Annotated in this window: 51 protein-coding genes and 1 riboswitch (2 of these 52 running past the window's edge); of the genes, 25 read left to right on the top strand and 26 right to left on the bottom strand. The window is 46.4% G+C overall.

Annotation, left to right across the window (positions count from 1 at the left end; all coding sequences use genetic code 11):
• The 3 genes in view from ATY38_RS05345 to ATY38_RS05335 are tightly spaced (at most 8 nt apart) and all read left to right on the top strand, a layout consistent with a single transcriptional unit that may run on beyond the window.
• A protein-coding gene (locus ATY38_RS05345) for an endonuclease domain-containing protein (protein WP_062558397.1) crosses the window boundary here: on the top strand, positions 1 to 121 show its 3' portion. It extends 287 nt beyond the left edge of the window; the window shows 121 of its 408 coding nt (coding positions 288-408); its start codon lies off the left edge, out of view; its stop codon occupies positions 119 to 121.
• Positions 118 to 2,166, top strand: a complete 2,049-nt coding sequence (locus tag ATY38_RS05340; RefSeq protein WP_062558396.1) for a restriction endonuclease subunit S — start codon at positions 118 to 120, stop codon at positions 2,164 to 2,166. The genes ATY38_RS05345 and ATY38_RS05340 overlap by 4 nt, the downstream gene beginning before the upstream one ends.
• Positions 2,167 to 2,174: 8 nt before the next feature.
• The gene (locus ATY38_RS05335; RefSeq protein ID WP_062558395.1) at positions 2,175 to 3,035 is read left to right on the top strand and encodes a hypothetical protein; all 861 of its coding nucleotides are present in this window, start codon (positions 2,175 to 2,177) and stop codon (positions 3,033 to 3,035) included.
• A gap of 54 nt (positions 3,036 to 3,089) precedes the next feature.
• On the opposite strand, the gene ATY38_RS05330 is transcribed toward ATY38_RS05335, so the two are convergent.
• The 7 genes from ATY38_RS05330 to ATY38_RS05295 form a co-directional block, all read right to left on the bottom strand.
• Complete coding sequence (locus tag ATY38_RS05330) at positions 3,090 to 3,764, bottom strand: hypothetical protein (protein WP_062558394.1); 675 nt, start codon at positions 3,762 to 3,764, stop codon at positions 3,090 to 3,092.
• 111 nt (positions 3,765 to 3,875) lie between these two features.
• Positions 3,876 to 7,013, bottom strand: a complete 3,138-nt coding sequence (locus ATY38_RS05325; protein WP_062558393.1) for an efflux RND transporter permease subunit — start codon at positions 7,011 to 7,013, stop codon at positions 3,876 to 3,878.
• Positions 7,014 to 7,024: 11 nt separating this feature from the next.
• Entirely contained in the window at positions 7,025 to 8,599 is a 1,575-nt protein-coding gene (locus ATY38_RS05320) for an efflux RND transporter periplasmic adaptor subunit (RefSeq protein WP_062558392.1), read from the bottom strand.
• Positions 8,600 to 8,619: 20 nt separating this feature from the next.
• Complete coding sequence (locus ATY38_RS05315) at positions 8,620 to 9,966, bottom strand: TolC family protein (RefSeq protein ID WP_062560106.1); 1,347 nt, start codon at positions 9,964 to 9,966, stop codon at positions 8,620 to 8,622.
• A 208-nt stretch (positions 9,967 to 10,174) separates the two neighbouring features.
• Positions 10,175 to 10,555, bottom strand: a complete 381-nt coding sequence (locus ATY38_RS05310; RefSeq protein WP_235590396.1) for a hypothetical protein — start codon at positions 10,553 to 10,555, stop codon at positions 10,175 to 10,177.
• A 56-nt stretch (positions 10,556 to 10,611) separates the two neighbouring features.
• Entirely contained in the window at positions 10,612 to 12,213 is a 1,602-nt protein-coding gene (locus ATY38_RS05305) for a tetratricopeptide repeat protein (RefSeq protein WP_062558391.1), read from the bottom strand.
• A gap of 460 nt (positions 12,214 to 12,673) precedes the next feature.
• Entirely contained in the window at positions 12,674 to 13,453 is a 780-nt protein-coding gene (locus ATY38_RS05295; protein WP_062558389.1) for a hypothetical protein, read from the bottom strand.
• 475 nt (positions 13,454 to 13,928) lie between these two features.
• Here ATY38_RS05295 and ATY38_RS05290 point away from each other — a divergent pair, with 475 nt between their 5' ends.
• The 6 genes from ATY38_RS05290 to atzF all read left to right on the top strand — a co-directional run bounded on the left by ATY38_RS05290 (position 13,929) and on the right by atzF (position 23,170).
• Entirely contained in the window at positions 13,929 to 14,564 is a 636-nt protein-coding gene (locus tag ATY38_RS05290) for an exopolysaccharide biosynthesis protein (protein ID WP_062558388.1), read from the top strand.
• A 178-nt stretch (positions 14,565 to 14,742) separates the two neighbouring features.
• A riboswitch (guanidine-I (ykkC/yxkD leader) is annotated at positions 14,743 to 14,847 on the top strand.
• Positions 14,848 to 14,910: 63 nt separating this feature from the next.
• Positions 14,911 to 16,344, top strand: coding sequence for an APC family permease (locus ATY38_RS05285; protein WP_062558387.1), 1,434 nt, complete (start codon positions 14,911 to 14,913; stop codon positions 16,342 to 16,344).
• The gene (locus tag ATY38_RS05280; RefSeq protein ID WP_062558386.1) at positions 16,341 to 17,066 is read left to right on the top strand and encodes an urea amidolyase associated protein UAAP1; all 726 of its coding nucleotides are present in this window, start codon (positions 16,341 to 16,343) and stop codon (positions 17,064 to 17,066) included. The genes ATY38_RS05285 and ATY38_RS05280 overlap by 4 nt, the downstream gene beginning before the upstream one ends.
• Entirely contained in the window at positions 17,063 to 17,722 is a 660-nt protein-coding gene (locus ATY38_RS05275) for an urea amidolyase associated protein UAAP2 (RefSeq protein WP_062558385.1), read from the top strand. Before ATY38_RS05280 ends, ATY38_RS05275 begins: the two co-directional genes overlap by 4 nt.
• A 4-nt stretch (positions 17,723 to 17,726) precedes the next feature.
• On the top strand, positions 17,727 to 21,350 hold the full coding sequence (gene uca, locus ATY38_RS05270; RefSeq protein WP_062558384.1) for an urea carboxylase: 3,624 nt from the start codon (positions 17,727 to 17,729) through the stop codon (positions 21,348 to 21,350).
• The gene (atzF, locus tag ATY38_RS05265; protein ID WP_082633003.1) at positions 21,347 to 23,170 is read left to right on the top strand and encodes an allophanate hydrolase; all 1,824 of its coding nucleotides are present in this window, start codon (positions 21,347 to 21,349) and stop codon (positions 23,168 to 23,170) included. Before uca ends, atzF begins: the two co-directional genes overlap by 4 nt.
• A gap of 234 nt (positions 23,171 to 23,404) precedes the next feature.
• On the opposite strand, the gene ATY38_RS05260 is transcribed toward atzF, so the two are convergent.
• Positions 23,405 to 24,322, bottom strand: coding sequence for a hypothetical protein (locus tag ATY38_RS05260; protein WP_062560104.1), 918 nt, complete (start codon positions 24,320 to 24,322; stop codon positions 23,405 to 23,407).
• A gap of 131 nt (positions 24,323 to 24,453) precedes the next feature.
• Between ATY38_RS05260 and aat the strand changes: the two genes are divergently transcribed.
• From aat to ATY38_RS05230, 6 genes are read left to right on the top strand one after another with little or no spacing between them, the layout of a single operon-like run.
• Positions 24,454 to 25,155, top strand: a complete 702-nt coding sequence (aat, locus tag ATY38_RS05255; protein WP_062558382.1) for a leucyl/phenylalanyl-tRNA--protein transferase — start codon at positions 24,454 to 24,456, stop codon at positions 25,153 to 25,155.
• A gap of 9 nt (positions 25,156 to 25,164) precedes the next feature.
• A complete protein-coding gene (locus ATY38_RS05250; RefSeq protein ID WP_062558381.1) occupies positions 25,165 to 25,872 on the top strand; it encodes an arginyltransferase in 708 nt (235 codons plus the stop codon).
• Between the two features lie 41 nt (positions 25,873 to 25,913).
• Positions 25,914 to 26,951: a quinone-dependent dihydroorotate dehydrogenase gene (locus ATY38_RS05245; RefSeq protein WP_062558380.1), complete on the top strand. Its 1,038-nt coding sequence runs from the start codon at positions 25,914 to 25,916 to the stop codon at positions 26,949 to 26,951.
• Positions 26,948 to 27,628, top strand: coding sequence for an electron transport complex subunit RsxB (gene rsxB / locus ATY38_RS05240; RefSeq protein ID WP_062558379.1), 681 nt, complete (start codon positions 26,948 to 26,950; stop codon positions 27,626 to 27,628). Before ATY38_RS05245 ends, rsxB begins: the two co-directional genes overlap by 4 nt.
• A complete protein-coding gene (gene nth / locus ATY38_RS05235) occupies positions 27,629 to 28,261 on the top strand; it encodes an endonuclease III (protein ID WP_062558378.1) in 633 nt (210 codons plus the stop codon).
• A gap of 12 nt (positions 28,262 to 28,273) precedes the next feature.
• On the top strand, positions 28,274 to 28,702 hold the full coding sequence (locus tag ATY38_RS05230; RefSeq protein WP_062558377.1) for a DUF1841 family protein: 429 nt from the start codon (positions 28,274 to 28,276) through the stop codon (positions 28,700 to 28,702).
• Positions 28,703 to 28,789: 87 nt separating this feature from the next.
• On the opposite strand, the gene ATY38_RS05225 is transcribed toward ATY38_RS05230, so the two are convergent.
• The 6 genes from ATY38_RS05225 to ATY38_RS05200 all read right to left on the bottom strand — a co-directional run bounded on the left by ATY38_RS05225 (position 28,790) and on the right by ATY38_RS05200 (position 33,704).
• On the bottom strand, positions 28,790 to 29,119 hold the full coding sequence (locus tag ATY38_RS05225; protein WP_062558376.1) for a c-type cytochrome: 330 nt from the start codon (positions 29,117 to 29,119) through the stop codon (positions 28,790 to 28,792).
• A gap of 27 nt (positions 29,120 to 29,146) precedes the next feature.
• Positions 29,147 to 29,473, bottom strand: a complete 327-nt coding sequence (locus ATY38_RS05220) for a c-type cytochrome (RefSeq protein WP_013646230.1) — start codon at positions 29,471 to 29,473, stop codon at positions 29,147 to 29,149.
• 101 nt (positions 29,474 to 29,574) lie between these two features.
• A complete protein-coding gene (locus ATY38_RS05215) occupies positions 29,575 to 31,506 on the bottom strand; it encodes an ATP-binding cassette domain-containing protein (RefSeq protein ID WP_062558375.1) in 1,932 nt (643 codons plus the stop codon).
• Between the two features lie 154 nt (positions 31,507 to 31,660).
• Positions 31,661 to 32,086, bottom strand: a complete 426-nt coding sequence (locus ATY38_RS05210) for an Hsp20/alpha crystallin family protein (RefSeq protein ID WP_062558374.1) — start codon at positions 32,084 to 32,086, stop codon at positions 31,661 to 31,663.
• Between the two features lie 221 nt (positions 32,087 to 32,307).
• Entirely contained in the window at positions 32,308 to 32,952 is a 645-nt protein-coding gene (locus ATY38_RS05205; RefSeq protein WP_062558373.1) for a hypothetical protein, read from the bottom strand.
• A 281-nt stretch (positions 32,953 to 33,233) separates the two neighbouring features.
• Complete coding sequence (locus ATY38_RS05200) at positions 33,234 to 33,704, bottom strand: potassium channel family protein (RefSeq protein WP_062558372.1); 471 nt, start codon at positions 33,702 to 33,704, stop codon at positions 33,234 to 33,236.
• A 111-nt stretch (positions 33,705 to 33,815) separates the two neighbouring features.
• Here ATY38_RS05200 and ATY38_RS05195 point away from each other — a divergent pair, with 111 nt between their 5' ends.
• The gene (locus tag ATY38_RS05195) at positions 33,816 to 34,640 is read left to right on the top strand and encodes a YiiX/YebB-like N1pC/P60 family cysteine hydrolase (RefSeq protein ID WP_062558371.1); all 825 of its coding nucleotides are present in this window, start codon (positions 33,816 to 33,818) and stop codon (positions 34,638 to 34,640) included.
• A 79-nt stretch (positions 34,641 to 34,719) separates the two neighbouring features.
• On the opposite strand, the gene ATY38_RS05190 is transcribed toward ATY38_RS05195, so the two are convergent.
• The 4 genes from ATY38_RS05190 to gdhA form a co-directional block, all read right to left on the bottom strand.
• The gene (locus ATY38_RS05190) at positions 34,720 to 35,805 is read right to left on the bottom strand and encodes a hypothetical protein (protein WP_062558370.1); all 1,086 of its coding nucleotides are present in this window, start codon (positions 35,803 to 35,805) and stop codon (positions 34,720 to 34,722) included.
• A 114-nt stretch (positions 35,806 to 35,919) separates the two neighbouring features.
• Complete coding sequence (locus tag ATY38_RS05185) at positions 35,920 to 37,161, bottom strand: multifunctional CCA addition/repair protein (RefSeq protein WP_062558369.1); 1,242 nt, start codon at positions 37,159 to 37,161, stop codon at positions 35,920 to 35,922.
• A 3-nt stretch (positions 37,162 to 37,164) separates the two neighbouring features.
• Entirely contained in the window at positions 37,165 to 39,078 is a 1,914-nt protein-coding gene (locus ATY38_RS05180) for a lytic transglycosylase domain-containing protein (protein WP_062558368.1), read from the bottom strand.
• A 164-nt stretch (positions 39,079 to 39,242) separates the two neighbouring features.
• Entirely contained in the window at positions 39,243 to 40,586 is a 1,344-nt protein-coding gene (gdhA, locus tag ATY38_RS05175) for an NADP-specific glutamate dehydrogenase (RefSeq protein WP_062558367.1), read from the bottom strand.
• Between the two features lie 305 nt (positions 40,587 to 40,891).
• Between gdhA and tkt the strand changes: the two genes are divergently transcribed.
• From tkt to phoU, 7 genes are all read left to right on the top strand, one after another.
• Entirely contained in the window at positions 40,892 to 42,907 is a 2,016-nt protein-coding gene (gene tkt / locus ATY38_RS05170) for a transketolase (protein ID WP_062558366.1), read from the top strand.
• Between the two features lie 77 nt (positions 42,908 to 42,984).
• Positions 42,985 to 43,983 carry a type I glyceraldehyde-3-phosphate dehydrogenase gene (gene gap / locus ATY38_RS05165; RefSeq protein WP_062558365.1) on the top strand — a complete coding sequence of 333 codons (999 nt, stop codon included), beginning with the start codon at positions 42,985 to 42,987 and terminating at the stop codon, positions 43,981 to 43,983.
• A 133-nt stretch (positions 43,984 to 44,116) separates the two neighbouring features.
• Entirely contained in the window at positions 44,117 to 45,295 is a 1,179-nt protein-coding gene (locus ATY38_RS05160) for a phosphoglycerate kinase (protein WP_062558364.1), read from the top strand.
• 14 nt (positions 45,296 to 45,309) lie between these two features.
• Positions 45,310 to 46,761 (top strand): pyruvate kinase, encoded by a 1,452-nt coding sequence (pyk, locus tag ATY38_RS05155; RefSeq protein WP_062558363.1) that lies wholly within the window; start codon positions 45,310 to 45,312, stop codon positions 46,759 to 46,761.
• Positions 46,762 to 46,897: 136 nt separating this feature from the next.
• Positions 46,898 to 47,962, top strand: a complete 1,065-nt coding sequence (gene fba / locus ATY38_RS05150; protein WP_062558362.1) for a class II fructose-bisphosphate aldolase — start codon at positions 46,898 to 46,900, stop codon at positions 47,960 to 47,962.
• A 327-nt stretch (positions 47,963 to 48,289) separates the two neighbouring features.
• Positions 48,290 to 48,949, top strand: coding sequence for a ribose-5-phosphate isomerase RpiA (rpiA, locus tag ATY38_RS05145; protein WP_176492713.1), 660 nt, complete (start codon positions 48,290 to 48,292; stop codon positions 48,947 to 48,949).
• 55 nt (positions 48,950 to 49,004) lie between these two features.
• Positions 49,005 to 49,715, top strand: coding sequence for a phosphate signaling complex protein PhoU (gene phoU, locus ATY38_RS05140; protein WP_062558360.1), 711 nt, complete (start codon positions 49,005 to 49,007; stop codon positions 49,713 to 49,715).
• A gap of 237 nt (positions 49,716 to 49,952) precedes the next feature.
• Here the strand turns inward: phoU and ATY38_RS05135 are convergent, their stop codons facing one another.
• Positions 49,953 to 51,887: a putative bifunctional diguanylate cyclase/phosphodiesterase gene (locus ATY38_RS05135; protein ID WP_082633001.1), complete on the bottom strand. Its 1,935-nt coding sequence runs from the start codon at positions 51,885 to 51,887 to the stop codon at positions 49,953 to 49,955.
• 551 nt (positions 51,888 to 52,438) lie between these two features.
• On the opposite strand from ATY38_RS05135, the gene ATY38_RS05130 reads away from it, so the two are divergent.
• Positions 52,439 to 52,894 (top strand): hypothetical protein, encoded by a 456-nt coding sequence (locus ATY38_RS05130; RefSeq protein ID WP_235590395.1) that lies wholly within the window; start codon positions 52,439 to 52,441, stop codon positions 52,892 to 52,894.
• Between the two features lie 24 nt (positions 52,895 to 52,918).
• On the opposite strand, the gene ATY38_RS05125 is transcribed toward ATY38_RS05130, so the two are convergent.
• From ATY38_RS05125 to ATY38_RS05115, 3 genes are read right to left on the bottom strand one after another with little or no spacing between them, the layout of a single operon-like run.
• A complete protein-coding gene (locus tag ATY38_RS05125) occupies positions 52,919 to 53,386 on the bottom strand; it encodes a c-type cytochrome (RefSeq protein WP_062558359.1) in 468 nt (155 codons plus the stop codon).
• A gap of 13 nt (positions 53,387 to 53,399) precedes the next feature.
• Positions 53,400 to 53,939: a DUF411 domain-containing protein gene (locus ATY38_RS05120; RefSeq protein ID WP_062558358.1), complete on the bottom strand. Its 540-nt coding sequence runs from the start codon at positions 53,937 to 53,939 to the stop codon at positions 53,400 to 53,402.
• Complete coding sequence (locus tag ATY38_RS05115) at positions 53,936 to 54,388, bottom strand: cupredoxin domain-containing protein (protein WP_062558357.1); 453 nt, start codon at positions 54,386 to 54,388, stop codon at positions 53,936 to 53,938. Before ATY38_RS05115 ends, ATY38_RS05120 begins: the two co-directional genes overlap by 4 nt.
• Before the next feature lie 160 nt (positions 54,389 to 54,548).
• On the opposite strand from ATY38_RS05115, the gene ttcA reads away from it, so the two are divergent.
• Positions 54,549 to 55,457, top strand: coding sequence for a tRNA 2-thiocytidine(32) synthetase TtcA (gene ttcA, locus ATY38_RS05110; protein ID WP_062558356.1), 909 nt, complete (start codon positions 54,549 to 54,551; stop codon positions 55,455 to 55,457).
• Here ttcA and ATY38_RS05105 read toward each other — a convergent pair.
• The 4 genes from ATY38_RS05105 to dsbD all read right to left on the bottom strand — a co-directional run.
• Entirely contained in the window at positions 55,454 to 55,828 is a 375-nt protein-coding gene (locus tag ATY38_RS05105) for a DUF2784 domain-containing protein (RefSeq protein ID WP_062558355.1), read from the bottom strand. The genes ttcA and ATY38_RS05105 overlap by 4 nt on opposite strands.
• A 243-nt stretch (positions 55,829 to 56,071) precedes the next feature.
• Positions 56,072 to 56,410 carry a BON domain-containing protein gene (locus ATY38_RS05100; RefSeq protein WP_062558354.1) on the bottom strand — a complete coding sequence of 113 codons (339 nt, stop codon included), beginning with the start codon at positions 56,408 to 56,410 and terminating at the stop codon, positions 56,072 to 56,074.
• Positions 56,411 to 56,742: 332 nt separating this feature from the next.
• Positions 56,743 to 57,330, bottom strand: coding sequence for a TlpA family protein disulfide reductase (locus ATY38_RS05095; RefSeq protein WP_062558353.1), 588 nt, complete (start codon positions 57,328 to 57,330; stop codon positions 56,743 to 56,745).
• Between the two features lie 63 nt (positions 57,331 to 57,393).
• Positions 57,394 to 57,671 carry the 3' end of a protein-disulfide reductase DsbD gene (gene dsbD / locus ATY38_RS05090; RefSeq protein WP_062558352.1) on the bottom strand. The gene runs 1,660 nt beyond the window's last position, so the window shows 278 of its 1,938 coding nt (coding positions 1,661-1,938); its start codon lies off the right edge, out of view — the gene reads right to left on this strand; it ends in the stop codon at positions 57,394 to 57,396.

Below are 57,671 nucleotides of genomic sequence, written 5' to 3'. Positions count from 1 at the left end.
CAACCGACAGGTTATGCAAGAACTGGATGCGGTAATGCGGGTGGTTTTTGATGCGGTGGAGAAGGGAATCCCTCTTGGAATCCCCCCTAGCCCCCCTTTTTCAAAGGGGAGTGGAATATGAGCGCTGAAACTCCGGGGATTGCTTCTGATAAAAAACAAAACGTTGAAGCACCCACTTCAAAAACACTCTCCACAACACCCACAATCACCATCCCCCCCTTTGAAAAAGGGGGGCTAGGGGGGATTATTCCAAAAGAGCCAGAGTGGATTCACCACCTCGACATCTGGACCACCGCCGAAACAGAAAAGAAATCAGGCCGAGGTCGTAGTGGCGGCAATAGTGTCAGCGTGTACGGCATCCAAAAACTGCGCGAACTGATTCTGGAACTGGCGGTGCGCGGCAAATTGGTACCGCAAAACCCGAATGATGAACCGGCTGGTGAATTGTTGAAGCGGATACAGGCGGAGAAAGCCAAGTTGGTGGTTGAGGGAAAGATCAAGAAGGACAAACCATTGCCGCCGATAACGGACGAGGAAAAGCCGTTTGAATTGCCGCAAGGGTGGGAGTGGGTGAGGCTTGGTAATATTTCGAGTGCCGTTCAATATGGTTATACCGATTCAGCAAATCACCAGTCAAGAGATGTGCTTCTTTTACGCATAACAGATATTCAAGATAATACTGTTAACTGGGCTACCGTACCAGGGTGCAATATCTCGTTGTCTGATTACGAAAGTTATGAACTTAAAAATAACGATTTAGTAATTGCAAGGACTGGTGGAACAATTGGTAAATCATATTTGGTAACTGGGCTTGATCAAAAAGCTGTGTTTGCATCCTATCTCATTAGAATAGGTAGTTTGTCTTCAATATCTTCCAAGTATAAAAAGGTGTTTTTAGGTTCGGTATTGTATTGGAAGCAGCTCGCAATAAGTTCTATGGGCACTGGCCAACCAAATGTGAATGGAACAGCTTTGAAGGGCTTAATTTTTCCACTCCCGCCCCTTCCCGAACAACACCGCATCGTCGCCAAAGTCGATGAACTGATAGCGCTGTGCGATCAACTGGAAACGCAACACATCAATGCCGCCGAAGCTCACGAAAAACTGGTGAACCACCTGCTCGGCACACTGACCCAATCGCAAAGCGCGGATGACTTCAGCGCCAATTGGCAGCGCATCGCTGCGCATTTTGAGTCGTTGTTTACCACCGAAGCCAGTATCGACGCACTCAAACAAACACTGTTGCAACTGGCAGTGATGGGCAAACTCGTGCCGCAAGACCCGAACGATGAACCGGCCATTGAATTGTTGAAGCGCATACAGGCGGAAAAAGCCAAGTTGATGGCTGAGGGGAAGATCAAGAAAAGCAAATCCCCCCTAACCCCCCTTTTACCAAGGGGGGAAACAGGTTCAGTTGCAGCAACATCAATCAATCACACTACGACTTCCCTTTCTAACCCCCCTCTTTCTAATTCCATCCCTAATCCTACCCCCCCCTTTGAAAAAGGGGGGCCGGGGGGGATTCAACAGGAAATTTCCAAGGAGGAAAAGCCGTTTGAATTGCCGCAGGGGTGGGAATGGGTAAGGCTGGAAGATTTAATGCTGGAATTTCAGAATGGAGTTTCAAGTCGTGGCGATTCTGATGGGTGCAGAGTAATCGTATTGCGTTTAGCTGATATTAAGAATCGGCAAATTTCACTCGAAGAACCCCGAGAGCTTTTGATATCACAAAACATGATTGAAAAATATAGTTTAATTCCAGGTGATATTTTAATTATCCGCGTGAATGGAAGCGCTGATCTGGTTGGCGGGTTTGTTGTTTGTGAAGAACACTTTGATGGTATTTATTGTGATCACTTTATTCGCATGAGAATCTCACAAAGTATCTTTAATCCTAAGTTTCTTGTATTAATTGGTGCTTCACAATTGGTTCGCAATCGAATCAAAGACTTATTCGTTACGACAGCGGGGCAAAAGACAGTTAATCAAGGCCATATTGGTTCGTTAATAGTCCCAATTCTGAGTGTTAACGAACAACACCGCATCGTAACCAAAGTCGACGAACTGATGATCCTTTGCAATCAACTCAAATCCGGCATCACGCAAGCCAGCCAATTGCAGAAAAAGCTGGCGGATGTGGTGGTTGAGCAGGCGATAGCTTCCTGAAAGAATATATGAACAGTACTCAGCTTGTACTATTCACCCTTGCCAGCGGCCGATCCGGCACCAGTTATCTTGCTGATTTTTTCGCCAAAAACATCACGCAGTGTTACAGCACACACGAGCCTTATTTCACGTTTGGCAATCCCACGTTGTTCGGCAAGCCCATCGCATGGAATACACAACATAACGACCAAGCGTTACTGCCGGTGCTGGAGCGCAAATGCCGTTTTATCGCCAGCCGCAAGCAGCCTTTTTATTTTGAATCCAATCATGCTTTCCTGAAGGCATTTAACCGCCATGTCGGCACGCTGCTGAACAATCCGGGGTTTATCCATCTGGTGCGCCATCCGCTGCGGGTGGCGAAAAGCGAATATGTGCGCGAGCGGATGATACGCCAGCTGCGTGTTCCGTTTGTCGATTATACGGACGATACCGGCGAACGCTTGTTCCGCTGGGCATTGACCGGGCAGGAGGAGGTGTTCCGGAACTATCCGCCATCGTTCAGTCGCTTGCAGTTTTACCTGTTGCAATGGCTGGAAATTGAATACCGCGCCATGCAATTGATTCGCGATAATCACTGGCAAGACCGGGTGTTTTTTATTGATGTTGATGTGGATCTGAAGCGGGAAGCGGTGTTAAAAGATATGATCCGATTTTTTGATTTGCCGCATCGGTCTATTCTTAACATGAACCTACGCCGCAACCCAACCCCGTTTATCGGTCCGACCATTCTCACGGAACAGGATAAGCAGGAATTCCAGACCATTGCGCGCGATTTGCCGGAGCGTTATAAAAAAATGCTACAGAATAAGCCTTATCGTGATTGCAGTTGGTTTGCCGAAGTGAGTCCGCTCATGAAGGATGGCAACTGAGTATTACGCGAGTGGTTCAGTGTGAAATTTTCTGAACCACTGCTAACAATAATTCTAATTTCCCTTATTTGCTTTAGATCCTGCAAAAGTATCATTTAAAATGGGTGAGGAAGTTAATTCCCAATTCATTGAATTGCCGCGTTGTTCAAGTACGACAGTAAGCACCTGATTGTTATATTGAACGCAAGGTATGGTCAATAGACTACCATTGACTGTAGCCATACATATCGAATTAGCTGCTATACAACTTGAAATATCCCTGAAAATAACACCACCAGGAACGTCTGTGCTGGTCGTAGTAATAATCGCGGTGCCGTTGTTGACTGTTATATCGGTGGCTGAAATACCTTCTCCGAGCCCCAAATCCAGAGAAGACTGACCGCTGAAACAGAGATTAGGAGTGGTGGTGCTGTCAGCATTAAGAACGCTGGCGATTAATTGAGGAGAACCGGACGCTGGATTGTCAAGAATAAAGACCGTATCACCTACGGTAGCAACATTTTCAGCGAATACCGACTGTATTCCTGAAACAACCAGGGATAGAGCACAAACTATTGATAATGCAAATTTATTCATCATCTTCTCCAGATATAAAAGAAGATTTATTTTACACGAATAAATATCCACTTCTGTGGATCTTAAAAAAACAAATAATAGTTCAGGAAATTTCAAACTGAGCCACAACCGAACATACCGCTCATCAGCAATGAAAACTTGTTCGATCAGCATGGTATTCGGCGTATCTGGTAAATAAGAAATTTTTTACCATCAACTTCATTGATCTCTCCGGTCGAGATGACAGTTAGTTAGAGATTCCTCGAATTAGTCTGAAATTGTAACCTACACTGATATTCTCGCTTTCGCCTCACGCCGCAGCGGAATCTCCTTCACCCAAGCATACACTGCCGGAAAAATAATCAGTGTCAGAATCGTCGCGGAAACCATGCCGCCGACCATCGGGGCGGCGATGCGGCGCATGATTTCGGAGCCGGTACCGGTGCTGAGCATGACCGGCAGCAGGCCGATGACGCTGCCGGCGATGGTCATCATCACCGGGCGGATACGGTAAACCGCGCCTTGCACCACGGCGTCGTACAAATCGGTTAAGCTGACCTGCTCGGCCATCGCTTTACGTTGCCGGGCGATGGTGGCGAGCGATTGATCGATGAAGGTCAGCATCACCATACCGGATTCTGCGGCGATGCCGATCAGGCCGATGAATCCGACCACCGCGGCAATGCTCAGGTTGTAATCAAGCCAGTACATCAACCAAATGCCGCCGACCACAGAAAATGGTATCGACAGCATCACGATCAGCGTTTCGGTCAGGCGGCCGAAATTCAGGTACACCAGCAGGAACACCATCAAAACAGTCAACGGAATCACGATTTTCAGTTTTTCGGTAGCGCGTTGCATGTACTCGAATTGTCCGCTCCAGGTTGCATAGTATCCGGGCGGGAATTGCACCTGCGCTTGCACGGCTTGCTGCGCGTCGGCGATGTAACCGCCGATGTCGCGGTCGCGCATGTCGATGAAGATATAGGCCGACAGTAGGGCATTTTCGGTACGGATACTCGGCGGCCCTTGCATCAGCTTGACTTGCGCTAATTGACCCAGTGGAATCATGGTGCCGCCCAGCGCAGGCACCAGCACTTGCGTGGCGATGGCCTGCGGGTCGCTGCGCAGTTCGCGCGGATAGCGGATAGCCACATCAAAACGCTCGCGGCCTTCCACTGTGGTAGTGATCACTTCCCCGCCCAACGCCACCGAAATGACTTCGAGCAGATCACCCACTGCCAGGCCATAGCGTGCCAATGCCAGCCGATCCGGCTCTATATCCAGATAATAGCCGCCGGTGATGCGCTCAGCATACGCGCTGGTGGTGCCGGGTACGGTTTTTACCACTGCCTCGATTTGCCGGGCGATGGTTTCGATCTCGGTCAGATTGTTGCCGAACACCTTGATGCCGACCGGCGTGCGGATACCGGTGGCAAGCATGTCGATGCGGTTCTTGATCGGCATGGTCCAGGCGTTCGCGATACCGGGAATTTGCAACGCCTGATCGAGTTCGGCAATCAACGTATCGATGGTCATGCCGGGGCGCCATTCATGCTCCGGCTTCAGATTGATGATGGTCTCAGTCATTTCCAGCGGCGCCGGATCGGTGGCGGTATCGGCGCGTCCCGCTTTGCCGAACACCGAGGCCACTTCCGGAAAGCTCATGATGATTTTGTTTTGTGTCTGCATGGTTTCCGCCGCCTTGGTCACCGAAATGCCCGGCAACGTGACGGGCATATACAGCAGTGTGCCTTCGTTTAATGTCGGCATGAATTCGGTGCCCAGCCGCATGGCCGGATAAAGCGTCACAGCCAGCACGCCCAACGCAATCATCAGGATGGATTTTTTCCACTGCATCACGCCCGCGACTATCGGTTGATAGCAGCGAATCATCAGGCGGCCTAGCGGATTATCTTGCTCGCGCGGAATGCGGCCGCGGATCAACAAAAGAATCAATACCGGAACCAGCGTAATCGACAGGATGGCCGCACCGGCCATGGCAAAGGTTTTGGTATACGCAAGCGGCTGGAACATGCGTCCTTCCTGTGCTTCCAGCGCGAATACCGGCAGAAACGATACCGTGATGATCAGCAGACTGAAAAACAGCGACGGCCCGACTTCCTGGCATGCGGCAATTACCGCATCCGTGCGCGATTCTCCCGGTTTAAGCCGCGCCAGATGCTTATGCGCATTTTCCACCATGACAATGGCGGCATCAGTCATTTCCGCAATCGCCAATGCAATACCGGCCAGGCTCATGATGTTGGAGTTAATGCCGAGCTGCGCCATGGCGATGAAGGCGATCAGCACGCCGATCGGCAGCATGATGATCGCCACCAGCGCGCTGCGCACGTGCATCAGAAATACCGCGCAAACCAATGCCACGATGATGATCTGCTCGATGAACACTTCTCTCAGCGTCGCAATGGCGCGGTGAATCAGCTCGGAACGGTTATACACCGACTCGACCGAAACATCCTGTGACAGCCCGGATTTGATCTGGTCAATTTTTGCTTCGAGATTATGGATGACATCCAGCGCATTCTCGCCATAGCGCGCCACCGCAATGCCGGAAACCGCCTCCCCCTCGCCGTTCAGCTCGATAATCCCACGACGTTCGCCGGGCACCAGTTCCACGCGGGCAATATCCCGCAGCAACACGGGCATGCCGATATGCGCTCGCACCACCAGATTCTCCAGATCGCTGATGCTTTTCAGATAACCCCGGCCACGCACCATATACTCGGTTTCCGCCAGTTCGATCACACGCCCGCCGACATCGCGATTGCTGGCGGCGATCACTTCGGTGATGCGTTTCAATGGAATGTCATACGCTTGCAGGCGGCGCGGGTCAACAGTGACCTGATAGGTTTTGACGAAGCCGCCCACACTGGCAATTTCGGATATGCCGTGCGTGGTGGTAAGTTGATAGCGCAGGAACCAGTCCTGAATGGTGCGCAATTCATCGAGGGTGCGGTCTTTGGCGGTTACGACATACTGATAAATCCAGCCGACGCCGGTAGCATCCGGGCCCAGCGCAGGCCGCACATCCTGCGGCAGTTGATTGGCCGCAAAACTCAAGTACTCCAGTACGCGCGACCGCGCCCAGTAAATATCAGTGCCATCTTCAAAAATGACATAAATGAACGAAACCCCGAACGCCGATTGGCCGCGCACCACTTTTGCCCGCGGCACCGCCAGCATGGCGGTGGTGAGCGGGTAGGTGACCTGATCTTCGACCACTTGCGGCGCCTGGCCGGGATATTCGGTATAAATGATGACTTGCACATCGGACAAATCGGGAATCGCATCAACCGGCATCCTCCATAGCGCGTAAATACCCCAGCCGACGATAAATACGGTGCTCAGCAATACCAGGAAAACATTGCGGATCGACCATTCAATCACATGTTTGAGCATGTCAATATCTCCTAGTGATCGTGAAACGTATCTGCGGGTTGAATGCGCACAATGACAAACTCGCCCGCCGATTCTTCGGCGATTTCAAAAATGACTTTCTGACCCGGTTTGAATGCTTGCAGTAACAGCGGTTCTTGAACGCGAAAATCCATCACCATGGCTGGCCACTTCAGGCTGGCTATCGGACCATGTGCAAGGGTGACCGTCGCATGAGCAAAATCGATCGCCTCTATGCTACCTTCACCGCGATATTGCACTGGGGAAGCGGATAATACCGCCGAGCTGGGTGCGATTTCCTGCTCGCCGGATACCGGGTAGTACGTCGTGTGGCCAAAACTGTTGAGCGCACTTTTAAAATTGCTTTCCGCATCAATCAGGAAATTGGCCTTGACCACTACGGCCTCACCGGCTCGAAGCCCACCCAGCACCTCGGCATAGCCATCGGCATGCATGCCCAGCTTGACCGTGCGCGGCTCATAGCGTCCCGTCCCCAGATCCACCAGGACAACGCGCCGGGTTCCGGTATCCAGCACTGCTGAATCCGGTACGGTCAACACTTTATCCTTGCGGTGAAACGATGCAAATTCGGCACGTGCATACATGGCGGGCTTCAATAGGCCATCGGGATTGGCCAGCACGATGCGTACGATGGCGGTGCGCGTCTCCGGTGTCACCACCGGATTAATAAAAGCCACTTCACCGTTGAAAATTTTGTCCGGATACGCATCCACGCGCAGAGTTACCGGTTGGCCGGAATGAATCATGCCCAGATCCTGTTCGAATACATCGGCCAGTATCCACACACTCGACAAATCGGCAATTTGATACAGCACTTCTCCTGGCATGAAACGTTGCCCTTCAATGACTTTCTTTTCCAGCACCACGCCATCAGCTTTAGAACGCAGCGTCAGGTACTGACGAACTTCACCGGTCTGCTGCAAATGCCGCACTTCACTTTCCGCGACATCCCAGTTGCGCAGCTTTTGTAATGCGCTGGTAACCAGCCGTTGCATCGCGGCGCGCACATCCGGATCGCCATCGACAACGGATTGCAAACCGCGCGCAGCGATCAGATATTCCTGTTGTGCGGCGATCAAATCAGGGCTGTAGACATCCATCAGCGCATCCCCTTTTCTGACCGCCTGTCCCGTGGTGTTTACGTACAACCGTTGTATCCATCCTTCAAACTTGGTCACTACCGTGTATTGCTTGCGTTCATCCGTTTGCACTGTTGCCACGGCGCGCACGGTACGTATCAGTTCACGTAATTCCGCCGTTTCGGTACGCACGCCGAGTTTTTGCACTTTTTCGGTGCTGATGGCCACAATGCGCTGATCCGAGGGCGCTTCATCACCGTCGTAAACCGGCAGATAATCCATTCCCATCGGGTCTTTTTTAGGCACCGGAGAAGTATCTGGCAATCCCATTGGGTTACGGTAATACAGGATCTTGCGTTCTGCGTGGGTTATTGCTGTTGCTGTCGTTGTTACGGCTGTTTGCGATTGCGTATAACCCCACCAGTAGCCTGCGGCCAGCGTGACTAGCAACGCGATTCCGGCCAAAGCCGATTTAATCATGGATGACATGGAAAGCTCCCGGATGATTATCAGTGCACATGTTTGCCCACCAGCCAATCAATCTCCGCCAGCGCCTTGTTGTAATTGGCGATTGCGGTGATGCGATTGGTCTCAAAATCAAATACCGTCATTTGATTATCCAGTAGAGTCAGAAAATCAACCCGGCCCACCTGATATGCGGCTAATGCGGATTCAACCGTCAATCGCGCTTGCGGCAGAATGGTGGTTTGATAAAGTTTGATTGATTTCAGGCTTTGTTCGGCCACGGCAATTTGCTGCCGCAGCCTTGCTGTCACCTCGTTACGTTGTGCCTGATACAAACTGGCTGCCTGGTCGCGCAGCGCTTGCGATTCCAAGATGCGCGGCTCGATCTTACTGCCACGCCATACCGGCAGATTGACCGCTACCGTCATACTGACCATGTCATCGCGCCGAGTACCGTCCAGCATGTTGTCACGCTGGCCATACGATAAACGCACATCGAAGTCCGGATAGGAGGCGCGGCGTGCCAAATCAACGGATTTTTCATTGCGCGCAATCAGACTTTGCAATGCCAACAGTTGCGGACGCTGTAGCATGGCCTCCTGTTGCAGCATCTCCATACTCAAGGGAGTTTCCTGAATGTGCAGTAACACCGGGACCAGAACCTCGGTTTGAGTGCTGCGTCCCAATGCGCGCATCAGTTCCGCCTCAAACACAGGCTGCTCGCGTTCCAGCTCCAGCAATCTGTCCAGCATTCTTGAAACCTGTGTCTGCGCCTTCAGCACATCCGCCTGGCTGCCTTGCCCTACTTGATAACGTTCTTCAGCAATGCGCAAGAAATATTCCAGTGTCTGCCGGTTTTTCTCAACCAACTGAAATATCTCGCGCGTAAGACCCAGATCAAAATAAGCCGTCTTCAGGTTATGAATCACCCGGTTAACTGTTTCCTGATAACCATATTCAATCGCTTGTGCATCCTTGCTGGCAACTTCCTTGCGTAAACCGCGTTTGCCAGGAAAAGGCAAGCGCTGAGACAGACCGATCATTTTCATCGTCATATCTTCACGGTTAAAGGGGGATGACGCCAGCGGCGCATTAATCACACCCGCTTCGAGCATGGGATCATCCAGCGCCTCGGCCGGCGCAATTCTTTGTTGTGCCGCTATGCGCTCCTGTTGTGCCGCTTGGATTTCAGGATTGTTTTCCAGCGCTTCTCTGATCAACCCAGGCAATAATGGGGTATTGCCCAATTGCGATACGGTTGAGAACTCATGTGTAGCAGCCGAGTGCGTGAACACGAGGGATCCGGTTTTGCTGGCTTCCCCCTGTGCCTGTACATGAGCTGTGATCGTAGTCGCAACCCATGCAATGGCAACTATGCCAGCGCGATTCACCGCAACCTCCGAATGAAATTTTGTTGTTTCCAATACGTTCTAATAATGAATAAAATGAGCATGCTAGCCTCCCGACAGGTGATCTCGTCCGCTCTAATGAGAATGAGTGGATACCAAGGATTTTGCGATCTTGCACTTTCTGCGCTAGACAAGCCGCCGCGCGGAATCTTTGCGAAGAATCGCTGTTTTGCCTAAGCCACCGGCAAAATTATAGGGGGGCAGAGAGGGGGGGATGCTGCGGCTGCTCCGGAACAAACGATGTGAATCCGGAATTCGATGAAATAACAATAGAAGTGATTTTGAGAAGCAGTGGCACTATGTAGCCAGATAATATCGGCGTACTGCTATAAGCATTGCATGACGTATCATCGCAGGGCAGGCTGGATAACACATGGTTTGCCGTGTCATCGGTCGCTTGCTTATGACAGCCGTCATGATGATGCTTGTCGATGGCAATCGCCGACTGGTCAACAGGACTGTGAAAATTTTTCTCTTGCGCGCATACGGACAAAACAGCCGCTGCGACGCCTTGCAGGGGCAACCACAGCATAAAGAAAACCAATAGCCATGTACAGTTATACGCTCTCATTTTTTTATTATAAACATTTTCCGGATTTGACAAATAAAATCCGCACAGTCTTCGATTCATCCGCCCGGCTGACTGGATACTGTCAATTGCTGATACTGCCGCTCATACCGCTCGGCTTTCGACCCATCCCCAGCTAGCCTGGCTGCCTGTGCGGCACGATAAATGCCATTACGGCGATTGGGTGTACGTATCAATGAAGCTTCTAGTTCCTGTAACGCTTCATCGGGGCGTTTCAGTTCTAGCAGCAATTCCCCCAACAACTCCCGGGCAGGAATGATGGCTCCCGGTGTAACATTGTCTTTTTCCGTCGAGTCTTCCAATTCAGCCGCAGCTCGCATAAGCTGAACAGCATCCTCCGGTTGGCCTTTCCCGTGCGCCACCCAAGCTGCAACCGCCAAACGCTGGATTTCGATTTGATCCGCGGTATAGTCTTTATTGGCGGCTCTGTCGGTATCACGTAACGTTTCCAGGCGTTGCAGACTGTTCTGGGCAGCCGTCATTTTTCCAACTCTCGCCGCCCCCAAACCACGGGCAAAGTGCGTGATGGCTTCGCACCAGCCAAATTGTTGCCACGGAAAATCACTTGGATTGACGTCAAGTCCGGCAGCCTCATCCCATTGGGCGCGTTCGATCGCATAGCGCGCCGGAATTGCCGCGTAGGCATATGCGGTCGTGGTATTTTCCGGCCGCACTTTCTTAATCGATTGCAGCTGTTGCAGAATTTTCCGGGCTTTTTCGGTTTCACCCATTTGCAAATAAGCGTACATCGTGTAATCCATGAAATGGAGCTGCTGATCCCAGGTTTCAGTCAATGCGTTTTCGTGTGCATGCGCCTTTACTGCATGACCGGCCGCCAGATTGGATTGCACCGCATCCTGCCAATATCCCAGCCGAATGAAAATATGCGATGGCATATGAAGCGCATGCGGCACTGCCGGTGCAATACGCGCGTATGTCCGCGCGGCATTCAATCCAAGCTCGGCCAGCTCGGGATAATCGCTACTATGAATGACGTAATGCGTTACCCCCGGATGATCCGGTTGATGTTTCAGCACCTTTTGCAGCAAACGTAATGCTTCTTTCTGATTGACAAAGGTTTTGTCACTGGGAGAAGCTGTGGAAATCAAAGCCAGCGCATAAAACACCATCGCTTCGAGATCATCGGGATTTTGCATCATAATCCGCTCCATCGCACTTTGGTATGCCAACTTCCGGGCGCCGTAATCCACTTCCTCATCATCCTGATACAAGAATTCAGCAGCCTCAAGATAGGCCGCTTCCCTTTTTGTTTTGATGGCTTGCTTGCTTACCTGTCGTAATGCCTCGCGTCCTTTCCGCAACTCCTCTGCAAGCGGGGGCGTCGCCCATAATTGATGATAAAGACTCATCGCAACACCCCAATAACCCATGACGCAATCCGGATCGGCCACCGTCACTTGACGAAATGCCTTTTCCGCCTCGTCATACCAGAACGAATGCAACATTGCCACAGCCTGATTAAATTGCGTTTGCGCCATCGCTGTGCAAGAAACCGGGAAGCTTACCTTGCCCAGATTTTCCTGATCGAAAGTGCCCGAATGATGGTGATTCCGATCCGCCTGCAGCGGACCGGCAAACAAAAAGGCTGCGATGGCGACCATCGTTATGAATGTTTTCATGTAACACCTCAAAATTTTTTGATATCTCAATGTAGTTGGTTCACTGTTATTCCGTCAATGGCAGTTTGAGACAATACGTCGGCGCTTGTTCCGCTGGAAGTTGGGTACCGCGCCCTGGAATTGATTCGCGACCTTGTCTGGCAAATGCGCGTGTTTACATCAATGCCGATGTAGATCTAAAGCGGGAAACGGTTTTAAAAGATCCGGTCAGATTTTTTGATTTACCGCATCAACTCGCCTTTAACCGGGTTATCGTAAGGAAGGCAGGTTCACCGGAGTGAAACCGCTGAAAATAGGGATGATAATTGAGAATATATGTATCTAGTCTATGCGTTTTTTCTCGCCACGGAAGAACCTTCTTTATCAAAAATACGCGGTGAAAGCTGATCAATGACACGAACTTACAGCGGCATTGCTACCGCTGATAATGAATCCTACCTCCTGACTGACTACTTTTAGATTACTGAGCAGGCCAGATCTGGCTGCCATTGAAGTTTATGCGCAAATCGCGATCCAATTGATTGGCAGACGGTTTAACGACTACGTCAACCCCTACACCACAGGATTCAGGTAAAGGGGTAGCGCTGCGAGCAACTTTCAAGGTGGCAGGTGAATCATACCCATGCCGCTCAGGTGAACCGTCGTATATAGAGCCAACCGCCGGTGCCCATATATTAGCCGTTTCCGCATTAATACCCGCAACATCAGTAATTTGACAAATATCAGCAATTCCAGGAACGAATGTTACACTTTTGGCGCATGAACTTTCGTTAATAATAACACCTGCCGTCGTAAATGGAATTACGGCTCTAAAACCACCCTTCAAACCATTACCACCACCTGTCCAAAAACCAAGCTTATTACCCAGCGAATCTTTGATATAGTCCTCAAAGTCAAAAATACTGCGATCTTGAATTTTTGTAACAGGATTGCCCCAATTTGTTACAAAATCGGTCAAATCACCGGTGTGCGGTGCACCATCGACTGTTATGATCGAGTCCTTCCCGTCGGGAAATACAACCACGGTTCCAAGTACAGTAACATCAACTGCACCGGTTGTTGGGTTTGTACAACCATGCCCAACTACTACAGCATTATAATCACTGCCGTGCTCTGCTGCGTTTTCTTGGACTTCCGGTGTTTTCAATCGTGTGTGCGCGAATGCGGACTGCCAAGCTCCAGCTAATCCAACCGCAGTTATCAAAATTAAAGTACGATATTTAAGTGTTGATGATTTCATTATTTATAAAACTCCCTTTAATATTTAAGCTTATTACCATTTTTACAAAAATTTATGATAAAACCTTCGTTATCAGAGGAGGAAAAGGAAGATCGAGGTTTACATCAAACGAATGGGCATTTCACGCTTTATTTAAGCGCAGAGACGGATAATACTTTTAATTAAAAAATAATCAATGCGACAAAATGTCGCACTTACAATCTAATTCTATTAAATTCATGATGTTGTATTTATGGCAAATAAATTTGTGCCGAACGCCCTACACCTACTCTCACAGTAAGATCACGAGTAATTACAAGTTAAATCTCAAAAATATGTCGCAAGATCCAATTTTATTGGCTCTCCGTAGACCGGCATATTTTTTGAATAGATCACAGATCCCCGGAAAATTTTAGAAAAACGCTTCGTGCGCCGCTTATCGTTAATATAATCGACACAATGATGTGACAAGATATGGAACTGAAGGAAACCATCCATGAACGATGACAACCGTAACAGCAATAACATTAACGGACGATCCACATCTGAGTTACTGGAAAACGTCGTCGTTGTATATCGCAGTGATACCCTGACAGTCGGTGAGATCAAGAATACACTACACGAACGCGGTTTTGGCGTTCTGCTCGCTATTGCCGCATTGCCGCTTTGTCTTCCCGTACCGGTGCCACCAGGGTACACAACATTTTTCTCGATCCCGCTGTTCATATTCTCGGTACAAATGATGCTGGGCATGCAAGCACCCTGGTTGCCCGTCTGGATAGAAAAAAAAGAAATCAAACGATCCAGCATGGAAAAACTGATTGCTAAGGCTAATCCTTGGCTCAAAAAAATTGAACAACGCTTGCAACCGCGACTGACTTATATCAGCGTACATACCTGGGAAAGAATTATTGGCGTTTTTACATTTGTTTTTGCTTTATCCATAGCCCTTCCTATTCCTCTGACCAATTTTCCGCCCGGCTGGGGAATACTCATTATGTCATTGGGATTACTCAGTAAAGACGGTATTACCATACTTATTGGCATGATCGTCGGTACGATAGGCGTTGGGATTACCATGATAATCCTTACGCTGCTCTGGATGGGCATGTCTCTGCCAACGTTTTATTAGCACGGAGTGGATGAGCACGCTTTTTGCAATGTGCGAATCCCAATAAACAGCAAAACGACAGATACCACATCATTGCTTTTTTCTGAATTCAAATTTAGAATGACGCGGTATGTGCTTTTTTACGCTAACCGAACCTCTGCAATTATCAATATCGTTAGTCGCTAAAATGCACGGCACATCAATGGGAAACTAGGGTTCCGGCCAATATAGGCAAGGTGACTGGTCCAAGAGTTTCCGGTCTCATGATAATGGGGCTCCACGGAGGGATAAAAGCCCGGGAGAAATTAGTCGTGTATCGCTGATACATGGATCTTTCGCTATTATTTCTCGACCAAGGAGACTTATTATGTTCAAAACTTCAAAATCAGCCAAGGAGTTAACAAAGCCGGTGACGCATACAATGCGTCCCAGCATGAATATCTGGAACAGCTTTACGCTGGGCTTTGCAGTGGTATCGCCAATCGTTGGTCTCTATGCGATCATAGGTGTGCAGACCACTGTGACGGGTGGGGGCTGGTTTGCTGCGCTAGTGATTTGTTTGTTAATGCAATTGTTGGTGGCGACCGTGTATGCGGAATTGTCGTCGCAATTTCCGATTGCCGGTGGCGCGTACAAATGGGCGAGACAGCTTTATGGCATCACGGCCGGTCATTATGCCGGGGTCATTTACGTCAGTTCCACCATTGCCATGCTGACCACCACAGCCTATGCCGGGGGCATTTGGTTTGCCGGTTTTTTTGGATCGGAAGGTGAAAGCGGTAGCGAAAAAGTTTTATGGGCCATAATTTTTCTGGCTCTGTGCACTCTGCTGAATCTGGTACATGTCAATATTTTCAAGCTCGTTATCAAGCTCGGGGTTTATGCTGAGGTAGTCGGATCACTGGGTATCGCGATCCTGTTATTCCTGTTTTTCCGTCAACATTCTTTTGTGGAATTGTTTCAGCATTTAGGTACCGGCACAGCACCCAGCAGCATCGCTGCTTTTCTCGCAGCACTTGCGATTGCCGGCTGGGCATTCATCGGTTTTGATGCCTGTTCGACTACCGCAGAAGAAACACATCAGCCGGAACACGCGGTGCCGCGGGCGATATTTTTTTCGCTCTGTACAGTCGGGACCGTGGTGATTTTCAACTCGGCCTCATTGGTATTGGCTTTTGACCATGATGTTTTGACTCATAGCAGCGTGACCGCCGATCCGATTACACCGTTAATCGCCAGTCATTTCGGAGCCTGGATTGAGAAGCCGTTTCTGGCGATTGTCATGATCGCATTTCTTGCCTGTGGCGCATCGGTAGTCAAATACACTTCACGCATTGTTTTTTCAATGGCGCGTGAAGGCAATTTACCCGGCATACTCAATAGAGTCACACCAGCCAGCACACCACGCAATGCCATTCTCTTTACTGTTCTGCTGGCAAGTTGCGGATTAATATTTGGCCTTAACGACGATGCCGTAGCGACCATCATCGCATTTGGCACAGGCGGTCTTTATGCCATGTTTGCATTCACTACCGGAGTCGCGCTGTTTGCCAGATTGACCGGCCGCTGGAATCCGGATTTGGGACAATTAAAGCTGGGAAAATGGGGATTGGTCATTAACAGTCTGGCATTTGCCTGGGCATTATTCGAACTGATCAATATCGCCTGGCCGCGCCCTTATGCCATTGCAGCCGATGCCCCATGGTGGCAGTTATGGGCCACGCCCCTGGTACTGGGCAGCATTCTGAGCGTTACTACAATCTATCTGTTTTTCGGTAAGTTATTGAGGAGCCGGTCATGAATCATCAACCACAAATCATCTGGAAGCAAATCGTACCCGGCGGATGTCATTGGTCGGGCATTATCCGCCGCGGGACTACGTTGCGTTTAACCGATGTCGACGGAGGTGCGAATGCAGCGGTATTGTTTTTTAACCAGGAAGAAAAGCTTGAACGCTACAACATGGCGGATACCTTGAAATCACAACATACCTTTCGTTTAACCAAGGGACATGCCTGCCATTCCGACATGGGGCGAATTTTCTGTTGCATCACGGCAGACACCACCGGCTGGAACGATACCGTATGCGGCTTGAGCGATACTGATATGATTCAGAAGAAATATGGTACCGCGCGTTTCCAGGAGCATCGCAATCAAATGTTTCGCAGCGGCCTGGATGGTCTCCTGATCGAACTGGGTAAGTGGGGATTGGGCATACGCGATATCGTAGCCAACATCAATTTTTTCAGTAAAGTCACAACAGATACTTCAGGCGAACTGGCATATCAGAGTGGCCATAGCAAGTCAGGGGATTACGTCGATTTAAGCTTTGTAATGAATACGCTTATGGTGCTGTCCACAGCACCACATCCGTTGGACTCCAAAAAACCCTATCAACCTGGCATGGTTAACTTGGAATTGTTTAATACACCCCCGGAGGCCATCAAGGAATGCCTGCATATCAGTGAAAATATCCGTGCATTACATAATGCGCAAAACTTTTATTGTGAGGGTGTGAAATGAATACTTCTTATTTGCATACCAGCCCATTCAATCCCGAACATGCCGTAATTGATGAAGTTTGCGCGGCCGGAGAACCCTGGGTCAAACAAGTCAAACAGGGACAAACTTTTCGCATTGTCGATCTGGAAGGCAACCAGGCAGTCGATACCTTGTTCTACAACGCTCATAACCCAGAAGAACGTTATAGCGCTGCTGACACTATTAACCGGCAAAACAAGCTGTACCTCTCGACCGGCAGCAGACTTTATTCCAATCTTGGCAATATTATGCTCAGCATCACTGCGGATACTTGCGGACAACATGATACGCTGGGTGGTGCCTGCTCGGCTGAAAGCAACACCGTGCGCTATGCGCCGGAAAAATTTCCAATGCACAGTTGCCGCGACAATTTTCTGCACGCGCTGGCGCATGATCCACTTTGCCGGGAATTAGGCATAAGCAAGCGCGATTTGCCCAGCAACATCAATTTTTTCATGAATGTTCCGGTTACGGAGGCCGGCGGCCTGGAGTTTGCCGATGGTGTTTCTGCGCCAGGAAAATATGTCGAAATGCATGCGGAAATGGACGTCATCGTATTGATTTCCAACTGTCCTCAGCTCAACAATCCATGCAATGCGTATAATCCAACGCCGATCCGGCTGTTAATTTGGGACTAATGCCATGTTCAGCAAAGTACTTATCGCCAACCGCGGTGCAATCGCTTGTCGGATCATCCGTACACTGCGCCGCATGCAAATAACAAGCGTGGCCGTTTATACTGAAGCCGATGCGTTATCCCGCCATGTTACCGAAGCCGATGAAGTTTACTGCATTGGAGATGGCGTTGCAGCGGAAAGCTATCTGCGCCCGGATAAAATCCTTCAGGTTGCAGAACAATCCGGCGCTCAAGCCATCCATCCGGGTTATGGATTCTTAAGCGAGAATGCGGAATTTGCTGCGCAGTGCGCCGCGCAGAATATTTGCTTTATCGGCCCCACACCGCAACAAATGCGCGCTTTTGGTCTGAAGCATACTGCACGGGCTCTGGCGATGGAGAATCAGATACCGTTGTTACCCGGAACCGGCTTACTGGAAAACCTGGATGCTGCCCGTCATCAGGCTAAACATATCGGTTATCCCGTTATGCTGAAAAGTACCGCCGGCGGCGGCGGTATCGGTATGCGCCTGTGTTGGAATCAAGATGAATTGAGCGGCGCTTACGAATCCGTCAAAACGCTTGCGCAAAATAATTTTAAGGATGCCGGTTTATTTTTGGAAAAATATGTCGACCAAGCACGTCATATCGAGGTACAGATTTTCGGTGACGGCAAAGGTCAAGTCGTCGCCTTGGGCGAGCGCGATTGCTCCATGCAACGGCGTAATCAGAAGGTCATAGAGGAAACACCCGCTCCCAACCTTGCGCCACATCTGCGGCAGGCATTGCTGGATACCGCGGTACGCCTTGGCAAGGCCGTCAATTATCAATCCGCTGGCACCGTTGAATATATTTTTGATGCTTCTACGGGTCAATTTTATTTTCTCGAGGTTAACACGCGCCTGCAGGTTGAACACGGCGTAACCGAAGAAGCAACCGGTTTTGATCTGGTGGAATGGATGGTGCGACAAGCCGCAGGTGATATGCCGTCGCTTGATTCCTTCACCATTCAGCCTCGCGGAGTTTCCATTCAAGCCAGAGTTTATGCCGAGAATCCTGCAAAAGAATTTCAGCCTTCGAGTGGTACCCTGACTGCAGTGGAGTTTTCTGCTGCCGCACGTGTCGAGACCTGGATTGAGCGCGGCATTGAAGTTTCCGCGTATTATGATCCGATGCTGGCGAAAATCATCGTCCACGCACCGGAACGCGGGGAAGCCATCACCAAATTGCTGGCTGCGTTGGAGAACACATCGCTATATGGGATTGAAACCAATCTCGCGTATCTGGAGCAAATACTGCACAGCGCGGCATTCCGTAACGGACAATCGAACACGCAATTTCTCAACGGATTCCATTATCAACCGCATAGCATCAACGTCCTGAATGCCGGTGTGCAGACCATGATCCAGGATTATCCGGGACGTACTGGTTACTGGAATGTGGGCGTTCCGCCTTCCGGGCCGATGGATAATCTGGCCTTCCGCCTGGCTAACCAATTGGTCAATAATTTGGATGATAGTGCCGGACTGGAAATTACCCTTGCAGGCCCGACACTGGATTTTAATTGCGACAGTATCATAGCCATTTGCGGTGCGCCGATGGATATATTGCTGGATAACGAACCGCTGCCTCAATGGCAATCCCATTTTGTCAAAGCAGGCGCACGCCTGCAATTTGGCAAAATCAAACAAGGTGGCAGCCGGGCTTATTTGGCTGTATATGGCGGTTTCCAAGTGCCGGATTACCTTGGCAGCAAATCCACTTTTACGCTCGGGCAATTTGGCGGGCATGCCGGGCGTGTATTACGTACCGGGGATGTGCTTCATATTCCTCCGCTTCCATCCCCTCATCCTCCTGTTTCACGGTATTTGCCGCACGCATTGATTCCGCAATACGCCAACCGTTGGGAAATTGCAGTCCTGTATGGCCCTCATGGCGCACCCGATTTTTTCACTTCCGCGGACATCGAACATTTTTTTGCCGCTGAATGGAAAGTACACCACAATTCCAGCCGCACAGGCGTGCGGTTGATTGGTCCCAAACCACAATGGGCACGTAGCGACGGCGGGGAAGCCGGCCTGCATCCTTCCAACATTCACGACAACGCTTACGCCATAGGCGCAGTGGATTTTACTGGGGACATGCCGATCATCCTCGGTCCCGATGGCCCCAGCTTAGGGGGGTTTGTTTGTCCGGTCACCATTATTCAGGCAGAGCTTTGGAAAATCGGACAACTCAAGCCTGGCGACAGCATCCGCTTCCGTCCCGTATCGATAGGGCAGGCTTCTGCGTTGGAACAACAACAGAATGAATTAATCAAGAATTTTGAGACGAATAACCCTGAAAGGGCTCATTCCATTTCCGGAGAACCGGGAGATCCTGTTCTCCATCGTATTCCCCAAAGTACAGAACAGATGCAGGTGACTTATCGTCAGTCCGGTGACAAATACCTGCTGATTGAGTACGGGCCGCCGGTACTTGATCTCAATTTGCGCTTCCGTGCTCATGCCTTAATGAACTGGTTGCAGCAACGGATCGATGACGGACTTAGTGGCATCCTGGATCTGACACCCGGAATCCGCTCCTTGCAAATCCACTTTGAATCCTTGCAGCTGTCGCGCGATGTATTACTGGAGCTTCTGATCGCAGGCGAAAAGCAATTGCCTGCGATTGATGATATGGAGGTGCCGTCCCGCATCGTTCACCTTCCTTTATCCTGGAATGATATCGCGACGCAACGGGCTATCGAGAAATACATGCAGTCAGTGCGTAGCGATGCACCCTGGTGCCCGAGCAACATTGAATTTATCCGCCGTATTAACGGACTGGAAAGCATTGAAGATGTCCGGAACATCGTTTTTGCAGCCAGTTATTTGGTTATGGGACTCGGGGATGTCTATTTGGGTGCCCCTGTGGCTACCCCGCTGGATCCCCGCCATCGTTTAGTGACTACCAAGTACAATCCAGCCCGCACCTGGACGCCTGAAAATGCGGTCGGTATAGGCGGCGCTTATTTATGCGTGTACGGCATGGAAGGGCCGGGCGGTTATCAGTTCGTCGGACGTACGATACCGATGTGGAATCGCTACCGCCAGACAGCAGATTTTATCGATGGGAAACCCTGGTTACTGCGTTTCTTTGATCAGATCCGGTTCTATCCGGTGAGTGAAGATGAATTGCTCAAGTTGCGCAAGGATTTTATTAGCGGACATTTTAAACTGCGTATCGAAGAAACTGTTTTAAACCTTAACCAATACAATATCTTCCTTCAGCAGCAAGCTGCCAGCATCAACGCTTTCAAAACCACGCAACAAGCGGCATTTGAAGCCGAGCGGAGGCACTGGGAAGCCAGCAATCTATCCCAATATGTCAATGAAGATATGTTGGATGAATCCGATGCGCAAAGCGAGCTGGACTTGCCGCAAGGTGCGCAGGCAATCAGCGCTCAGGTGACCGGTACCGTCTGGAAACTGTTGGCCAAAGAAGGTGATCGTATTGAAGCGGGTAAGCCCGTTATCGTAATAGAGTCGATGAAAATGGAATTCGCAGTAGATTCACCGGTTACTGGCACAATACGACAATTATTCTGCAAACAGGGAGGATACGTATCTGCCGGACAGGCGCTTTTCGTCATTCAGGAAGAAAAATGATGGGAAAGAAGCTTTTCCCGCTGGGTGACATCGCATCTTTGCTGCAATGTTATGCGAGTGACGAACTCTCACCGACTCAATTGGTTGAAGCAATTCACGCCGAGATTCAGAATGATCCCGATCATGCCTGGATCTCTACACTTCCGCTGGAAGCATTGAAAGATTATGCCCGTAAAGTGGAAGCCGCAGATATGGCATCGCTCCCATTGTATGGCATACCTTTCGCCATCAAAGACAATATAGATTTAGCGGGATTACCAACTACGGCGGCTTGTCCGGCCTTTGCTTACTCGCCCTCATGTAGCGCAACTGTTGTGAAAAAATTGATCGATGCAGGTGCAATTCCTATCGGCAAAACCAATCTTGACCAATTCGCCACCGGACTAAACGGTACACGATCTGCTTATGGAGCTTGCCGGAACGCATTTGATCCTGCCTATATCTCCGGGGGCTCAAGTTCGGGTTCGGCTGTCGCCGTGGCCAAAGGACAGGTATGTTTTAGTCTCGGCACCGATACTGCGGGCTCCGGTAGAGTTCCCGCCGCTTTTAATAATCTGATCGGATATAAACCCACCAAAGGTTGGCTCTCGACGCATGGTGTGGTACCCGCCTGCCGTTCTCTTGATACGGTATCCATTTTCGCCTTTACTGTTGTTGACGTGGCACACATCCTGGAAACTTGTGTTGGCTACGATGCAGCGGATATTTATTCCAGGAAAAGAAAAGGGCACGGCTTCAATTTTGGCACCGCCCTCCATTTCCGTTTTGGCATTCCGCGCAAGCAACATCTTAAATTTTTTGATAATCATGATAGCGAACGGTTATTTGATGAAACCATAACGCGCATGCAGGCGCTGGGTGGGGAAGCTGTCGAGGTTGATTTTGAACCCTTTCTTGAAGCTGCCCGGCTTCTTTACGAAGGTCCTTGGGTAGCTGAACGTTATGCAGCGATTCAATCATTCTTTGAGCTGCATGGCGATCAAATCATTGCCCCGGTGCATGAAATCATCGCAACTGCGAAACATCGCTCAGCGACCGATGTGTTCAATGGTTTTTATCAATTACGCCGCATCAAACAACAGGCAGATCAGATTTGGACCCACGTTGATTGTTTATTAACACCCACCACAGGAACGATCTACTCCATTCAAGCCATACAACGGGACCCTATTCGTCTCAATACCAACCTGGGTTATTATACCAATTTCATGAATCTGCTTGACTATGCGGCAATAGCTGTCCCTGCTGGCTTTCAGAATAACGGACTACCGTTTGGCATAACGCTGGCAGCACCTGCTCACCAAGATCATCCATTACTGCATCTGGCCCATCGTTTACAACAGGCTCAATTACTCTCTCTAGGCGCAACTGGTATTGCAATGCGTCAGGATGCTCATTTTCCTGCCGTGCCCGGATCGGGACAGGTACGGATAGCTGTCTGTGGCGCACATTTATCCGGCTTGCCATTGAATGGACAATTAACCAGTCGTCGAGGCCGCTTGGTGACAAGCACCACCACTTCCCCTGACTACAGGCTCTACGCATTACCCGGAAATCCTCCGCAACGTCCTGGGTTAATTCGGGTCAACAAAAATGAGCAGGGGGTTCCGATTGAGGTGGAAGTTTGGGAGTTACCGATGCTCGAATTAGGAAGTTTTGTGGCCGGCATTCCAGCACCCCTCGGGATCGGCACCATTACGCTGGCGAACGGTGAAACGCTGCTCGGTTTCGTCTGCGAACGTTATGCCGTCGAGAATACATTGGACATCAGTCAATTGGGTGGATGGCGTAACTACCTGAAGCAACGGGATCTCTCATAATGGAAAACGAATTGCGCTAATTCAGATATCTCAGAAAAATGGTTGAGATTCACCCGGTTCTATTTCATCATAAAAAAGCACCTCACCAAGCCAAGCCAATAGTGAGGTGCAAAGGCTTCGTTACTCATTGATACACTTTTAGTAACGAACGAACAAAACACGGTTCCGAATCAGTGAATCATACTGTTATGGTCGTTGATTGCTAATGTGTTGATAAAATTTTATTTATTGATTTTAAAAACCGATACCCACATAGCCACCAACGGTCAAGCCGCCAATTTTCGTGCCATCCAACGAACCAGCGACTAATTGGTAACGCGCATCAGTGCCAATGAAGAAATCTTTCCATATGTTATATTCAATACCGCCTGCAAACATAATGCCGGGCTCCAGTACGGTAATCGATTCAGTGGGAGGGCTGACGACGTGTATCGCTAGACCGGCGGGAATAATCCAGGGTCTGATTTTATATTCCGCAAAATGATTAAATTTAATTTTGGGTGATGCGGTTAAAGTAAATTGATTAACGGTCACCCCCCGAGGATTGTATGCACCCCCCGCCAGCTGCGTAGGCTCGTTCGCCAGCGCATTGCCCAGAATGCCATGACCATATTGCTTATATTCAAACATCAGTTCTGCATCGATTTCCGTTTTGGGTATGAATCCCCAAGTATCATTGGTCAATTGAAAATCAAAGCCGGCACCTGTATACCACGCGTGTCGATCTGCCTGCTCTTGCGCACCCACCGGCGCGACACGACTTTCGATCGACACACCATTACGATGCCCATCGCTTCTCGCATAGCCGCCACGGAAAAACAGCATGATTCTCTTATTACTCATGCCCCCAAAGTCAATCTTTTCATTCGAGGCTCTGGTTTCCTGAATTTGTTCAACTTTCTGGGTAGTTCGAGCCGATTCTGCTTTCACTCGATTTAATTCGTTTTGCATTTCTTGCGTTCGCATGGACTCGGTTTTCATTCTATTCAATTCATTCTGAATTTCTAGCAGGGTATTTTCCAGCTGCTTGATGCGTTGGGCTGCCGCATCCTGCGCAGATGCTTGCGTCGTAGTTACCGCAAAAATAATGAATAACGAAACACTTGTTACAAAATTAGCAGCTAACCTTCCCTTTTGTAAAAAATACTTCATATAATTCTCCTTTATAAGTTTAGTTTTTAGATGCGGCGAATAATTAATCGCGACAGCATAATAAAAAAAACTTGCAGCAACTTTGATCTGCATCAAGATAGTAGTAATCAGTACTTCACTTTGAGAATTTAATGAATTCCAGTATGAGAACTTTTGCATCTTTTCCGCCGGTGGAAAATGCGTTGAGCGAGCCAAATGGACTGCTGGCTATTGGCGGGGATCTTACTCCGCATCGCCTGCTTGAGGCCTATAGCAAGGGCATTTTCCCCTGGTTCAATGAAGATCAGCCGATTCTTTGGTGGAGCCCGGATCCGCGCATGGTGCTGTTTCCACATCAATTGAAAATCTCTCGTTCACTGCGCAAGGCTGTTAAGAAAACCAACTATAAAATTTGTACTGACTGCAACTTCACTCAGGTTATGCAAGCTTGTGCAGCACCACGCGACGGTCAGTCAGGTACCTGGATACACCCGCAAATGATCGCCGCTTATACTGCGCTCCATGAAATTGGATTGGCACATTGCGTGGAAACCTGGATCGATGGCGAGCTTGCTGGGGGACTGTATGGAGTCGCCTTGGGTAAGGTATTCTTTGGCGAATCGATGTTTTCGCGGGTTCAGGATGCATCAAAAATTGCTCTGGTTCATCTGGTAAAACAGTTACAATTCTGGCAGTTTGATCTGATAGATTGTCAGGTTAAAACCCATCATCTGGCATCCTTGGGTGCGCAAGAAATTTCCAGGGCAGAATTTAGTCAGAAATTGGACTGTCTAATTACAACTGGATTTGAATCCGGCAACAAATGGAACTTTGAACGCATTTTGATTGAATAGAGTTTACCCGTGCCTAAATTTCACACCACCAACCCCTATTCCTGCAGTTATTTGCCTGATAGATTGGCATGCTCAGAAATCGCAACGCCAGAACATCTGATTGATACAAAAGCTTATGGGAAGTTAGTTCAGGCGGGCTTTCGTCGCAGCGGACATTATATCTATCGCCCCTGTTGTGAACATTGCCAGGCTTGTCAATCAGTGCGCGTTACTGTCAAAACTTTTACTTCCAAGCGAGCTCAACGACGCGCCTGGAAATTGCATCAGCATTTAGTGGTCACGCAACATCCATTGCATTACAAACCGGAACACTATGCACTTTATCAGCGCTATCAATCCAAGCGTCACTTGGGTGGTGGCATGGATAATGATTGTCGCGAGCAATATCACAATTTCTTATTGCAAAGCTACGTGAATTCGAAATTGGTAGAGTTTCATGAAGCCGATCAGTTACGTATGATCAGTATTATTGACATTCTCCCTGATGGTATTTCATCGGTATATACCTTTTTTGATGCAGATATCGCTCACGCAAGTTTTGGTACTTACAATATCCTATGGCAGATCGAGCAATGTCGGCAATTGGATCTGGATTATCTTTATCTCGGTTATTGGATCAAAGAAAATAAGAAAATGCGCTATAAAGCCAATTTTCAACCACTCGAAGTTTTGATTAATGGTCGCTGGCAACTGCCGGGCAGTGGCAATATTCTTTGAAATTTATTCAAATCGATCATTGCTTCGGGATAAAATTCTGCATGTTCTATACTCTGCTTCGTCCGCTGCTTTTTAAATTGGATCCGGAATCCGCTCACAGAATTACATTCAGGGTAATTGAGCAGATCAGTCGACTAGGCTTATTAAAGCGCGTTTCTATTTCCTGTCGACCGATAAGCGTAATGGGGCTTACATTTCCTAACCCTGTCGGACTGGCCGCCGGCTTGGATAAGAACGGCGAGCATCTGGATGCGCTTGCTGCGATGGGATTTGGTTTTATTGAAATTGGCACGGTCACGCCAAGACCCCAGCCGGGTAACCCAACACCCCGCATTTTCCGGGTACCCGAAGCAAACGCGATCATCAATCGCATGGGTTTTAATAATCATGGTGTCGAGCAGCTGGTTGAAAACATCCAACGTTCGAATTACCAAGGCATACTGGGCATCAATATTGGCAAGAATTTTTCCACGCCGCTAGAAAAAGCGATCGATGATTATTTGATCGGCTTACAGAAAGTTTATTGTCACGCCAGTTACGTGACAATCAATATTTCATCGCCCAATACAAAAGATTTACGGCAATTACAAGCTGCCGATGCTCTTGATCAGTTGTTGAGCGGATTAAAGTCCGAGCAAGCGAAATTAGCACAAATTCATGGAAAATATGTACCGATGGTGGTAAAAATAGCACCCGATCTTGATGGAAAACAAATCGAATCGATTGCTACGCTACTGCTGAAACATCGCATAGATGGCGTGATAGCTACCAATACGACGATTTCACGAAGTGGCATTGAACATCTGAAACTCGCGCAAGAAAACGGAGGACTCAGTGGTGCCCCATTGACTCAGAACGCTACAGCAGTAATTCAGCAATTGCATCATTTTTTGCAAGGCGCTATCCCAATCATCGGGGTCGGCGGCATCTTATCGCCAGACGATGCACAAGACAAATTAAACTCCGGAGCCAGCCTGCTCCAGTTATATACCGGTTTAATATACCATGGCCCCGGCTTGATCAAAGAAATCGCCAAACTGATTTGTGTTGATTCAAAAAATAACCATTTGCCACAATGAGTCAATTGCTGATAGAAAATATAGATGCAATCTTGCCGCAAACCCAATGCGAAAAATGTGGTTTTGCTGGCTGCAGGCCCTATGCAGAAGCTATCGTAGAAGGCGGTGCAGACATCAACCAATGTCCCCCCGGGGGACAACAAGGTATTCAAAAAATTGCTGAGTTATTGGGTATTCCGACTAAACCGCTCAATACAATGCATGGCTTTCCAAGATCCCATCAAGTTGTTGCCTGGATAGATGAAAGCTTGTGTATTGGCTGTACATTCTGCATCCAGTCTTGCCCTGTCGATGCGATTGTCGGTGCCGCCAAGCAAATGCATACAGTGATCGCAGACGAATGCACAGGTTGCGATCTGTGTGTTACACCGTGCCCGATGGATTGCATCAGCATGATTCCGGATGATAGGAAAGCAACGAATTGGGTTAGCACATCTGTGGATGCCGCAAAAAAACAAGCTGCAGATAAAGCGCGCTCGCGCTACCAATTTCGCCAGCAGCGAATAGCACATGAGAAGCGAATTGATCACAAGGCGCGCACCAAAGAATTTATCCAACCGTCACAAACTCAGATAAGTCCTGAGGTACGCAAACAAGTAATTATTGCAGCCGCGCTCAAGCGTGCAGCTGCAATACGAGCACAAGCAGAAAACAAACCAGATTCCATAAAAAAATAAATGAATGCCGCCAAACGCCATGAGATTTTTGCTTGCTTAAAAACAGCCAACCCTAACCCGACCACTGAACTGGAATATCGCACACCTTTCGAGTTACTTATTGCAGTGGTACTTTCCGCCCAAGCTACAGACAAAAGCGTTAATCTCGCAACACGAAAATTATTCCCCAAGGCCCATACCCCAGAGGAAATTCTTGCTTTAGGAGAAGCTGGTTTAACAGGATTTATCCAAAGAATTGGGTTATATAAAACCAAAGCAAAAAATATCCAGGCCACCTGCCAAATGTTAATACAACAACATCGGAGTGAAGTACCCCGTACGCGGGAACTGCTCGAGCAATTACCCGGCGTCGGACGAAAGACCGCTAATGTCATTTTGAATACAGCTTTTGGTGAACCAACAATCGCCGTAGACACTCATATTTTCAGGGTTGCCAATCGAACAGGACTTGCGACCGGAAAAAATGTTTTAGAAGTGGAATTGAAATTACTTAAGGCAGTGCCAAAAGAATTTCGTCAGGATGCCCACCATTGGTTGATTCTTCATGGCAGATACGTTTGTAAAGCCAGAAAGCCAATATGCTCAGCATGCAAAATAAATCATCTGTGTGAATTCAAGGATAAAAGTATTTAACTTCAAGCCTCTATGTTCAAACCCTCTAGAGAACAAGCACGTCAATTGTTTTTTGATACTTGGCGCAAATACCATCAGCAAGAAGTCCTGTCCGGGATTGAAGCAATTGCATTGGAAGTAATACTGCAACACCAGGAATATCAGGGGTTACTTGATAATCCCGATCAGTATTTGGATAAAGATTTTTTGCCCGAAATGGGTGACACTAATCCATTCTTGCACATGAGCATGCATGTGGCGATCAAAGAACAGCTGTCAATTAATCAACCTATTGGCATTTGTAAACGATTTGCTCGACTGCTGGAAAAAACCGGAAGCGAGCACGATACCGCCCATCAGGTAATGGAGTGTCTCGCAGAAATGATTTGGCAAGCCCAGCGCTATCAATCTGCGCCGGATGCAACCATTTATTTCGAGTGTCTGGATAAACGATTCAGTTGAATGCTTCAATTAAAAGCGAGATAAAACCGAACTACAGTATTTATCTCGCTCTTATGTTAAGTACAAATAAATTATTAATCTGCTTTTTTATTTGTTTGAATTCAAAGTGCCAGGCAGGCTTGAGTAGTAAAAAGCCAAATTCTCAATATCTGCTGCGCTTAAATTTGCAGTCATTCCAGCCATGATAGGATCATTGCGCGCACCGGATTTATAGTCGTTCAACGCTTTTACTAAATAGCTTCTATACTGTCCACCAATTTTGGGAAAATTTGGCGCAGGACTATTGCCATCCACACCGTGACATGATGCACACACCTCAGCTGCTTTGCTTTTACCTGCTTCTATATCAGCCGCCATTACTTGACTTGATATCATCAAGGCCGCTGCACTTACTGCAGCGATTACATAATTCTTCATAATTCGTTCCTTGCGTAAATGACTTAATTAATTTTTAGAATAATAAGCAGCGAAATCTTTGAAATCCTGTTCCGATAGCGTTTTAGCCAAGCCGGTCATAGTCGGGTGGCTGCGTGTGCCATTTTTGTATCCTTCCAATGCTTTAACGATATATTCCGCATGCTGTCCGCCCAGTTTGGGAACACTGTAAGCACTAGGAAAAGCTGTTCTATACCCTGGAATTCCGTGACAACCCTCGCACATTGAAAGTTTGTCCTTTGCCGCCGCCGCATCCCCTTCTGCTTGAGATACGCCTGTAAATGCCAAGAGCATACTCATGGCAAGTAATAAATTCATAATCAATTTGTGTTTCATCTAATCCTCCTTCTCTCAAAAGCTGAACTTTAAACGATACGCTCGGTTTGGTCAATGGAAAGTATAAGTATGTCCATGTTGTTTATAGGGAAATGGTGATCTCAGGTACAAAAATTTGCAGCAGATTTTGATTCCAATTCCTCCCATCTTGCGAAGCAGCCTGTCAGCTCTTTTTCAATCGCAGCAAAGCGTAATTGTAATGCTTTTGCTTCGTCGGGATAATCACGATAGGTCGATGGTTCATTCAAGCGTAAAATTATATTCGCTTGTTCTTGCTCCAAGGTATCTATTCTAGCAGGTAATGCTTCAAGCTCCCGAGTTTCCTGATAGCTTAATTTTTTAGCTCTAACGGAGCTGGATGATTTTGAAATTTTAATCGGAGAAGTATCTAACTGATTGGATAATATTTTCGGCTGATTGACATTGTCTTCGAATTGTTTTGCACGTATCCAATCTTCATAACCGCCAACATATTCACATAATTTTCCATTTCCTTCGAATGCAATTACTTGTGTGACCACATTGTCAAGGAATTCACGATCATGACTGACCAGAAACAACGTGCCCGTATATTCCTGCAGCAAGGTTTCCAGTAACTCCAGCGTTTCGATATCCAGATCATTGGTAGGTTCATCCAACACCAATACATTGGCCGGGCGCGTAAATAATCGCGCCAGTAACAATCGGTTACGTTCCCCACCTGATAGTGATTTGACCGGTGAGCGGGCACGCTCCGAAGGAAATAAAAAATCCTCTAGATAACTGATGACGTGCTTGCGTTTACCGTTAATTTCGATAAAATCCGAACCTTGACTGATGGTATCGGTCAGAACCATTTCTTCATCAAGTTGCTCACGCATTTGATCGAAATAAGCAGCTGCCAGCTTGGTTCCTTGCTGAATTTCTCCGGAATCCGGCAGTAATTCACCTAAAATTAATTTTAATAAGGTTGATTTTCCAGCCCCATTGGGACCCAATAATCCCACCCGGTCACCGCGCATGATTCTGCAAGAAAAATCTTTGATGATTAACTTATCGCCGTAACTTTTATTCACAAGCTTCAGTTCAGCAACCAATTTTCCCGAACGCTCGCCAACATCGACATTGATATTGGCTTTACCGATTTTTTCTCTTCTTGCTGCACGCTCTAGCCGTAATGCTTCCAATCTTCGCACTCTACCCTCATTGCGTGTGCGGCGCGCTTCTATGCCTTTTCGTATCCAGATTTCCTCCTGTGCCAGTATCTTATCGAATTTTTGCTGATGCACCGCTTCAACTTCGAGCATTTCCACTTTTTTATGCTGATAATCCTTGAATTTCCCGGAAAAATTTTCCAGATTTCCACGATCCAATTCGATAATTCTGGTTGCCACATTATCCAGAAAGCGACGATCATGCGTAATAAATAAAACACTGCCGGTAAAATCCTGCAATAATCCTTCCAGCCATTCAATCGAAGAAAAATCCAAATGGTTGGTGGGCTCATCCAGCAATAGCACATCCGGTGATATCACCAGTGCACGCGCTAACGCCACGCGCTTCTTCAAGCCACCGGAAAGATGTTCAATCAAGGTATCCGCAGGCAGATTCAGCTTATTGATTACCGCTTCTATTTTTGCTTGTAGATTCCACCCGTCTTCCACTTCCAAGGCGCTTTGCAAATCCTGTAACCGAATCAGCAATGCTTCAGTATCATCTGTCGTTTCACTCAACGCATGCGAAACGGCATGATAATCCAGCAGGATCTGGCTAATGTTGCCTAAACCAATTGAAACTTCCAAATACACCGTATTGGCAGGATTCAAGAACGGTTCTTGTGAAACGTAAGCCAGCTTTAAATTGGGCGCACACCAAAGTTTACCGTCATCCAACTTGATTTCTCCCGCCAATGCACGCAGCAAACTTGATTTACCTCCGCCGTTCCTACCAATTAATCCTACGCGCTCCCCCGGATCCAGCTGCAAATTTGCATGATCGAGTAGAGCATGGTGGCCAAAAGCCAAGCAGGCGTTTTCCAGTGTAATGAGCGGCATCGGTACAGTCTACTTTTTACGGGGATAGTTAGATTTTGCTATTCGATAAATAACAGGGGAAGGATTTTGTCATGCTTTAAGCAGCTTGGCAAAAATGGTTTAAAAATGGAGCCCATAGGCTCCATTTTACAATCACTACTCAAAACAAATCGCATTACTCAATTGTCGATACATTAATTTTTTTCGGCAGTACTGCTTCACGTTTCGGAATAACCACTTCCAGCACGCCGTGCTTTGACGAAGCGGAGATCGCGTCAGCATTCGCAGTGTCCGGTAAGCTAAAACGCCTGTAGAATGAACCGTAAGTCCGTTCCACACGTTTATAACCTTCTTTCTCCGTTTTACTTTCAGATTTCTTTTCGCCCTTAATCGTAAGCACACCATCTTCCATGCTAATGTCAATTTCTTCCGGCTTTACCCCTGGAATATCCGCATGAATGACAAATTTACCCGCTTCTTCCTTAATATCCACAGCGGGCGCCCATTCTGCAGTTGCAGTGGAACCTTCAGCAACACCCCGCTCCAACTCTCTTTGCAGCTGATTCAACAAACCCCAAGGTTCATAACGTGTAATAGCCATAATAAATTTCTCCTTTCCTTATAAATAAAAAACATCATATAAGCTCAATATCAACGCCTAACTCAACTCCATATGGTTAACCACTTGAAACGGCGTTGTTACAATCACTGAAAATATACTTTCAATGCCGATATAAGGTTTATTTAAATTTTTTCAAGAGAGTGAATATAAAACTATACCCATTTTCAGTTACCTTTGTTTGAAATAAGGAATTACATTTATTACCGGTAACGTCGCCGCCATCCATATATAATTGCTGCCGTGACAAACAGCAATAAAATAACCCAAATTCCATGTCGTTTAACCCATTCCATTAGGTTTCCCTGAATGGAAAACTTTGCCTCAGCGAGGTCAAGTATTATGGTATTTGTCTGTGCACTATTTTGCGCTAATAAGTGCAACTGGAACCTTAATACCCGGTCACCTGAAGAATTCGGCATTATCCACCAGCGCCATTTTGCCATACCCCCATAGTCCGAATTCGGATCCTGAGGCCCCTGCCGATCAATTTCAAACGTTGTTCCGACAACCTCTGCTTTCATGCTGGGGGACACCACGCCGCTAATTCCCTGTATCGAAGTACCATCGGAAGATGTGGCTGCAATTTCGTTCAAAAATCGCGCAAGACGCTTTGTTTCTAAATTCAAAATCACTTCAAAACCTTCATATTGTTTGACTTTTGACGGAATCGTAATCGCCGCGCTATCGATCGGCAGTTTCATAAACACCGGATTAAATTCTCTCTTAGCCGATAACATGTGCATCAATGCATTGATGGAGAAAGGTACAACGAGTAACACCGCTAATAATGCAATGAGCATGATCAAATTGAAATTCAAACCGGATTCAGGTTCTGAGTGGCGCATGATTTCTCCAGCTGTTGATTTTATAGTGATATTATCATTCTTAGCCCGGTGCTTTTCCTAAAAAGTCACGCAGTTATTTCGAAATGTTTAGTCGACTCGGAAATAAATGGGTAAGATGATGATAATAAATATTTTTAGGTCTTCGAAGCATCATTCCGATCAGGAATGGTTGGATCCTTTTTATGTTTTATGGGCGTAATATACGTACGCAATACACGATAATATCCCACGATCAAGATTAATTCTTTATTTGTATTGACAAGAAACAGTCAGATCAAAATCTAATCTTTCGAATCCTTTCCCGACGAGGATAACAAATGCGGCCATAGGCGCTGCATCGCCAAGAAAGTAAAAGAAGCCGACCAGGTTATCATGGCCAGACCTGCCAAACCTTCAGCAGCACTCAACATACGAATAGCGCCAACGGGCAATAAGTCGCCGAATCCTACGGTTGTGTATACAACCGACGAATAATAAATAAAATCAAATAAGCTGGCTTCATCTAAACCGATAATGCGCCCCATATTGGCATCATGTTGCATTAACATATAGCCCAAAGCAAAAATCACAATTTCTAATACGTGCGCTACCAACAAACCGAGCATGACGATCAGAACTCCGATGCGTTTATGCATATGCACACCAACCGTGCGACTTAAAAAACGCAATGCTTCGTAATGCAATATCACGCATAAAGTAACAACCACCCCGGAGATCATCAATCCCACCAAGTGGGAGGTGTGCTCATTCATAGTTTCAAACTGATTTTTTTAATCACAAAACGTATTGTGATACATATAATAGAGAAAAGGTTAAATGCAGAACATTTATATAGCGATAATTTCGCTTCATAAGAAAAATTCATGGGACAAGCAACTGAAATCATAGGGCGTGGATTGGCGCGGTTTTTAACCAAGCAGATACGGCAAAGCATTCAGGTTGCAACAATCAGCCAGGAACAACTAGCAGCCACCTTACGGCCTGGCGATGTGCTATTGGTAGAGGGAAATACTCGCGTCAGTGTCGCCATCAAATATCTGACGCAATCAACTTGGTCACATGCTGCACTTTACATCGGCAATGTTCTACCTCATGGCGCTCCTTGGGAACTTCCCCGAGTACTGATTGAAGCTGATTTGAAAGAAGGTGTACGCGCCATTACACTAGCGCATTATGCGCAAATGCACACCCGGATCTGCCGTCCCATTGGCTTGAGTAATGATGATCGCAAACGGATTGTCGACTATGCGATCGCACGTATCGGACATCGGTATGACCTTAAACATATCTTCGATCTTTTGCGTTATCTACTCCCAACGATCCCGGTTCCTACACGATTCCGCAGACGCTTACTGGCATTGGGAAGTAACGATCCTACGCGGGCAATTTGTTCTACTTTGATCGCACAAGCCTTCGAATCGGTACGCTATCCAATTCTGCCGGAAATTCAGCGCACATGGTCGGATGATCTCACTCGTGCAGATTGTTATGCGGATATTTACCATATCCGCCATCACAGCCTTTTTACTCCAAGGGATTTCGATATATCGCCTTACTTTGACATTATCAAGCCGACAATTGAGAGTGGCTTTGACTACCGCTCACTCGCCTGGAGCGATGCAATGCACGATCCTAAGCGCATTCAGTGTGAGGTTACTGAAACAGTCAAAACCAAAGAATTATCATAAGTACAAAGACTTTCCTACTTACGATCAAATAAAGATTAATTTTAGTAATTGCCGTTCTTATTTATTTTTCGATAATTTTTCAGATAAATACCACACCATTTTGTACCAGTCCCGCAAGATCGATATTCAATGCATTTTCTACAGAATTGGCGCCAATTTCCATTAGCTGCGCCTGAGTGAATGATCCGCCACTACCTTGCAACAAGCTCACATAAAAATCATGCACTGCTGGAGCTGGTGCTACACCCACTACATTTTGATAGACTGTATCGACAAATTCATCGTTGGATAAGTCCAGCACATTAACGGCGAGCTCGGATACCTCGAGTACGGTTTGTCCGGAATCGAACAAATTTAACCCTATAGTCACATAATCCGGATGTTCCGTAATTGCGGACGCACCAAAAGCTGCGCCAATGATCCGGGCAGTGTTGTTACCAGCCTGTCCGTTATTAAAATCCATCGCAAGTTTCGTATCTGCGAATTGTAACCGCTCAATACCGGATAGCGTATCGTTTCCCTCCAAACCAGAAATGTTAAATCCCGAAGAAGTCGTTGCAATGGTATAGCCGACACGATTACCGCTATAAATTGCTGTATCGATACCTAGGCCACCATCCAGAGTATCATTTCCACCCACACCATTCAGCCTGTCCAAACCATCCCCGGCATTAATAATATCAGCACCTGGCGTACCTGTAAGATTGTCCGTGCCATTAGTACCTGAGATGATATTACTGAATATCGTGCCCGTGTTGCCAACAAAATTGGTCGGAGAGTTGATGCTTGTCGAACCATCACGGTTCAATGATGTTGTCCCGTCAACCGGGAGTGCAGCATAAGAAATCGCGCCCCCAATCATTCCGGGAAAATTTATAGTACCATTGGTAGTAAATAAAAAACCATTTGGAATGATATAGTCTGGCGCAACTATTCCTAAATCCGCAAATCCCTGAGTGGCAACCAATACTGTCTTGCCAGCGGTTGCAGAGCTGGGAAGATCGGTGCCAAAACTATAAGTATTGGAGATGATGCCATTGGTTGAGATAATTGAGTGCCCTACCCAGAAATTCTGGATATTCGCATCTCCGACAAACTCGATGAACTGAACAGTACCTGCTGTGTTTGAAAACACTTCATTGATATGGAATAGATGAAAGGACATTATCTTCTCCTTGAATCAATTATTAATATCCGTTACTTAAGCTGGCGAAGCTGTAAGTCATGATACACGATAACGAAGAATGAAGAATGAGGCGTCGCAATTAAAAAACGTGCATTATCGATTATAAGTCAATTCAGCCTTTATTCTGGCAATGCGCGCCGAACGCACTTTGGTGTTAATGGCACTAGGCAATGCGGCTGACTCAGATAAATTCTGCCTGAGTTCAGCTGCAATTGCACCTGCATCCACTTTTTTTGCTGCAAGATATGCTTTTCGAAATCGATCAGCCTGCACGTAAGGTTTAATTGCATAACCCGGACGACCATGAAAATCGCATGCGCATGCCTGTAAAAATTCTTCAAATCGTTCCGGCTTACGGTAAGCATCAACTATTTGCAGCATATTCGCCATGGTAGACGGTTTGAGCTCTTCCGCCCGATGTACGTCACCATGATAGCGGGCCACCAGTAATGCGAGATCCCGCGATTCTTTAGGAACCCTGATACGCTCACACAAAGTTTGTGTCAATTCTACGCTACGTGCCTCATGGCCTATATGACGCGGCCATTCTTCGAACGGTGTTGTTCCTTTGCCCACATCGTGCATCAGCGCGGCAAAGCGCACCGGCAGCGAATAGTCGTGCGCAGCGGCGTAATCAATTACGAGCATAATATGCACACCGGTATCAATTTCAGGATGCGCATGCGCCGGTTGCGGAACACCGAACAACACGTCCACTTCGGGAATAATCCGCGCCAAAGCACCGCATTCTCTCAGCATATAAAACATTCTGGATGGGGTTTTTTCCATCAAACCGCGCGCGAGCTCCTGCCAAACACGCTCCGGTACCAGCGCATCAACTTCGCCGTTATGCACCATATTATTCATCAGCATCATTGTTTCCGGCGCAATGCGGAAACCAAAACGCGCCGCAAAACGTGCAGCTCTGAGAATACGCACAGGATCTTCTGAAAATGCCGGACTGACATGGCGTAAAATGCCAGCTTCCAGATCAGCGACACCGTTAAAAGGATCGATAATGTTGCCGTCTTCGTCTTTGGCAATCGAATTGATGGTAAGATCTCGACGCGCCAGATCTTCCTGCAAGGTAACCTGAGGAGAGGTAAACACTTCGAATCCTTTATATCCGAGTGAAATCTTTCGCTCAGTTCGAGCTAATGCGTATTGTTCATTGGTTTGCGGATGCAAGAAAACCGGAAAATCCTTCCCCACCGGACGGTATCCCAACAATTCCATTTCCTCCGGTGAAGCTCCCACTACCACATAATCATGATCCTTGACCGGTAATCCGAGCAATTCATCGCGCACTGAGCCGCCTACAAGATAAATTTTCAATGATTATTTCGCCTTCACAACTCCCAGGCGCTCCTTAAGTGTTGGCGAATTGTGTCCATGATCAAGCACCTTTGCGTAATACATCGAATTTTTCAAAACCTTCTTAACGTAATCCCGTGTTTCGTTAAAAGGAATCGTCTCAGCATAAATAGCGCCTTCCAGCACGCTGGTGTCATCGCGCCAGCGCCTGGCCCGGCCTGGCCCGGCATTATAGGCAGCCGAAGCCAGCAACGGTTGATTATCCAATGTATTCAACACATGCTTGAGATAATACGCACCTAATTGCAAATTGGTATTCACATCCACCACCAGATTCTGGCGGAAATTGGGTATTCCCAGCTGCTTAGCAACCCATTCGGCCGTAGCCGGCATCAATTGCATCAGGCCCGTTGCTCCTGCATGGGATTTAATATCCGCAATAAAGCGGCTTTCCTGCCGAATCAAACCATACACCCAGGCTTCATCCAGCTCATGTCGTTGCACTATATTTCTAAGTGCTTCGCGGTGCGGAGATAAAAATCGCAAACTGAAATCATGCTGCGTTACCGTTCTGTTCGCAGTATTGATCGCACGGTCATACATACCCTGACGGCGTGCTACTTCGGATGCAGCCAATAATTCCGCATCGGAAAATTGTCGAACGGTCCAACTCCATTCACGAAATGCTTCAGTGCGTAAATTCATGCGCGCAAAAGCCAGTGCCCTCTGTATGCCGGGCCTACGTTCCATTGCGGACACTTCATCAGTACTTACGCGATAAGTTTTTTCCGCGATGCTTAGGATGGCACCCAACTCTTCCCGTGCCAATTGGCCATAAAAACTGTGCTCATCGCTGAGTGGAATTAAGATATTATTTGCATCCTGCATTCGATCCTTGATGATAAACGCACGCGCTTTCCAGTATCGCCAAGTATCAATCTGCTGCTCAGTGAGCGACATCTTTTCGATAGTCTTCAGTACTTCGTCCCAGTGAGCGAGCCGCAAAGCTGCACGCACCTGCCAGGCAAGCACGGTATCCGAAGGCGGATAGGTTTGCGGTGTATTCTGAGCTTCTCTGAACCAATCCAAAGCACGCGAATCATGCCGCATTGCTGCGCGATACCCGAGCCTTCCGAGGAAATAAGAACGATCAAATGGGGTAAGCTGGTTTTTGATCTTTAACCATTGCACATAGGCTTGATTGGTATCATTACGCAGCAGGCGCAATAACGCGAACAAAGCAATTTCGCGGTCACTCCGCGATTTGATTTTGTTTTTTAAAGTATCCAGGTAACGTAATGGATTTTTGGCTGCATTATTCAATTCGGTGCTGTTTAACAACTCGCTATTAGGTAAATAACGACTAATATGCATCGCCACGCCGGTTTGACCTTCTTCCAAGGCAAGTCGAATTCGGGTCCAGATATCTTCCAGCGTAATCTGTTCACTGTAGATTAACGTACGAAAAACCGGTGTGCAGCTTTCGGGCTGACTGTTCGGCGTAAACCATAACGACCGAACTTCCGACAGCAATGAATTATCTTTAGCATTCAGCCGACTTTGGTAGTGATAGCATAGAAGCTCAGTATCTCTGTTCACTGACAACGGATATTCTATTTCAAAGAGTGACCATTGTTGATTCTTGCCCAAAATCTTGAGCCAATCTCCGCGCAATCGATCCGCAACCAGATCACCATCATAGCGTGTGAGAAAGTACCGAATATTGGCAATATCAGTGGTCTGCAGTCTCATACGCAATTTAAAATATTCTACATAGGGCATAAGCACGTGGCGTTGCAGCTTTATGGAATATTCATCCAAACGTTTCACATTGCCAGCCTGGAAGGCTTCACGCGCAGCGATAAAATCAAAGTCCTGATTTGCAGATAGCGTTCCGGAAAAAACCAAAAAAATTAATCCCAAAAGGTAATTTCTCATAACGATTTCCCGTACAGGCTCTAATGGAGGGTATTTACAATCAAGAAATAGAACAAATTTTTTGCAAAAAATTGGGACTTTCACATATTCACTGTGAAAGTCCAATGCCATTCTTAAAGTTTCAGCAAAAATCCTGCAGCCAATCTACCAACTGGTAATAACGATTAAACAATACCTTGGCCCAGCATCGCATCCGCCACTTTGACAAAACCGGCGATATTGGCGCCGTCCACATAATTAACGCTGCCGTCGGGCTTGGTACCGTATTTCAAACAGGATTTATGAATAGCCTGCATAATTGCTTGCAAGCGTGCATCAACCTCCTCATGAGTCCAGGATAAACGCATTGCATTCTGGCTCATTTCCAGACCTGAAGTGGCGACACCACCGGCATTACTTGCTTTACCCGGTGCATAAAGTACTTTGTTATGGATAAAACACTCGACTGCTTCAGCGGTCGATGGCATATTTGCACCCTCAGCGACACAAATGACACCGTTATTAACGAGTGTTTGCGCATCGGCACCGGTGATTTCATTTTGCGTTGCACACGGTAATGCCACCTGTACCGGCACATGCCAGGGTTTTTCACCCGGTAAGAAGGTAACGTTCACACGTTTAGCGTATTCATCAAGGCGCGCATACAGATGATTTTTTACTTCCGCCAATATTGCCAATTTTTCCAGAGTAAAGCCGCTTTCATCCACAATCGTGCCGCTGGAGTCGGAGACGGTAATCACCTTGGCACCTTGCGCCATGGCTTTCTCTACAGCAAACTGCGCTACATTACCCGAGCCGGAAACCGAAACACGCATCCCTTCCATATAGCGCCCTGCATGCCGTAATACTTCTTGAGCAAAATATACCGTTCCATAACCGGTTGCTTCCGGACGAATTAGCGATCCGCCAAAACTCAATCCTTTTCCGGTAAATACACAATCAGCTCGATTGGATAGTTTTTTCATCATCCCCGCCATGAATCCAACTTCACGCCCACCAACGCCGATATCTCCGGCGGGTACGTCGGTATCCGAACCAATATGGCGAAACAGCTCACTGATAAAAGCCTGGCAGAAACGCATAACTTCTCCTGGGCTTTTACCTTTCGGATCAAAATCGGAACCACCCTTGCCGCCGCCCATCGGCAGTGTCGTCAATGCGTTTTTGAAGGTTTGCTCAAACGCCAAAAATTTAAGAATTGACAGGTTAACCGAAGGATGAAATCGAACACCGCCTTTGTACGGACCAATGGAAGAACTATGTTGCACCCGGTAACCTCGATTTACTTTAACTTCGCCATGATCATCAACCCAAGATACGCGAAATATAATCACGCGCTCAGGCTCAACCAAACGATCCAGCAAACCATGCTCAGCATACCGTGGGTGTTCCATTATAAAAGGCCACAAGCTCTCAATGACTTCTGTAACCGCTTGCATGTACTCTGGTTGATTAGGATTTCGCTCAGTCACATATCCACTGAACTCCTGAAGGCTCTTATATTTCATTTTTAATTCCCCGGTAAATGAAAGGTTATTTGCGAATAACCCAATTCTGCCAAATAAATTTACACGCTGCACTGTATTTTTTTAAAAATGGAGTTTTTTGTGCTGTTACACTGTTACATTGAAATATCAGTTATTGGAAAGCTTTGTTGCAGACAAACTAGCTTATCAGCAAACAGGATTTATCTCTCTACTGAATTGGTTTTAGACGCAAAATGAAGGTCGCTAGTTGTCGTATCCCCTATCTTAGGGGATAATGTACACTTTTATTCATTTTATTTTTCTGAAAAATTAGGGAGCTAGTATCGATGGGGACATTCAAGGATTTTGACGCGACGGTATTTAAAGATTTGACCAGTGCGGTGCGCGCATTGGCGATGGATGCCGTGCAAAAAGCCAATTCTGGTCACCCTGGTATGCCAATGGGTATGGCTGAAATTGCTGAGGTACTGTGGATTCACCACTTGCGTCATAATCCTGGCAATCCGGGTTGGGTTGACCGTGACCGGTTTGTGCTATCTAACGGACATGGATCCATGTTGATTTATGCTTTGTTACATTTGACCGGTTACGATTTACCGATGGAAGAAATTAAAAAATTTCGTCAATTCCATTCAAAAACACCCGGACATCCCGAGTATGGTTACACGCCAGGCGTGGAAACTACTACCGGACCCTTGGGTCAGGGTATCACGAATGCGGTAGGCATGGCTTTGGCAGAAAAAGTATTGGCAGCCGAATTCAATCGCCCTGGTTACAATATTGTAGATCATCACACGTATGTTTTTCTCGGCGATGGTTGTTTAATGGAAGGCATCTCGCATGAAGCTTGCTCATTAGCCGGCACTTTGGGTTTGGGCAAACTTATCTGCTTTTATGATGATAATGGCATTTCCATAGATGGGCATGTGGAAGGTTGGTTTACCGATGATACGCCAAAGCGTTTCGAATCTTATGGCTGGCATGTAGTGCCTAATGTCAATGGCCATGATCCTGTTGCGATTGAAGCTGCGATTGAAGCTGCAAAGCAAGTCAACAACAAACCATCGATGATTTGCTGCAAAACGGTCATCGGATTGGGTTCTCCGAATATGGCCAATACCCATTCTGTACATGGCGCCGCATTAGGTGATGCGGAAATCGCCGCTACTCGCCCGCATATTGGTTGGCATCACCCACCTTTTGAAATTCCGCAAAATGTTTATAGTGTTTGGGACGCAAGAGCGAAAGGTCAGAAGCTGGAAACGGAATGGAATCAGAAGTTTGCGGAATATGCAGAAAAACATCCCGCGGAGGCGGCGGAATTTAATCGTCGAATGGCTGGAGAATTGCCTGCAAATTGGAGCAGTCATGTTGAGAATGTTATTAATCAAGTCAATGCCAAAGCGGAATCCATCGCGAGCCGCAAGGCTTCGCAAAATGCAATTGAAGGCTTAGCGCCCATTCTGCCGGAATTGATTGGGGGATCTGCCGATTTGGCCGGCTCCAACCTGACACTATGGTCAGGTTCCAAGGGTATCGACAATAACGCCGGTGGCAATTACGTCTATTATGGTGTACGTGAATTTGGGATGAGCGCAATGATGAACGGATTATCGTTGCACGGCGGCCTGATTCCTTACGGCGCAACCTTTCTGATGTTTTCAGAATACGCTCGTAATGCACTGCGTATGGCCGCTTTGATGAAAATCCGTAACATCTTTGTCTTTACACATGATTCAATTGGTCTGGGCGAGGATGGTCCAACGCATCAACCGGTAGAACAAACAGCCACATTGCGTTATATCCCCAATATGGATGTATGGCGGCCTTGTGACACCGTTGAATCAACCGTTTCATGGGTTCGTGCCATCGAACGTAAGGACGGCCCTTCAACATTGATTTTCAGCCGCCAGAATCTGCCGTTCCAGAAACGAGACGCGGCAATCATCAAACAGATTGAAAAAGGTGGCTATGTATTAGCCGAAGCAAGTAACAGCAAACCGCAAGTTATTCTCATCGCTACCGGCTCAGAAGTCGGTCTAGCCGTGAACGCGCAGAAAGTATTGGCGGATGAGGGCATCCATGCACGCGTTGTTTCCATGCCCTGTACCAATGTTTTTGACCGCCAGGAACCATCTTACAAGGAAAGTGTCTTGCCAAAAGATGTCAAACGCGTGGCCATTGAGGCTGGAGTGACGGATTTCTGGCGTAAATATGTCGGGTTGGATGGCGCAGTAGTGGGTATTGATACTTTTGGTGAATCAGCGCCTGCAGATGTGCTGTTCAAGCATTTCGGCTTTACTGTCGAAAACGTAGTTAAAACAGTAAAAAACGTTCTCTAATTCAATTAAAGAATATAGCGTTCGGATAACGAATTTCGTTCCGAATGCAATAAGTTTTTCATTCAAGGAGTTTTAGCATGACAATTAAGGTTGGAATTAATGGATTTGGTCGTATCGGGCGTATGGTTTTTCGCTCAGCAGTACAGAATTTTTCTGATATTGAGATTGTAGCAATTAATGATTTATTAGAGCCTGACTACCTGGCTTATATGTTGAAACACGATTCAGTGCATGGCCGTTTCCAAGGCGATGTGTCAATTGATGGAAATACATTAGTAGTTAATGGCAAAAGAATTCGTTTGACCGCAATTAAAGATCCTGCTGAATTGAAATGGAGCGAAGTGGGAGCTGAAGTCGTTATTGAATCCACAGGGCTCTTCCTGACCAAAGAAACTTGCGAAAAGCACTTGGTGGCAGGTGCTAAAAAAGTCATCATGTCTGCGCCTTCGAAAGATGATACACCCATGTTTGTATATGGTGTGAATGACAAATCCTATAAAGGTGAAAGCATTATTTCCAACGCCTCCTGTACTACCAACTGCTTGGCGCCGATGGCTAAGGTATTGAACGACAAATGGGGCATTAAACGCGGATTGATGACTACAGTACATGCAGCAACCGCGACTCAGAAAACTGTAGATGGTCCATCTAATAAAGACTGGCGCGGTGGGCGCGGCATTCTGGAAAATATTATTCCGTCTTCAACGGGTGCTGCCAAGGCAGTAGGCGTGGTAATTCCTGAACTGAACAAAAAATTGACCGGCATGGCTTTTCGTGTCCCAACTTCGGATGTTTCAGTGGTTGACTTAACGGTTGAGCTGGAAAATGAAGCGAGCTACGATGAGATTTGCAATGCAATGAAGGAAGCTTCCGAAGGTTCAATGAAAGGGGTGTTGGGTTATACCGATCAGAAAGTGGTTTCTACCGATTTCCGCGGTGAAAGCTGCACGTCCATTTTCGATGCTGAAGCTGGCATGGCTTTGGATAAAAGTTTTGTTAAAGTGGTAGCATGGTACGACAATGAGTGGGGTTATTCCACCAAAGTATTGGAGATGGTTCGTACTGTTGCCAAGTAATTTGTATTGATTGATACGTAATTAAGAATATTAAAATATTGATTACTATCTGAATTACTATTCAATTCGTCAAGACATAAAGGGTAGCTTTTGCTATCCTTTATATTTTTTAAAGACAATTTTGGAGTTTATCGTGCCAGTTATTAAACTTGTTGACCTTGATCTAAAAGGTAAGCGTGTATTCATACGCGCTGATCTAAACGTGCCTGTAAAGGATGGCAAAGTAACCTCGGACGCCCGCATTACCGCCTCCATGGCGACGATTAATCATTGCCTCAAAGAAGGTGCCAAGATAATGGTAACTTCTCATCTGGGACGTCCTGATGAAGGAATATGGACCGAAGAAAATTCCTTAAAGCCCGTTGCTGATAATATCGCCAACCGTCTAGGAAAACCCGTTCGGCTAATCAAAGACTGGGTGGGCGGTGGATTTGATGTTGCTGCGGGAGAGTTGGTAGTACTTGAAAATTGCCGTATCAACAAAGGCGAAAAGAAAAATCTCGAGGAAACTGCACAGAAATACGCAAAATTATGTGATGTGTTTGTTATGGATGCCTTCGGCACTGCGCACCGTGCAGAAGCTTCAACTCATGGTATCGCGAAATATGCCCCGATAGCTTGTGCAGGAATTTTACTGACTGAAGAGCTGGAAGCTTTAACTAAAGCGCTGTTGAGTCCGGCTCGTCCTATGGTTGCCATAGTAGGCGGTTCGAAAGTTTCTACCAAACTTACCGTACTTGAGTCGCTGTCCGAAAAAGTGGATCAATTGGTTGTTGGCGGCGGCATCGCTAATACTTTTCTTAAAGCCACTGGCAAGAATGTCGGTAAGTCATTGTGTGAAGACGATTTGGTTCCAACGGCCAAAAATTTGATGGATAAAATGGCCAAACGCAATGCATCAATCCCGATTGCGGTCGATGTTGTGGTTGGTAAGAAATTTGATGCCAATGAACCGGCTGTATTAAAGGATGCTGGTAGCGTGGCAGATGATGAAATGATTTTCGACATCGGTCCAAGAAGTGCGCAGGAATTAGCAGATATCATTATGAAAGCCGGAACGGTAGTGTGGAACGGTCCCGTAGGTGTATTTGAATTTGATCAGTTTGGCGCCGGAACTGAAAAGATTGCACGAGCAATTGCAGAAACTAAGGCATTCACGCTGGCAGGCGGTGGCGATACGATCGCAGCCATTCAAAAATATGATATTTATAACAAAGTCTCCTATATCTCAACGGCAGGAGGTGCCTTTCTAGAATTTTTAGAAGGCAAAAAGCTGCCTGCAGTAGAAATTCTGGAAATGCGCGCTAACTAATCGTCAAGAAGATAATGATTCGAAGAACAAAAATTGTAGCTACACTGGGTCCTTCCAGCGGTAATCCGAAAACTCTGGAACGTATGATCCGGGGCGGTGTCGATGTTGTTCGGATCAATTTCTCACATGGAACACGCGAACAACACATTGAATTGGTGGAGATGACACGCTCATTAGCGCGCGCGGCAGGTTTCACTGTTGGTGTTCTGGCCGATCTGCAAGGTCCTAAAATCCGCATCGGCAAGTTTGAACATGGCAAAATTAGACTTGAAGTGGGTGATCAGTTCATTCTCGATGCAGCATGTGAACTGGGCAATCAGGAACGAGTCGGTCTGGATTATAAAGAACTGCCCGGTGATTTGGAAACCGGAGCCACACTGATGCTGGATGATGGACGCATTGTACTGGGGGTATCTCAGGTGAAAGGTCACCAGGTATTCTGTGTAGTCGAGCAAGGCGGAATACTGTCAAATAATAAAGGTATTAACCGTAAAGGCGGTGGATTGGGCGCTCCGGCTCTGACTGGCAAGGATTTAGAAGATATCAGAACGGCTGCCGAGTTTGGCGCGGATTATCTGGCGGTATCATTTGTCCGCTCGGGTGACGATATACGACAGGCACGCGCATTGCTGCAAGAAGCTGGGGGTAAAGGCATGATTATGGCCAAAATCGAACGCTCGGAAGCTATTCTTGCGCTGGATGATATACTCGAAGCTTCGGATGCGATCATGGTGGCACGCGGAGACTTGGCAGTTGAAGTAGGTGATGCTGCTGTTCCAGCGTTACAGAAGAGAATGATACGCTCGGCACGGGCAAATAATAAAATTGTTGTGACCGCAACGCAAATGATGGAATCGATGATTACTAATCCGATTCCAACACGCGCTGAAGTATCGGATGTAGCCAATGCGGTACTCGATGGTACTGATGCAGTCATGTTGTCGGCGGAATCCGCTGCCGGTGAATATCCTGTTGAAGCAGTGGAAGCCATGGCCAGGGTTTGTTTGGAAGCGGAAAAGGAATATCTTGTTAGCATTGATCGGCGAATGCAGAGTATTAATCCGGCAACCATCGAAGAAGCGATTGCGCGTGCCACAATGTATACTGCGGGTGGTCTGCAGATTCGTGCGATTGCTGCATTGACGCAAAGCGGCGTGACCGCATTGTTGATGTCGCGCAGGAGTTCCAAGGTGCCTATTTTTGCGTTAAGCCCGAACGAAGAAACACGCAGAAGAGTTACCTTGTTCAGGGGTGTTTATCCTGTAGAATTTGGTGAAGGGTTGAATGATCCGGAAGAGATTCTGAATCTGGCCGAACAGGAATTACTCGACCGCGGGGTGGTGCGCAGTGGTGATATCATGGTGATGACAATAGGTGAGCCGGTAGGTAAGACGGGGGGTACCAATACCATGAAAATTATTAGAGTCGGTGAATGGAAAACAAGGCAAGGCATTGATAAAAATTAAAATGTCTGCACGATGCAACACAGATAACTATACGTACAGTTACAGTAAAAAGAATCAAACGTATTCATACAAAATAATCGCTTATACTAATACTTACAGAATTTATTCAGATAATTTAATAATTAAGGAGATCTAAATGGCACTTGTATCATTAAGACAATTACTTGACCATGCAGCAGAAAACAGCTATGGCTTGCCCGCGTTTAATGTCAATAATCTGGAACAAATCCAGGCAATCATGCAAGCAGCGGATGAATGCAATAGCCCGGTGATCATGCAAGGTTCCGCTGGTGCAAGAAAATATGCCGGTGAAGCATTCTTGCGCCACTTAATTGCTGCCGCGGTAGAAGCTTATCCCCATATTCCTATTGTAATGCACCAAGATCATGGGGCTTCTCCATCGGTTTGTGTCAACGCGATTCGTAGTGGATTCTCGAGTGTAATGATGGATGGTTCTTTACAAGCCGATGCCAAAACACCGTCCACTTATGAATACAATGTAAACGTCACGGCGGATGTTGTTAATACTGCGCATTCAGTCGGTGTTTCCGTGGAAGGCGAGCTGGGTTGCCTGGGCTCACTGGAATCCGGCATGGGCGAAGCGGAAGACGGGCACGGCGCAGAGGGTGTTTTGTCCCATGATCAATTGCTTACTGACCCTGAAGAAGCCGCCGATTTCGTTCGCAAAACCGGCGTGGATGCATTGGCTATTGCGATTGGAACTTCGCATGGCGCTTACAAATTTACCCGCAAACCTACAGGTGACATTCTGGCGATTCAACGTATTAAGGAAATCCACGCGCGCATTCCTAATACCCATCTGGTAATGCACGGCTCCAGCTCAGTACCGCAAGACTGGCTGGATATCATTCGTCAATATGGTGGTGACATCAAAGAAACCTATGGTGTTCCGGTAGAAGAAATCCAAGAAGGTATCAAGTATGGCGTGCGTAAGATCAATATCGATACCGATATTCGCCTGGCTATGACGGGCGCAATTCGCCGTAGTTTGGAAAAAGACAAAAGCAATTTTGATCCGCGCAAATTCCTGAAAGAAGCGACTGCAGCTGCCAAGGATATTTGTAAAGCACGCTTCGAAGCTTTTGGTTGTGCAGGACAAGCAGGAAAAATCAAACCAATTTCACTCGAAGATATGGCTAATCGCTATACTAAAGGTGAATTGAACGCTATTATTAAGTAATCAACCGCATTATTTAATAACTCTATGATCAATCATGCAATTTTGTGATTGATCATAGATTCTGATGAGAGAGATAGAGTGCAATATCGCTTCGGTACAAGTTAAATTTTAACTCCGGCAAAGTCGGAAGGATATTGATTAGACCTTCGAAGAAATCGCTTGTTAGTCACTAAAACATCACCGACATCCCCAGCTTCAACCAATCATCACATTTCATTTCCTTTTTGAGAGTGTTTCACCATTTATTCTCTGAGTGATAGAAGCATTGTCTAAATTAACAGATAACGCTATCCTGATAACGATATTATAATTTTCGTAAGAGACATCATGACACAAGACGAACAGAAACGTGCAGCAGCGGTTGCTGCAATTCAATATATTCCAGTTGATTGTATTGTTGGAGTAGGTACAGGTTCCACCGCTAACTATTTTATTGATGAGCTGGCTAAAATCAAGCATAAAATTGAAGGGGCTGTTGCGAGCTCCGATGCAACAGCACAAAGACTTAAGGAACATGGTATCGAAGTACATGATCTCAATAACGTTATTGATATCCCTGTTTATGTTGACGGTGCAGATGAGATCACTGAGAATTTGCATATGATCAAGGGTGGCGGTGGCGCATTGACACGGGAGAAGATCGTTGCCGCAGTAGCACAGAAATTTATTTGCATTACCGATCAGAGCAAGCTGGTAAAAATTCTTGGCAACTTCCCTTTGCCTGTCGAGGTTATCCCGATGGCACGTAGTTATGTTGCGCGTGAAATTGTTCATTTGGGTGGGCATCCGGCTTTGCGTCACGACTTCATCACAGACAATGGCAATATCATTCTGGACGTACATGGATTGCAAATTATCAATCCTGTTGAACTGGAAGCCACGCTTAATCAAATTGCCGGTGTTGTAACCAATGGTCTTTTTGCACGACGTGGGGCAGATACGCTATTATTGGGAACAGATAACGGCATACGTATAATTTCTATTTGACTTCAATATTCAGTAACCAAGAACTCTATTCTTCGCTATCAACCAAAGGTGTGATATGGCAACAAATAAAGAGCATATTTCTAAGCAATTTGATGCTGATCTTGAGGAAGTTCGTACACGCGTTTTGCAGATGGGTGGTTTCGTTGAAGAGCAAATCGAATATGCAATTGAGGCATTGACGAGTGGTAACGAAGAGCTTATCGATCAGGTCATTACACGTGATCATCGTGTCAACGCTATGGAAGTATCGATCGATGAAATCTGCAATCAGATCATTGCGCGTCGCCAACCAACCGCAAGTGATTTACGTATGATCATGATGGTAATTAAAACGATTACTGATCTAGAACGCATCGGTGACGAGGCGGCGAAAATTGCTCGGATGGCGAAGTTGATATACTCATCTGATCGTATGCACATTCCGCGCTTCAATGAAATCAAACATGTCGCCAGTATTGCAATGGACATGTTGCATAAAGCGCTTGATTCCTTTGCTCGATTGGATTTAAATGCAGCCGCACAAATTGTCAGACAAGATGAGTTTGTAGATGAGGAGTTTCGTTCTATCTTGCGTCAATTAATTACGTTCATGATGGAAGATCCAAGAAAAATCTCTACGTGCCTGGAAATAGTATTTATCGCCAAAGCAATAGAACGTATTGGAGATCATGCAAAAAACATGTCGGAGTATGTTGTTTACATGGTAAAAGGCAAAGATGTGCGCCATGTAACGGCTGACCAGATTGAACAGGAAATCAGAGAATAATATGAATGTTTTTACTGTGTCAGATAGCGGGACTGTATTTTCCGATCTCGATATACGAAATATTTCTTCATTAATACCCGAATCTCCAGTTGTTTACACTGCTCGATATCTGCTTCTTTCCCTAATTTTACTGCTGATTCTCTAAATACTTTTGCTCTTTTTTAATTCATTTTCCTAACCAATAGCTTAAAGAATGTGTCTGGTTTATCAGTTTTTATTAGAATTTGCATAGAACCCTTACACTGACATACGCACCCATTTGTCTTCCCAGTCACTGAATTGCTCTGCCGGCATCGGCATGCCAATCAAATAGCCTTGCGCTACATCGCACTCCAATGTTGCCAGGAGATTCCACACAACCTGATTATCCACCCCTTCCGCCACCACTTCTAAACCGAGGTTATGCCCAAGTTCAATGGTCGAGCGCACAATCACAGCTGAGTCATTATCCGCCTCCATTGGCATGACAAATGACTGATCAATCTTGATTGAGTCTACCGGTAGCTTTTGCAAGTAACTCAAGCTCGAATATCCCGTGCCAAAGTCATCAATGAATAGCCGGGTTCCGAGTTTCTTTAATTTGGTTAAAGTCTCCAATGCAATAGATGGTTCTTCCATCAGGGTACTCTCAGTTAATTCAAACTGAATCAGTTCCGGATTAACATTCCAAGTGGAAAATAGACCTTGAATACGATCGACGAGCATAGGATCGTACAAATCATGCGCGGACAAATTCACTGACAAGGCCTGTTCTATCCCTGCTTCATGCCAGGCATAACTTTGACTGAAAACCGCATCAAGCATCCAGTGCGTTAAAGGTGTAATTAAACCGGCATTCTCAGCAAGCTTTATAAATTCGATAGTTGGTAGCATGCCATGCACATGATGCTGCCAACGCACCAAGGCTTCCGCTCCACACACGCGCCGCGACGCAATATCGACCTTAGGCTGACAATACAGCAATAGCTCATTTTGTTCGATTGCTTGACGAAAATCTCCCATCAATGAAATGCGCCGGGTACATTCTTGTTCCTGTCCCCCCGTGTATAGGGCATAGCCGCCTCGGGCAGGACACACATCATTAGTGGCGGCATTGGCACGCCGCAACAAGGTATCAGCTTCAGTGGCGTGACCTGGATAAAGAGCAATGCCTATGCTGACGCGTGGATCGACCATCAGGCCCGCCACTTTCACGGAGTCATGTAAGGCATTGGCCAACCGTTGCGCAACTTGAATCGCACAATCAGCTCCTCCGCTGGGCAAAAGCAAAGCAAACTCACCTTCCCCCACCCGCGCCAAGAATTCGCTTTCTTTCAGGGTACGCATCAAACGCTGAGCCAGTTGTTGCAGCAATTGATCACCGGAGCGATAACCTAAGATTTGATTGATTCCACGCAGGCGAACAATATTCAGATGCAAGACAGCGAAGGCGTGGTGATGATATTTTGCCGTTTGAATGGCATCTTGCAAGCGCTCAAGCATAAGGGTGCGATTGGGCAATTCCGTCAGAGGATCATAATAAGCCAGTCGCGCAATGGTAGCTTCGGCTGCCTGATGCTTGGCGCGCATGCGCAGATTGGTAACGCCATAAGCCAAGTCATCAGCCAATTCGCTAAGCAACTTGACCTCTTCTTCATCAAAAGCATCCGGTTCGATCGCTCCCATGACCAAGGCTCCGAGAACTTGCTCATTCACGCGTAGAGGAAAAGCGGTAACTGCTGCGTAGCCGAACTTGATTGCATTCTCGCGAAGCGGGGCGTAAGCAGGAGTGGCATAGACAGGATCTGTGAGAATGCTTCTGCCCACACTGGGCTCGCCTGTACGGATCGCAGTAGCTGTCGCGGAGCGCCCCATTTCTGTATCGGCCCAAGTGTAATGAAGCGCTTTCAAAAATTCTTTATCGATTCCGATACTTGCCATCCAGTGAAAACTCTTATCTTTATCGTGCTCAGCATATGCGACACCAGCCATACGATAACCACCTTTTTCCACGATGACCTGGCACATATCGTGCAGCAATTCTTGCTCGTCCGAGGCATGTAATAAAGTATGATTGCCAGCGCTCAAGGTTCTGAGAGCGCAAGTGATACGTTCAATTATCTTTAGTAATTGTTCATTCTTTGTCACTGATTTAGAACTGTCTTCATTGGTCGCTTTAGTAGAATATGCCATAGCCTCTCTGTTCAAGATTGAAGTGACTTCATTATAGTCGGTAGATTGGATTCTGGCTAAAGTCCACCTGATATAGAAATAGCCTGGATCCACGCTAGTTTTATAGAAATTTACTGCATCAGTCGATTTAGAACCCTAGTATCAGGAGAGTAATTCTGCTACTTTTCCTGTACCAGTAGGATCAAGCACATCGTTATCGATCTCAGGTTCAAGCCTTAAATTTAAAGGTTACCTGTTAGTGAATAATCAGACAATTAGCGATTTCCAGTTACCGGATGTGCCCGATCATTACATATATTAGCTATTCGATTGACTAAGCAGATCAGCAACAACTACTATGATCAAATAGGCTCTCTGTTGTTTACAATTGCCGTATAGAACCTAGTCTTGGCATTGCAATCGGTTATTAATTATAGGTCGGTGTCAATACCATGAGAAACAAAAACGTTTTGGTTTGCAGAACTCTTAAGTAGAAATTCACTCCATCAATAATGAGTGTAGAATCAATAGTATTCTGGAAAATCCTTCTCGAATAATACAAACCTGTCGCCATGTATATAAAATATAAGCAAAATGGCAATTTATTTATCAATTTTCATGCCATGCAATTTATTCTTTTATTGTTATTTTTTGTTTTCGCCAATGTAATTTGGGCGAATACAGAAGCACTTGATCAAGAGGCACAAATCCGTGAGCTCGAAAAAACATTAACGCTCATACAGCAGGAATCTCAATCAACTTACCAGCAATTTCTGATGATTCAGGAGTTGCGTCGCAACGAAATGGCAGAAGTACCTCAAGCTGTAAGATTGCCCAATTCACCTTCGCAGAGTATTCCGATACCAAACTATGAAGACTTAATTCAACTTAAGCAGGAAAAACAAGAACGAATTGACAAATATACAACGGATTTAGATCATCTTTATGCACGCTATCGGGAACTGGAAGATGAAAAACAAGCAATTTTCGAGCAAATCCGATCACTCGCAAAAAAACCGGAAGAATAATTCTTTGAAATACTTATTTACTGGTTATTTAGTTTCAAAATTTTTATACCAGATATCATAAATTTCATCCGACCATAAAGACTTTATCCATACGATCACATCATCGACTTGCTGCTCTGTCAGTATGCCCTCCCAGGCAGGCATCGAGCCTATTTCTGGGGGAGTGCCTTTGAGAATTGTTTTTTTCAGAACATCAGTGGAATGGTGCCAAGCATGTGCCGAACTGTCTAACGGAGGGGGTGGATATTTACCCTCAGAATTCGGCTTGCGCCAATGTGGCGTCGCTTCCCCATTGGGACCATGGCAACCTACGCAATGGGTTGCATAAACAGCTTCACCACGCACGATTTGCGCATCATCTAAATTTCTTATTATCAATCCTGTCTTGGGATCAATCTGATGCTGCCCCAGCGCAAGGTCTGTAGAATAAAAATTCCCGCATCCAATTAATACCATTGCCGCAGCATAAATCAGAAAATGTGGCATTCTCATGAAATTAAAATGCTTATTTTAAGCGCATGACTGAACTGCTTCTATTCTCTGCTTCCAAATTTTGCGGTAATGGCTCGGTTTTTTTGGCATATGGATCATAACGGTTATAGATAGTAGCATTCGTACGAGTTTGATCACGCTCTTTGAGCAATAAAACATTATAGGGATCGCTACGGGATCCTTCCATACCAGGAGATCCATGAGGCATATCTGGAACAGCCAATCCTATCGCTTTCGGTTTTTCTTTGAGCAGCCTGATGACATCGGGCGCTGGCACATGTCCTTCGATCGCATAGCCATTCACCAGTGCCGTATGACATGAACCAACCGTTTCTGAAATTCCCGATTTCTTTCTGATCTCTTTATTGCCTACATCGTGTGTTTTTACCGTAAAACCATGGTCGCGCATATGGTCAACCCATTTAGCGCAACACCCGCAAGTCGGGCTTTTATAAACTTCTACGGTTGCCGTAGCTATGGCTTGTGTAGCAACACCCAACAAACTGAATGCGACAATCGATTCAGCTAGCAGGGTTCTTATTCGTATATTCATTTTTTCTCCACAATAATTTTTCCGCGCATTTTTTTAAAATGACCAGGCAAAGGGCAGGCAAAATCAATGATCCCCGCGCTCGGAAATTGCCAGATCAATTCTTTTTGCTCACCAGGCTCCAGTTGCAGCAAATGGACTTCAATGTGCTCCTTTTCAGGATACATACTTCGCATCTTAGCAATTTTTTTAAGTTCTGCCATCGAACCTATCAACATTTCATGCTTGTGATTACCGCCATTTTTGATCACAAACTGGATCGTTTCACCTTCATTTACCGCAACTTCTGCGGGCAAAAACATATTATCTACCTGCGTCAGTTTAATAATACGGGACACTTTATCTAAATCGCCTGGTCTACCAATATCGAATTTCAAATTAGAATGATTTGCAGTCGAGTAACTATCAGTTGAAAACAAGACCAAGATCACCAATGGTATAATTCTACTCATAGAATTCTCCTGAAAATAATTCCCGAACCCGTTTATCCGTCTTGTTTAGAATTCGGCTATGCTAAATTGTTCCAATTCATTTGTCTAATATTCTGCTATAACCTCTATACTACTTGCTCTACTATCAATAGACTTTTAGTTCTCAGAATCTTCGTAAATTATGATTAAAAAACAACAATATAATGCTAACAAACTACAAAAACGCTTGAGGCGGCAAGTAGGAACAGCCATTGCTGATTTCAACATGATCGAAGCGGGCGACAGAATCATGGTGTGTTTGTCTGGAGGTAAAGACAGCTATGCATTGCTGGATATCCTCCGCAATCTTCAAATTCATTCCCCAGTGAATTTTGAACTGATCGCAGTGAATCTGGATCAAAAGCAGCCTGGTTTTCCTGAGCAAGTATTGCCCAGTTATTTGACACAAATCGGCATGCCTTTCCAGATTGTGGAACAGGATACCTACAGCGTTGTTAAGCGCGTTATTGCCGAAGGAAAAACCACCTGTAGTTTGTGCTCGAGGTTACGCCGTGGCGTGCTATACCGTGTGGCTGGTGAGCTTGGAGCCACTAAAATTGCATTGGGACATCATCGCGATGATATTCTAGAAACCTTATTTCTGAATATGTTTTACGGCGGTAAGCTCAAAGCGATGCCGCCCAAACTGGTTAGTGATAATGGCAAGCACATTGTTATCCGACCGCTGGCTTATTGCAAGGAAAAGGATCTGGCAGCATATGCAGAAATTTCAGATTTCCCGATTATTCCCTGCAATTTGTGTGGATCACAAAAAAACCTGCAACGCCAAACAATCAAAGAGATGATGCAGCGATGGGATAAAAAATTTCCAGGTCGACTGGAAACCATGTTCCGCTCGATACAGAATATACAACTGTCGCATCTAGCCGACACATCACACTACAATTTCGTTAGTCTGCAAGCGCAGGATCAACCCTTCGAAAACGGCGACACGGCATTTGACGAAGAAGCATTTGAACCTAATATCGAAGAAATGCTTGCTCTTGGACCAGAAGAAGCAACCGACCGCCCCATGGTTCCGCAAAGCTAATCGACTTTTATACGTCTAATCGGCACCCATTTGAAAGTCATTGCGACCAGACCGGCAAACAAGCTGTAGATAATCGCCAGGATTGTCTCTGGCACGTTGTAGAATATTATGAAATGAAGCCAATGCTGAATAAAACTCTTGTCCGTTTCAATCTGGCGCAAGCTATTTTCCCATAGGGTTAATGGGCAGGCGATACCCAGTAGTGATTCACCCACAACGAATAAAATAGCGGCAAGATGCAGATAGCGAAACCAAGGGTTTCTGACAAACGTCAGCTTCAACCACGCGCCTATCCAGATAATCGGCAAGCTCCCCACCACAAAAAGGACATAAAGAAAATGAATAATCAGAACTATGTCAGCTAAAAGCATTTCAACTCAACAAAGCAAGCTTCGATTTTTATTAAGGAATTGCTGAATGACTGTTATTCTAAATTCAGCAGGAAGTTAATTGTAATGATTACCAACAAACCCCCTGCGGCTTGGACGATATATGTAGTTATTCAGAGATTCCTTAATGAATTACTTGCAAATATCTTTCGGGCAACATTTATAATCTGACAATGAATGGCAAAATATCAATGACAATTGCATTTGTCCACGCGGACAAACTAATCAGTAATCATCGTAAATTGACCCGATCAGCATATCATTCTTGATTGATTTTATGCCATCGATAGCACGGGCGATTGCAATTGCTTTGTCCATATCGTCACGGGAGCTTACATAACCACTGAGTTCTACAACGCCTTTAATTGTTCTGACATTGATATCAAAGCGTCTCAACGATGGTTCATCGATGATTGCTTCATAAACTTTTGTGGTAATACGCACATCGTTGAATTTTTCTTCCATCAGCAATTGTTCAGGAGTCGATGCACAGCCTGAAAAAATGAATATTTGGGTAATTAAGAAAAAAACAATGAAATGACTACTTCTATCTCGTCGCATCATAATGAGGCCTCCTAAATGAATATCGGAAAAATATCCTCCTCACACTTAGATTTGAAACCCTTGCCTTCCCACCTTCAGAATTACATTCAATCAAAAAAACTCAGCAGGTTATTATTGAACCCTCTGGTAAGTATTAGCAACAATCAAAATGCGAGGTAATGTATGGACAGAGTAGCTCGCATGAACGTCAATGAACAAAGCATTCCATTCCTGTTGATAATATTACATCATTATCTTTGATGGAGATTGTTTTTTTGGCGGGATAACTTGATTCGATTATGTATTGATCGTATTTATTTTTTGACTGAAATTATTTTATCCCAATAATACTTTTAGCTGGTTTGTAAGGATTGTTCGATTTTCGGTGCTTCATTCAACAATGGAATTACCATTTTTTCCAGCTTTTTCAGATCAACACGCCCCAAATAGTTTTCGACCAGCTCCCCCGAGCGATTGATTACCACGGTATAGGGTAGCGCAGAATGGCGATTTCCTGCAGCCTCTAACAATGACCAAGTATTAAAACTGCCTACCAATACCGGATAATTGATACCAAATTCCTGACTGAACATCTTAACTTTATCGGCTTGGTCAATAGCGATACCGATAAAAATCAACCCTTGCTCTCCATATTTTTTTTGTGCTTCAATGAATTCTGGAATTTCCTCACGACACGGTGTACACCAGGTAGCCCAAAAATTCACTACCATGACTTTTCCCAACCACTGCGAAACCTCCTGATTTTCTCCTTGCAAGTCTGGCAAGCTTGCAGAAAGAATAGCTTGAGCGCCTTGTTGGCTTTCTTCACTGGATAATTCAGTTTGATACGCCTCCGACAGCAAGGTGCGCAAGAGTGATCCCGCTCCCAAAGCAAATATTGCGACGCAAGAATACAAAATTATCTGCTTTACCTTCGACATTGTTTCATCCTTAGAAAATGTTTTAATAGAACGTTGCGACGGATTGATTGCAGTAGCGTGGCTTTAAATCAAAACAGCATTCAACACCGTCAAGAAGTCATTGTTGTTGAGAAATCCAATGATCTTAATATCAGGAATGTCAGAACCTTGACGATCAATAAATAAAATGCCCGGTGGCCCAAACAATTTAAATCGTTTAAGCAACGCAGTATCATCCGGAGTGCCCTCCGTGACATCCACCTCCAGCAAAACCACTTCTTTCAGTCGAGCTTGAACTTTGGCATCAGAGAACGTAAATCGATCCATTTCTTTACACGAAACACACCAATCGGCATGAAACC

It is taken from the genome of Nitrosomonas ureae (genome assembly GCF_001455205.1).
Lineage (GTDB): Bacteria > Pseudomonadota > Gammaproteobacteria > Burkholderiales > Nitrosomonadaceae > Nitrosomonas > Nitrosomonas ureae.
The sequence above is the reverse complement of the archived record's forward strand: the minus strand, read 5'-3'. Positions and strand labels throughout refer to the sequence as shown.

Coding starts and splice junctions, on each gene's coding strand:
- ATY38_RS05340 (WP_062558396.1), top strand. CDS start 118: ATGAGCGCTGAAACTCCGGGGATTGCTTCTGATAAAAAACAAAACGTT.
- ATY38_RS05335 (WP_062558395.1), top strand. CDS start 2,175: ATGAACAGTACTCAGCTTGTACTATTCACCCTTGCCAGCGGCCGATCC.
- ATY38_RS05330 (WP_062558394.1), bottom strand. CDS start 3,764: ATGCTGATCGAACAAGTTTTCATTGCTGATGAGCGGTATGTTCGGTTG.
- ATY38_RS05325 (WP_062558393.1), bottom strand. CDS start 7,013: ATGCTCAAACATGTGATTGAATGGTCGATCCGCAATGTTTTCCTGGTA.
- ATY38_RS05320 (WP_062558392.1), bottom strand. CDS start 8,599: ATGTCATCCATGATTAAATCGGCTTTGGCCGGAATCGCGTTGCTAGTC.
- ATY38_RS05310 (WP_235590396.1), bottom strand. CDS start 10,555: ATGAGAGCGTATAACTGTACATGGCTATTGGTTTTCTTTATGCTGTGG.
- ATY38_RS05305 (WP_062558391.1), bottom strand. CDS start 12,213: ATGAAAACATTCATAACGATGGTCGCCATCGCAGCCTTTTTGTTTGCC.
- ATY38_RS05295 (WP_062558389.1), bottom strand. CDS start 13,453: ATGAAATCATCAACACTTAAATATCGTACTTTAATTTTGATAACTGCG.
- ATY38_RS05290 (WP_062558388.1), top strand. CDS start 13,929: ATGAACGATGACAACCGTAACAGCAATAACATTAACGGACGATCCACA.
- ATY38_RS05285 (WP_062558387.1), top strand. CDS start 14,911: ATGTTCAAAACTTCAAAATCAGCCAAGGAGTTAACAAAGCCGGTGACG.
- ATY38_RS05280 (WP_062558386.1), top strand. CDS start 16,341: ATGAATCATCAACCACAAATCATCTGGAAGCAAATCGTACCCGGCGGA.
- ATY38_RS05275 (WP_062558385.1), top strand. CDS start 17,063: ATGAATACTTCTTATTTGCATACCAGCCCATTCAATCCCGAACATGCC.
- uca (WP_062558384.1), top strand. CDS start 17,727: ATGTTCAGCAAAGTACTTATCGCCAACCGCGGTGCAATCGCTTGTCGG.
- atzF (WP_082633003.1), top strand. CDS start 21,347: ATGATGGGAAAGAAGCTTTTCCCGCTGGGTGACATCGCATCTTTGCTG.
- ATY38_RS05260 (WP_062560104.1), bottom strand. CDS start 24,322: ATGAAGTATTTTTTACAAAAGGGAAGGTTAGCTGCTAATTTTGTAACA.
- aat (WP_062558382.1), top strand. CDS start 24,454: ATGAATTCCAGTATGAGAACTTTTGCATCTTTTCCGCCGGTGGAAAAT.
- ATY38_RS05245 (WP_062558380.1), top strand. CDS start 25,914: ATGTTCTATACTCTGCTTCGTCCGCTGCTTTTTAAATTGGATCCGGAA.
- rsxB (WP_062558379.1), top strand. CDS start 26,948: ATGAGTCAATTGCTGATAGAAAATATAGATGCAATCTTGCCGCAAACC.
- nth (WP_062558378.1), top strand. CDS start 27,629: ATGAATGCCGCCAAACGCCATGAGATTTTTGCTTGCTTAAAAACAGCC.
- ATY38_RS05230 (WP_062558377.1), top strand. CDS start 28,274: ATGTTCAAACCCTCTAGAGAACAAGCACGTCAATTGTTTTTTGATACT.
- ATY38_RS05225 (WP_062558376.1), bottom strand. CDS start 29,119: ATGAAGAATTATGTAATCGCTGCAGTAAGTGCAGCGGCCTTGATGATA.
- ATY38_RS05220 (WP_013646230.1), bottom strand. CDS start 29,473: ATGAAACACAAATTGATTATGAATTTATTACTTGCCATGAGTATGCTC.
- ATY38_RS05215 (WP_062558375.1), bottom strand. CDS start 31,506: ATGCCGCTCATTACACTGGAAAACGCCTGCTTGGCTTTTGGCCACCAT.
- ATY38_RS05210 (WP_062558374.1), bottom strand. CDS start 32,086: ATGGCTATTACACGTTATGAACCTTGGGGTTTGTTGAATCAGCTGCAA.
- ATY38_RS05205 (WP_062558373.1), bottom strand. CDS start 32,952: ATGCGCCACTCAGAACCTGAATCCGGTTTGAATTTCAATTTGATCATG.
- ATY38_RS05200 (WP_062558372.1), bottom strand. CDS start 33,704: ATGAATGAGCACACCTCCCACTTGGTGGGATTGATGATCTCCGGGGTG.
- ATY38_RS05195 (WP_062558371.1), top strand. CDS start 33,816: ATGGGACAAGCAACTGAAATCATAGGGCGTGGATTGGCGCGGTTTTTA.
- ATY38_RS05190 (WP_062558370.1), bottom strand. CDS start 35,805: ATGTCCTTTCATCTATTCCATATCAATGAAGTGTTTTCAAACACAGCA.
- ATY38_RS05180 (WP_062558368.1), bottom strand. CDS start 39,078: ATGAGAAATTACCTTTTGGGATTAATTTTTTTGGTTTTTTCCGGAACG.
- gdhA (WP_062558367.1), bottom strand. CDS start 40,586: ATGAAATATAAGAGCCTTCAGGAGTTCAGTGGATATGTGACTGAGCGA.
- tkt (WP_062558366.1), top strand. CDS start 40,892: ATGGGGACATTCAAGGATTTTGACGCGACGGTATTTAAAGATTTGACC.
- gap (WP_062558365.1), top strand. CDS start 42,985: ATGACAATTAAGGTTGGAATTAATGGATTTGGTCGTATCGGGCGTATG.
- pyk (WP_062558363.1), top strand. CDS start 45,310: ATGATTCGAAGAACAAAAATTGTAGCTACACTGGGTCCTTCCAGCGGT.
- fba (WP_062558362.1), top strand. CDS start 46,898: ATGGCACTTGTATCATTAAGACAATTACTTGACCATGCAGCAGAAAAC.
- rpiA (WP_176492713.1), top strand. CDS start 48,290: ATGACACAAGACGAACAGAAACGTGCAGCAGCGGTTGCTGCAATTCAA.
- phoU (WP_062558360.1), top strand. CDS start 49,005: ATGGCAACAAATAAAGAGCATATTTCTAAGCAATTTGATGCTGATCTT.
- ATY38_RS05135 (WP_082633001.1), bottom strand. CDS start 51,887: ATGGCATATTCTACTAAAGCGACCAATGAAGACAGTTCTAAATCAGTG.
- ATY38_RS05130 (WP_235590395.1), top strand. CDS start 52,439: ATGTATATAAAATATAAGCAAAATGGCAATTTATTTATCAATTTTCAT.
- ATY38_RS05125 (WP_062558359.1), bottom strand. CDS start 53,386: ATGAGAATGCCACATTTTCTGATTTATGCTGCGGCAATGGTATTAATT.
- ATY38_RS05120 (WP_062558358.1), bottom strand. CDS start 53,939: ATGAATATACGAATAAGAACCCTGCTAGCTGAATCGATTGTCGCATTC.
- ATY38_RS05115 (WP_062558357.1), bottom strand. CDS start 54,388: ATGAGTAGAATTATACCATTGGTGATCTTGGTCTTGTTTTCAACTGAT.
- ttcA (WP_062558356.1), top strand. CDS start 54,549: ATGATTAAAAAACAACAATATAATGCTAACAAACTACAAAAACGCTTG.
- ATY38_RS05105 (WP_062558355.1), bottom strand. CDS start 55,828: ATGCTTTTAGCTGACATAGTTCTGATTATTCATTTTCTTTATGTCCTT.
- ATY38_RS05100 (WP_062558354.1), bottom strand. CDS start 56,410: ATGATGCGACGAGATAGAAGTAGTCATTTCATTGTTTTTTTCTTAATT.
- ATY38_RS05095 (WP_062558353.1), bottom strand. CDS start 57,330: ATGTCGAAGGTAAAGCAGATAATTTTGTATTCTTGCGTCGCAATATTT.